Below are 52,072 nucleotides of genomic sequence, written 5' to 3' on the forward strand. Positions count from 1 at the left end.
TTAATAGTCTTTTCATATGTAATTCCTAATTATTTTCTTGGTGAAGTTAAACTGTATAATGGAAATAAATATTTTAATATATAAGCGTAAAAAATAAAATTTAAAATGCTGTTTGTCTTGATGGCATAATATGAGAAAAGTCTTAATCTAAAAGGTTTAGTTGTTTTTAATAAAAACACCCCTACTCTTGTTTTGATATTTTTTGAAATAATTAATATTTAAAAATAATTTTTATTGTGTTTTATGAGAAATCAATTGGAAGTAAAAATTTAAAAAGATAGATGCTATGTTTATTCTGTAAAATTGATAACTATGTCATTAAATTAATTGTTTTAGTCCCTAATAAAAATAATTTTCTAGAATTATAACTTCAAAATTTACACTCATTTATTTGTGATGGTTCATAAAAAAGCCAATTGATTTTTATCTATCAATTGGCTTGGTTTCTTTCGATAAGTTAAGGCTTTTCACCCTGATTTAGGCGGCGCTCAACATCATCCAAAACCGCTGGCAAATCAGCAATACTATCAATCACATAATGCGCACCTGATTGATTCATTTTTGCATAAGCTTTGTCTTTGAGTGGTTGTTGCTGTTCAGCAGATAGCGTCTGCCACTCTTCAAAACTCAGGCCGACTTCATTCCCGCTAATCGCAAGACCGACTGTCCAGCAGCCTGCATTTAAACCTTCTTCAATACCGACCACGGTATCGTCCACTTTAACCACAGTTTTAATATCTGAGACATCCAGCTCAATCAGGTTTTTCCAGAGCATTTCTGGATATGGGCGACCATGTTTGACATCACTTGCAGTGATAATACAGTCAGGTTGATAGCCCTGCTGTGCCGCATCTTGAACCAATTGTCCAATCATCATTGAGGCATAACCGGTATTACTGCCAATTTTTGCGCCACGTTGCTTGATATTGTCAAATACAGCCAATGCGCCTGGAATCAGTGCTGAACATTGCGGAATAGATTTCAATTGATATGGAATAAAGTCCTGATATAAACGGTCAATATCGGCAACCGCCACTTCACTGCCGTAAATTTCTTTCCAGAGTTGTGCCACACGAGGCATTTTCAATACAGCAGCAATATGATCACGTTTTTCTAAGCCCATGGGTGCACGAGCTTCTTCAATGGTGAGCTCGATTTTATTATCTTTAAATAGTGCCATAAAAGCCAAAATCGGAGCGCGTGAACCAAAATCAACCGTCGTGCCTGCCCAGTCAAAAACCACAGCTTGAAGTTGGATGTTTGTGTTTGTCATGAGATATTTCCCTAAAGTATTTATGTCGAATAAAGTTATGCAGTGACTGCGTTGAGATGGAGATGGTTCTGACAATAATCTGAAATTGCTGACAACAGACCTTCGATATCCTGTTGCTTAACTTCACCAATATTGCCGATACGGAAACAGTTCAGATCAGTCACTTTGCCGGGATAAATGACATAACCCGCCTGTTTTAAGCTTTCATAAAACTGCTGGAAGCTGAACTTTGGCGAAGCTGGATATAAGAAGGTGGTAATAATCGGAGATTGGGTACATGCATTGCCCAGTACCCGTTCAAATCCAAGTGCTGTCATACCTTTTGACAGGGTTTGCTGATTATTCAGATAACGTTGGTAGCGCGCTTCGATACCGCCTTCTTGTTCCAATTCGAGCAAGGCTTGATAAAATGCGCGAACCACATGAGTGGGTGAGGTAAATCTCCATTTCCCATTTTGTTGTTCCATGGTATGCCACTGGTCATAGAGATCCAGACTGACTGAACGTGCCAAGCCCTGACATTGTTCAAGACGCTCGCGTTTTGCCAGAATAAAACCAAAGCCTGGTACACCCTGAATGCATTTATTGGCACTGGAAATCAGAAAATCAATTTCAAGCTCAGCAATATCCATCGGTATGCCGCCGAATGAACTCATGGCATCCACAATCCAGACCTTGCCTGCGGCTTTGACTAAACGCCCGATGTCCTGAATTGGATTTAAAATACCTGTGGTGGTTTCACAATGAACGCAAGCCACATGGCTGATACTTTCATCCATTAATACTTGCTGGATTTCAGCCAAGTCAGGTGCACTCGTTTCAGGATAAACAAGTTCAACCACTTCGATATTTAAGCAGCGCACCATTTGCACCATGCGTGCCCCGTAAGCACCGTTATTGATGATCAGCACTTTTTCATGCTTGGCAATCACGGAACCTAAAACAGATTCAACCGCAAAGCTACCACTACCTTGCATCAGTACTGTGGTGTATTGATCTACTGCTGTGGTTGCCAGATTGACCAGTCTTTGGCGGATATCTTGTACCAGACCATTATATTCCTTGTCCCAAGTACACCAGTCCTTTTGCATGGCACGGCGTACCGTTGCAGAGGTCGATAATGGACCTGGTGTTAGCAGTAAATATTTATTGTCCAAAGCTAAATTTAAAGTGTCTTGTGTGTTCATGCTATTGCTCATCATTTCAAGATTTGATTTAAATATATATCAATCTGGTTTAAACCAGATGACAAGATTAAAAAATATGTTGTTCTAAAACATGTCGGATAAAACCTGCACCTGTGGTCATGCCTTTGCCTGCGATTGCACTAATCAGAAAGATGCCTGACTCAACTTCAGTCACACAGGCCAGTTCGGTTGGATGTTGAAGGTAATAGCCATTCCAGCGGGTTTGAATGGGTGGTAAACGCAGTCCAATTTTTTCCACACAGTACTGTTCAATAAACTGGTTGATTTCTTCACGCTGGTCGAACTGAGTCGGTTCATCAATATCTGCATATTCATGGCTATCGCCGAGAATGATCTGCCCAGCCTGATTCTGCTTAATGAGAATATGAATGCCAAAATCACGGACAAAGCCCTGTTGGGACGCTTGGTGGAGTTCTTTATAAGACGGACAGATTTCAAAAGCGGGATAACGGGAAATAGATAAACCTGAATAGAGGGAAACACCTAACTGTTGTGTTAAAGGCTGAGTTAATGCCATTTGCAAGGTACAACGTTTTAACTCTAGTTCCTGAAGTACTGTTGGATATAAGGTGTCGGTTTCGGCACCATGACAAATCAGGATGCGGCTTGCTTGTACGCTTTGACCTGAGGCAAGCACGGCAATAGTTGATGCCTGTTGAGAAATAGTTTTCACCACACAGGCATTACAATGGATTTCTACGCCTAAAGAGATTGCGTATTGCAAAAGGCGCTGTCCGATCAGGTGCGGTTCAACGGAATAATCTTCTGCAAATAGTAACCCTCCCAGCATAGGTGCTTGCGGTTGAAGAAATCCGTATTGTTGTGCCATTTCTGTTGCAGATAATAGCTGTATAGGAATATCAAATTGTGGTGCAAGCTGGGCAAACTCATTAACCACCTGCCATTCCAGAGCGGTATTTACCACATACAGACCATTGCGCTGTTGAAAGGAAATGTCGTACTGATGCTGGATACGTTGATAAAACTGCTTTGTATCTAGTGCATACTTGCGCCATTCACTTTCTGGATGGGTTAAGGTTGAGGTACCGACCATGCCAAAGTTACGGCGTGTCGCGCCGATGGGCTGGGCATCTTTTTCAAATACCTTTACGGTGAGGCCTTGTTCCGCAGCCTGAATAGCGGCAGATAGGCCTAAAATTCCTGCACCTACAATAATGAGATCGGTCATTGTGGTTGTCCTATTAAGTCTGTTCCAAGCAGTCATTGGGCTTGATTCGGGCTGAATTAACCCCTACCTCATACAATGAAGTATCAAAAATGAAGTGAAATTAATGGATTAGTGTGAAGCTTCGCGCCAAGCCTGTGTTTTCTTCAATATTCCTCGGGTCAGCAAACCATGGATAAGTTTGACGATGGCAGAAGTGAGCAAGATCAAGACGCTCATTGCTACTGCCGAAGCGGTATCACCGGCATCATCCATATTCAGAATAGAAACCGCAGCAAGGTTGGTATCTGGTGAATATAGGAAGATTGCAGCTGAGACGGTGGTCATCGCATTGACAAATAGATAGACCGAAATATCGCACAGTGCTGGTAAGCTGAGTGGCAAATACACTTTGTAGAAGGTTTTCCAGCGACTGCTTCCCAAACTTTGTGCGGCAGCTTCCAATTGCACAGGAATCTGTTTAATGGTGCTGCTCAGTGTCAGATGTGGCACGGTGTAATAGTGAATAATGGTTGAAATCACCAGTAAACTCATGGTGCCGTACAAGATATGTAAAGGATTCTGCATATCATTGAAAAACAGAATGTAGGCAATACCTAATACCAGACCAGGAATGGCAAGTGGCAACAAGGTCAGCATTTGCACCAGATTTTTTAATAATGGGTGAACTTTAAAACGCTCGGCACATAAGGCCACCATAAAGATCACCACACTTCCGACCAGCGTTGTAAAGCCAGCCAGTTTGAGTGAATTAAAATAGGCATCCCAACCACCGCCCTGAACATATTCAAAACGATAATGATCGAGAGTCAGGCTCAGGTCATACGGCCAGTAGCGGATAAAAGAAGCCACGATTGCAGTGATGATCAACAATAAGATGAACCCAGCAATCAGATAGCAAAACCCGCTGAACAGCCACTGACTTTGTATACTTGCTTTCATTACATACGGCTTGACCTGAAAATTCTGATAGCGTGCCTGACGTTTACTTTGATAACGGTCAAACACAAAGGCCAATAATGCTGGACAAAGCAACAGGATGGAGATGACTGCACCCATTTGCATATTTTGTTGACCAATAATCTGCTTGTACACGTCCAGCGCCATCATGTTGAATGAGCCGCCAATGACTTTAGGAATACCAAAATCAGTAAGTACATAGGTAAATGCCACCAATGCTGCACTGACCAGCCCATAACGGATAGCTGGCAAAGTGACAGCGCGATGTGTCGCCCACAGTCCTTTTCCTAAACTACGCGAAGCTTCTATCAACGACTGGTCAATATTTCTAAATGCAGACAGCATCAAGATACAAATAGCTGGAAATAACCAGAAACAATAGCTGATCAGGATGCCCAATGGCCCGTAAATTTCAGTGTCACCGAGCAAACTTTTCAATACACCTTGTTGACCAAACAGATAGACCAGCGCCAGAGACGGTAAAATGGACGGCGCCAGAATGGGCAAAAATGCAATCGCTTTTAAGATCCCTTTTCCCTTGATATCAACGACGGTTAAGGCATAGGCATAGATACTTGCCATCAAGACCGTGATTGCTGTAGCAACACTTGCAATCCAGATTGAATTAAAAATCGATGAGAATAAACTTGGATTGGAAAAATATTCAATAAAGTTTGCCAGACCGATGTATTGTCCATCACTATTTAAAAATGCCCCTTTAAAAAGAATTGCTAAAGGCAGAATGAGTAGACAAAACAGACCAAGTGCAGCAATAAATAAAAATGCTGATGAACGGAAAGAATAAAGCGAAGATTTAGCGGCCTGATTCTTTAAAATCGCAGCGGCAGTCGACTGATTTAACATAGTGTCCGCCCTTTCCCGTCAAAGACATGTAACTTTTTTATAGCTACCTTGATATACATGTTTGGATTGAGTACCGCGAGTGCATCATTGTCCAGATCAAGCTGAATCACATGGGCAGCATCATTTTGTTCAAGATTGACTTGGGTAAACAGCCGACGTTTTGCACCAAGAAATTCAGTTGAAATAATGGAAACAGGCAAATAGATAAATGCTGGATCATGATCAGCTTGTTCACACAAGGCGACCATTTCTGGGCGAAACGCCAGTTCAATCTGCTGTCCAGCTTGTAAAGATGAAGTTTTTAATTGTACTGACTGCCCAAATACCTGAATTGTGTTTGAGTCGCTCACCTGTGCAGGCAAGAAATTCATGGTGCCAATAAACTGGGCTACAAATTTGGTTTGAGGTTTATAGTAAATATTATGTGGTGTATCGACCTGCTCAATCACGCCGTGATTCATCACCACCACACGATCAGAAATACTCAGTGCTTCTTCCTGATCATGAGTCACCATCACGGTTGGTAAACCCAACTGCTGCTGAATGACACGGATTTTTTGCCTTAAATTGACACGGACGATGGCATCCAGTGCAGATAGTGGCTCATCCAAAAGCAGAATATCGGGTCGTGGTGCGATTGCACGGGCTAAGGCAACGCGCTGTTGCTGTCCACCAGACAATTGATTCGGATATTTTGTCGCAATGGTAGGTAACTCGATCAGTTGTAATAATTCTTCAGTGCGCTGTTGACGCTCAGCCTTATTCCATTGTTTTGCATGGAGTCCAAAGGTAATATTTTCAGCGACAGTGAGATTGGGAAACAGTGCGTAGTTTTGAAATACGATGCCACAACGGCGTTTTTCAACTTTCTGGTTGGAAATGTCCTGTTCCATTTTAAGAACTTTTCCGTAGTCCTGTACTTCTAATCCGGCAATAATTCTTAAAAGTGTGGTTTTACCACAGCCTGAAGGTCCTAACAGGCTAATGAACTCACCTTCATAGACTTCAAAATTGATATGATCCAGAACCTGATGTTTCTGAAAACTTTTCTGAACATCAATAACTTCTAGAACTTTCTTGCGTTTATCCGCATGGATAAAATTGCTCAGTCCAGAGACTAAACTGCTCGCAGACTGAGTCGAAAAGTTATTCGGTGAATACTGCTTCATCAACGTTCCTTATCCAGAACTTTAAGTGATTAAGCTGTATTTGAGCAGGTTATTATGACAGTTTAATTAAATCTGGTTTAAACCAGATTGGCTAGCTTTGCGCTTCAAAATGTAAATCCAGCACATCATGTAACCAGTATTCTTGGTCAATATCAGTCACTCTTCCATGTTGGTCGCGGTTACTTCGGCAAATATAAAGCCCTAAAGATCCAACATTTACATGTAAGGCTTTAGCTTGTTGCTCAGCCAAGGCTGTAGGAAACAAATTGATATTGGCACGGGTAATGACACATTGATATTCATCTGCCATGAGTTGGGTGACTGATTGATTGAGCGGATGTGCTAAAAAATCAGCAAATAAATCTGCACGGATACGTAAATGCTCAACCAACACAGGTCGTCCATTAATACTTCGACGACGCCAGATTGAATAAACCGAACTACCGATCGCAATATCTAAATGTTTGGCATCCCAAGGAGTTGCTTCCACCTGCTCTGCTGAAATCAGGTCTGTAGAAGGCACATAGCCTTGTTCGCTGACATATTGCATAAAGCTTTTTGTCGACTGCGGATGATAAATAATGCGGGGCGCCCGAACATACCAGCCACGACGATCCAAACGGTAAATTAAACCATCCATTTCCAAAGCCAGTAAGGCTTCACGCACGGCAACGCGAGTGGTTTGAAACTTTTCTAATAGTGTACGTTCAGATGGAAGTTTGACATTACTCAGTAAAATTCCAGACTCTATTTCATGCGCCAATGAATCACGAATAGGAATATATTTAGGAATACGTGCTGATGATTGATCGATCTGAACCATAATTTTGAACCCAACATTTTAATTTTACTATACATGCAAAAAATGAAAGATTATTGAAAACTAGCATTTCTTTTGCGGAGTTTAAGTTTTTTTGTCGAAAAAATAAAAGAAGAAAAATAATAAATCTGGTTTAAACCAGCTTAATGAAATTGTCATATTCACTTGCTTAAATGTCCATCAACTCAGCAATCGTTGCATCATTATTCAAGGACGCTCTCATGACACGTTTATATCGATCTCTTTCTCTTTTAACACCAGCATTGATGGGCGGTCTGCTGTCGGCTGCCCTTACCTCAGCTGGTGAAATTACCGTTTATACTGCATTAGAATCTGATCAGCTCGCTGCATATAGTGCAAAAATTCGTGAAGACTACCCTGATTTAAAAATTAAATGGGTACGTGATTCAACGGGTGTCATTACCGCACGTTTGCTTGCAGAACAAAAAAATCCAAAAGCGGATGTGGTGGCTGGTCTTGCAGTGACGAGCTTGATGTTGCTGGATCAGAGAAATATGTTGCATCCTTATGCACCTGTGGGCGTGGAAAAATTAAATAAACAATTCGTCAGCCCGAAAAAAGTACCGACCTGGACGGGTATGGATGCTTGGGAATCAGCGTTGTGCGTCAATAGTATCGAATTGAAAAAGCGTAAACTTCCAGTTCCTCAAACGTGGGCAGATCTAACTAAGCCCATCTATAAAGGCCTAATCGTGATGCCAAATCCTGCATCAAGTGGGACTGGATATTTAGATGTATCTGCATGGCTACAACTATTTGGACAGCAAAAAGCGTGGACATATATGGATGCGCTGCATAAAAATATTTCCCAATATACTCATTCAGGTTCTAAACCTTGTCAGATGGCTGCACAGGGTGAAGCTGTGATTGGTATTTCTTTTGGTTATCGTGCTGCTCAGTTGAAACAACGTGGCGCACCGTTAGAAATCGTGTTTCCTAAAGAAGGCTTAGGTTGGGAAATGGAAGCCTCTGCTATTGTTAAAGGAACAAAAAATCTGGCAGATGCACAAAAATTTATTAACTGGACCGTGAGTAAAAAAGCCAATGAAGCCTATGCCAAGAACTTTGCGGTGGTGGCTTATCCAAACGTGGCGAAACCAATGCCATTCCGACCAGCCCAGATTAACCAAATGATGATTAAGAACAATTTTGAGTGGGCTGCGAAAAACCGCGATGGTATTTTAAAAGAATGGACTAAACGCTACGACGGTAAAACCGAGAAAAAATAATCTTCAGCATTGCGATGAGGAGGATATTCTGTAGCTTGGTCTGCCTTCCTCCCCACCGCTATTTTTTATATTTGCTGCATCCTAAAACGTACTTTTTAGATGAAATATATGATTGATGTTAAGTTCAACGATCTGGCGGAGGGTTGAACTTAACATGGGCAGCTAAAAGCCGATTCTCTACGCTATTTTATGATCACGTTTCACTAAAATCTGATACGCAATAATTCCGCCGACCAAGCCCCAAAATGCTGAACCGATTCCCAATAAGGTAACGCCCGATGCGGTGAGAAGAAAACAGATAATCGCTGCATCACGACCTTGTTCTTCCGCCAATGCTTGATGCAGACTGTTCATTAAGGTGGTGATTAAGGCCAATCCAGCAAGAATATGGATCAATACGGTTGGTAAGCCATTAAACAATATGAAAATAGCACCACCAAAAATTCCTGCGATTAAATAAAAGATCCCTGCCCATGTAGATGCAATATAACGTTTTGCAGGGTTTGGATGAACATCAGGTGCCATACAAAGTGCTGCGGTAATGGCTGCAATACAGATACTAAAACCACCCCACGGCGCTAAAATAATTGCGGTTAAGGAAGTACATACCAGCAACATTGACGTTTTTGGTGCATAACCGCTGGCCTGTAAAATCGCAATACCCGGCGCATTTTGAGATGCGAGAGAGACAATAAAAAATGGAATCCCGACACCAATCAGCGTAGTCATGGTGAAATGCGGCTGGATAAAGGTTGGAAGTGTAAAGACGTTGCTGGTCTGTGTAAAATGTAAATCCCCACTGAGTCCTGCAACAACAATTCCTGTAATTAACGTTGCAATAATGGCATAAAGTGGAAACCAGCGGCGGGTCAAAATAAATGCCGCCAACATGGCAATACACAGGATAAAGTTGACCTGTAATGCTTCAAATGTACTTAAACCAAAGCGTAACAGAATGCCTGCCAGCATCGCAGAAGCGATGGAACGTGGAATGTAATTCATGAGTTTGGCAAAAATACCGGTCGCGCCACATAACAGCATTAGTCCCGAAGCAAAAATAAAGACACCCACTACTTCATTAATACTTACTCCAGTCAGGCTGGTTGCAAGCAAGGCAATTCCGGGTGTCGACCATGCGGTTAAAATCGGAGTACGGTAATATAGTGACAAGCCAATACTGGTGATTCCCATACCGATACCCAGCATCATCAACCAGCTTCCAGTTTGCGAAGCATCCAGCCCAGCCCTTTCCAGTGCCTGCAAAATAATGGCCAAAGAACTGGCATAGCCTACCAGTACTGCCACAAGTCCAGTCATGATCATGGCTGGTGAGGAAGACCTAAAAAATGCTAAGTTACGCATAGGAAGTACTTTACTGAAGATGACGGTAGAGTGACTAAAGTATCATCGTCTGTTATAACGGACAATCATTTTTAATCAAGAAGACTTCTATTTATGCAAGATATTCCACCCAATGTTGCCGAAGCTTTAAAAAAATTAAGAACCGAGCGAGGTTTGAGTCTTAGCCAGACTGCTGAATTAACTGGTGTGAGTAAAGCGATGCTTGGGCAGATTGAGTTGGGTAAGTCGAGTCCAACTGTTGCAACCCTCTGGAAAATCGCCACAGGATTCAATATTGCATTTTCGACTTTTCTTGAAGGTGGGCAAGCTCAAACTCAACCAGAGATTCATCATTTCAGTGATTTACCTGTTTTTGAACAGGATCATTCAGGCATGCGAGTGAGTCCTCTGATTCCTTTTGATGAAGAACTGCGAATGGATGTGTTGAAGATTGAATTGCTACCGGGTGCAAAAAGTGAATCTAGCCCGCATGAGGCAGGCGTGATTGAGCATATTATTGTGTTTGCTGGGGTATTGCAGTTACAGCTTGAGGGGATGAATCATACTGTTGCCGCAGGAGAATCCATCCGTTTTCATGCCGATATTCCGCATACCTATGCCAATACGGGTGAGCAGATTGTGATTATGCACAATGTCATTCACTATCCACGTCCTGCCTCTTAACCTCTTATCAGCAAAGGCATGCTTTTGTTTTATAGGATCTTGGTCAGATCAGACAGATGTTGAATGGTATAAGTAATATTCAGATTCTGCTTATTTTTTAGTTGTTTCGGGTTATACCAGCAGGTCGGGATTTCACAGGATGTTGCCCCCTTGATATCTGCCTCTAAGCTGTCCCCAATAAAAAGTATTTCTTCTTTGGCGATATTACTTCTAGCTAAGCAGGTCTGAAAAAAACGCTGGTCAGGTTTTTCATAACCCACATCATCAGAAACATATAAATCAGAGAAATGCGGTAATAAACCCGCCAAGTGTAAACGTGCTTTTTGTTGAAGCAGAATGCTATTGGAAGCGGCAAAGAGTTTATATTTTTGGCTCAAATACTGGATCGCTTCTGCTGCACCTTCTTCGAGCGTATGTTCTTTGGCTAGATTGCCCTGAAAGGTATCACGGAAATGATCGTGGTTAATTTCAACTTTTAGTGCAGTAAATAGTTCTTTAAAACGATTATTAATCACATCCTGTACGGTAATTTGACCTAACTTCTGTCTTTCCCATAAAAGATGGTTTATCTGTTTATAAGTGGAATAGGTCAGATCATCATGATGTAAATTGAATTCCCCAAATGATTTCACAAATGCCGAGCGATTCGCCACGCTAAAATTCAGCAAGGTATCATCAATATCAAAGAAAATCGCCTTATACATCCTACTCTTCCTATTTGTTCATCCTAAATCGCCGCTATTTTATTATACCGATAAGTCAAAAGCCAATGTGCATCATCTTGAATCTATATGGGCGCATTTGCAGACTGAAATAAAAAAGGAAACAGCGGGTGCTATTTCCTTTGTTTGAGGACGTCGAAAAATTAATTTTTTTCTAACCTTCCATGAATAAAAGCAAATCAGGTGGTGACGATCTTTAGATTATCTTTTTCTTCTGCGGAATGCGTCGGCTTACGAAGCAAGATCAGTGCTGAAATGGCAGCCAATAAAATCATTGGAATACTTGAAGCAATCACCACAATTTCACTTTGACCTGTTCCAAGTAAATACCCCGCAACTAATGGGCCGGAAAACGCACCTATCCTGCCAATTGCAACAGCAGCACCGACTCCCGTTCCTCGCATTTCCGTTGGATAATATTTGGCTGCTAAGGTATAGAGAATTGACTGACAACCAATCACAAACATACCGCATCCAGTTGCAAATAAGGTAAAGCTAAATGCGCTATTAGAATAAGCAAGGCCAATCAATGAGAGCAAAATACCACTATAAACACTTGCAACAATCACAAACTTATTCAAACGATCCAGCATAAAACCTAAAATGAGTACGCCGATTGAGCCACCCAGATTAAAGCCTATCTGGATATAACTTGCTTGCTCTTTATTCAGTCCTAATCCTGAAATGAGGGTCGGTAACCAGTTTTGGAATAGCGCCAATACCAAAAGCGTTCCAAAGAAACTTAACCATAGACTAGAAGTGATCAGCACACGAGGCTTTGCAAACAAAACTGTCATTAAGCTTTGATTTTTTGCTGGACTGGTCGCCGTTTTATTGAGATAAGCTTTTGATTCAGGTAAAAAGAAAATCAGAATAGGTACAAGCAATAAAGGTGCGATACCACCAAAATAAAAGATATGTCGCCACTCATGATCGGCAGTGAGAGATAATGCAACTACAGAAGTGAGTACACCGCCAATTGGCATACCGCAATACATCACACTTACCGCCGTGGCTTTGTATTTTTCACTCACAGCCTCGGAAACCATGGTAATCACAATGGGCAAGGCCCCGCCCATGCCTAATCCTGTCAGAAATCTTACCAACAGTAAGGTATTCAGTTGTTGGGCAAAAGGCGTTAATAAAGACATCAGGCCAAAAATAAGAATACAGCTAATAAATACTTTTTTACGTCCAATCGAATCAGCGATCCTTCCTGCAATCATGGCACCTGGTAAAGTCCCCAGAACTGCTGCACTAAATACCCAGCCCATTTCCGTACTGTTCAGTAGCATTTCCGCTTTCATTCTGGGAGCTGCAACGCCCATCGACTGCAAATCAAAGCCTTCAATAATGGCGAAAATAAAACATAAAACCAATGTAATGATCATGCCAATTTTTGATGACGGTGATGCGACTTCTGCATCCTTTAACATTTCTATCTTCCTTTTTGATTCTTCGAATTTATAATCTCTTGTATACAATCCTTTATGTTGGCATATTTTCAGAGAAAGCAAAAAAAGACTAGCAGAGCGAAAAAAGTTACGCAATACAAAATAAACTTATGCAATATGTAATCGTGGTTCATCGAGAGCATTTTTGAAACTCTGAATTTTTAACAATTATTAGTTAAATCTGACATCACCTTTCTTTAACTTTTTGTGTTAGAAATATAAACCAGTTCAGCGAATGGATATTTGTGAACTATATTTGTGTTTTAAAATGTTGATTATTTTTGTATAACCAACATTTTAAAATTGTATGAAAAGCTGAAAATCTCATTATTTATCTAAAATAGATATGAAATAGCTAAATTTAGTCCTTTCAATGTTGTTTTATCTTCAGTTTTATTCACCTCCTGTTTAAAAATACGGTAGGCTGACATCACACCAAGGTTTTTACTTAGCATACTTTTTACACCAAATCGATATTCCTCTGCATCGCTTTTATTTAAATCAAGATAGCCAACATCAATGAAACCAACGATTGGGGTTTTTCCTGCGATGAGACCTAATAAATATTCTCCATTAACATGAATACCAACACCAGAATCATTCCATTCAGGAATCATAGAAAAATCAAATTGCTCACGTTGACCAAAATATTCAACACTTGTCTGTACAGAACCTTTTGCTAACTTCTTTCGCCAGCCTATCCCAAGACGATATTCATCTACATCAATACCTGGTTCTGGTAATGCATCCATATCAATAGAAGCTCCTTCATAATGTATATATCCAAACCATTGATCTTTATTTAGTTCAGCAACAATACCGTATGCTCGAGCATCGCCTGTTATTTTTGCACTTCCAGTATTTTTAACTTCAACTGTTGCTTTTGGAACGATATAGGTTGCAATGAATCCACCTACACTCTGCTCTGCAAAAGCTTGACTATTTATCAGTACACCTAAACTCACTACCGTTATATATCTTATGATTTTCACTATCACATCCTTGTGTAATTGCTAAATTTTAGGCATAAAGAATTACTGAAATATTGTGAACAATAAATCTTGAAAAAAATTTAGGCCTTATATCTAGTACAATCGTTTTATTCTGAAATTAAAATAAATGATCAAATAAATTCTTAATCATCCCTGAAGCCTCATCGTGAGGAATGCTTCTTTCTTTTTAGAAATGTACCAAATCTGAAAATTAGGTCTATATAAAAAAAACAATATGTTGTATTGATAAAATCAATACAACATATTAAGAAGTGGCTAGCTGTCAGTTGAGGTTTAAACTTATTTTTAGAGTCAGCAGTATAGATATTGTTTTATGCTTTAACTCATATGTTTCGATCTAATCGGTCTTTATCTTTAATGCTTCAATCATTGCCAATGCAGTCACACGCGCTGAAAATGGATTCTGTCCCGTAATCAGGTTGCCATCTCGAACGACATTTGGCATAAAAGGAATCAATTTCTTTTCATAATCTGCACCTCGCTCTTTTGCCAGTTGTTCTGCGTTATAGGGCACTTTTTTTGCCACACCTGCTAGCACTTCTTCGCACCACGCAAAGCCAGTGAGTTTTTTACCTGCAATCAGGTATTGTCCATTTGAAAGCTGAACATTGAGCAATCCACAATAACCATGACAGACACTGGCAACGATGCCACCCTTTTCATAAATATTCTTGGTGATCTGTTGCAGCTCAGGATTATCTAAAAAGTCCCACATCACACCATGTCCACCCGTGTAATAAATCGCATCGTAATCTTGCCAATTAATATCGGCTGGTTTCTTGGTTGTTTCCAGTAATTGCATAAATGCAGGATCATTTTTGCGCTTTAAAACAGAAGCGTCAGCCACGAAACGCTCTAGTGATTTAGGCTCAATTGGAGAATGACCGCCTAAAGGGCTCACAATATCTTGAATATAATGATGCTTTTCAAACTCGTCATAGGCATGAGTCAACTCCCCTAGCCATAGACCCGTTGGACGATCAGCTTTTTCATATTGGGCAACATTGGTCACCACATGCAGGATACGTTTAGACATTTTTCACCTCAGCTTTTAACGTTATTTTTAGTCTTGCTTTTGTCTCACTATAAGTCTAAAGTTAGCTTTAATGTCAAGAGGAAATCGGTAAAATGAATATCAGTGAATTATCGAAACGTAGTGGTTTAACCACTCCAACGATTCGTTATTATGAGCAGATTAAACTGTTACCGAAAGCAAAGCGCAAATCGAATGGTTATCGTGAATATAGCGAAAATGACCTCAAACAATTATTCGTGATTCAGCAAGCACAACAAGTCGGTTTCTCTTTGACCGAGATCAAGGCTTTTCTCCCTTCAAATGTCAGCTCTTGGGATCATGATGTTCTGATTAATCTTCTGGAAAGTAAAATCAAGGATATTGAAGACTTAGAGCAGAAACTGGCCATGAGCAAACAGAATCTTCGAGTGATGATTACTGCAATTAATAACAAGCCAGATGAAATCACCTGTGCAGAAAATGCGCAGCGTTTGCTCAATCTTTACTATAGCAATGACAACGCTGAAAAATAATCGGCACCCTCTTTTATCGTTCTTTCCTCATCCGAAACTGATCAAAAGCTATTGACCTTAAACCTTACTTTAAGCATAGGATCTTTGACAGGTGATTAATGAGGAACCTGTCATGTTGCAACGTTGGAATCTTAAACAATGGTTGATCAGTATTTTTATGCTGGTCTTTTCGGTTAACTCGGTCTTAGCGGCCGAATCTGTACAAAATGTACAAACGAAATCCTTAGGAAAAATTCTGGTGGTGATGACCAACCACGCTGCTTATCCTTCTCGTTCAGATCATACGGGCTTATGGTTGACTGAACTGACCCATTTTTATGATATTGCACAAGCTGCTGGCTATGACATGGATTTCGTTAGTCCACAAGGTGGTGCTGTTCCTTTAGATGAACGCAGCCTAAAGCCCATTTATCTCGATAAATCAGCTAAAGCACACCTCGCTGACCCTAAATTTATGCAGCGTTTAAATAATACAGTTGCACCTGCTGCGATTGATCCATCCCGTTACAAAGCAATTTATTATACGGGCGGTCACGGCACCATGTGGGATTTCCCCAAAAATGAGGGCCTGAAAAAGATCAGTGAACAAATTTACCAGCAAGGTGGTGTGGTATCCGCAGTTTGTCACGGTGTGGGAGGTTTATTGTCGCTTCAGGACGATCAGGGAAAAGCATTGATTGCAGGCCGAACTGTAACAGGATTTGCCAATCTTGAGGAAACACTCTCAGGCATCAAATCGCAAGTCCCTTTTTCATTGCAAGATGGGCTGGTACAACGCGGCGCACATTATAAGCGTGCGTGGGTCCCATTTACGTCTTATGTGGTTGTGGATGACCGCATCATTACAGGACAAAATCCACAGTCGAGTAAAGAAATTGCGGAAGCTGTGGTCAAACGTCTCAGTACTTTAAAATAAAAAATGCCATTAAAGCCAGATCCTAACAATCTGGCTTTTTTATTAAACAAATAGATATTTCTCAATAAGATTTATATTTCCCTATTGATTCATTGTTCTCATGCATCGAATGAGTGAAAGCCTTCAAAAAATGCTTGACCTTAAAGTGAGCTTTAATCTTAGCATCTTAAAAGGTTAACAGGAGGAATCTCATGAACTTCAATCAACGTCATTTAAGTCGTTCAATCTCGGCAATAGCAGCAAGTGTATTGCTCAGCACTGCAACTTATGCAACTGAGCCCAATCAGCTCGCAAATCAAATCCATACCTCACAGAACACAGCGCAAACCACTGTTGTTGAATTTGGCCCTTATAAAGTCAATGTGCCTAAAGGTGGTTATTACGATCGTTTTCGTATGAATCCTGATTTAGATGAAGTGGCAAAAGACCCAGCCGCTGGAAATATTGATTATTTCCGTACTATTCCTAAAAAGCTGGTGGATACGCGCGTGGGTAAAGTCTGGTCACCAAATTTCTATTACCGTACCAGCAATGTACAATTGTTGATGCTCGCTCCCATCGAAAAATTAAAAACCAAGCTACCTGCACCGCTTGAGCCCTTACAGCCTTTCCCTGGTTATGGTTTAGTTTCTCTAACCTTCTTTTCCTATGCTGTTGGGGATGTCGATCCATATGATGAAGTTTCTGTTGCCATTGTGGTTCGTCGGCCTGATGCACATCATTTCAATAGCACTGAATTATTAAGCTCAATGCGCAAGCATAAATATTATGGTTATGTACTGGCTTTACCTGTCGATACGGAAATTGCCCGTGTCCGTGGTGTTTATGGCTACCAGTTACCCAAATGGCTCACACCGATTGATCTGAATATTGGCAGTCAAAAACTACAGGCTCAGATTTTTAATACAGATGGTCAACCAGATTTAAGTCTGACTGCGCCTTTGCCAAAAATTAAAACGGTGAAGCCACAATCAAGAATTGAAACCAAGACCATGTATCAACTGGTTGACGGTAAATGGCACAGCACTTCTGTAGAGTCAAATACATTGGCGTTTGGACAAAAGTTATTTCCAAAGGACGTGCAACTGGTGCGTAGTGGCGGGCCATTGACGAAACTTCTGAATGATTTAGGCACGGAGAAGATCTTGCGTCTCGATGTAGTCAAAGATGCTCAATTAGCCCTGAATATGCCTGTTCCTTATCCTGCGCTGGATCAGGTCAGCCAGCATAAAAAGTAAGTTTATGGCATCCAGTACCCGTTTTCAGATTGAAAGCGGGTATTTTTTATTTGCACTAAAATGTTTGTCGTTTTAAAAATAGAAAATTCTCATCTTTGGTCAATTATTTCTCTTTAGTTTTAAGTCGAAGTACCATTCTTATTTTCTTGTATAGGTTTTTAGAACATTCGGTTGATGTCTAATAGTCTGATCGTAGATTGCAAAAAAGCTCTCAATAAAAAAGCCAATGACAGATGTGCTGCCATTGGCTGTCGCTTCATAATTCAAACTATAAAAAGTTTAGAAGCTCTGCTGCTATTTAATATGCTTAGGCATAATGACGCATCTGGTTTTTATAAAGACGGGTACGGCGTGCCATCGCGGCTTGTTGCAGAATCAGTGCCCAAAGTGGAGAAACTTTTGGATTCGGGTGTTTTCCAAGGCTCAATTTACGCAACTGAAATTTCACTGTGGCCATATTCGCCAAAGAAGCCAGCGTTTTGTTTTTCCAGTGGATGGGCTGTAACTCAGGTGCCGTGTTCTGCCCTTGCTGCCATTGATAAGGTAAATTTGGTTCGATTGCCAACGCAGTCGCTATCCCGACCATATCGACACCGCTTTCAATCACTTGTTCCGCCACCTGTTTACGGCGAATTCCCCCCGTTACCATCACTGGCATCTTGGCTACTTTGCGGATCTCCTGAGCAAATTCCAGAAAATAAGCTTCACGTGCCAAGGTACGACCATCGCGTGACTGTCCTTGCATGGCAGGTGCTTCATAGCTACCACCAGACAGCTCGACCAGATCGACTGCTAATCCATTTAGCATCTGCACCACTTGCTGTGCATCTTCCGCACTAAAACCACCACGCTGGAAATCTGCTGAATTGAGTTTCACAGCCACAGTAAATGTCTCAGAAACCACAGCACGTACTGCTTTAACTATCTCAATCAGGATACGGGCCCGATTTTCCAGAGAACCACCCCACTGATCCTGACGTTTATTGCTGAGTGGTGAAAGGAACTGGCTGAGTAAATAACCATGCGCTGCGTGGATTTCAACACCTGTAAAGCCAGCTTTTTCACCTAGACGTGCAGTATTGGCAAAGCGGTCTATCACTTCCTGAATCATGTCCTGATTCATTTCAATTGGCGTATTAAAACGATCTGACATTTTGCCCAAATCTAGCGCAACGGCTGAAGGTGCCCAAGTATCCTGACCTAAATTGGATTGCATCTGACGCCCCGGATGATTGATCTGCAACCAGACTTGTGCGCCTTTAGAACGACCGATTTGTGCCCAACGCTTAAAGGTGTCCAGATGCTGTTCATCTTCGAGTACCACGCCGCCAGGCCCTGTCATTGCACGGCGATCGACCATTACATTACCGGTAATGATTAAACCGACACCACCATCCGCCCATGCCTGATATAAACGCATCAGTTCTTCCGACGGCGCATGATTGATATCTGCCATATTTTCTTCCATTGCTGCTTTTGCAATGCGGTTGGGAATATCAGAACCATTCGGGAAAACCAGTTTTTCAAATACTTTCATTTTTGTGACCTCATTGAGTATGGATTTACTTTAAGATTAAAGCCAACTTTAATGTCAATAGTTTTATCAAATGGAATAATATATTTTTTATAAATATTTTTAGATTCAGTCAATTAGGTAATAAAAAATAGAGGCACGCAGGCCTCTATTTTGATTGTGTTGAGTAAAATGGATTATTGGCGGATAAATGCCAGTAAATCTGGATTAATCACATCCGCGTTTACGGTGAGCATTCCATGTGAGAAACCTTTATACATTTTTAAAGTACCGTTTTGCACTAGCTGGGCTGACAATGCGCCCGAATTTTCATAAGGAACTACCTGATCATCATCGCCATGCATCACCAGCACAGGCACTGAAATCTTTTTCAAATCTTCTGTAAAATCGGTTTGGGAAAAAGCCACGATGCCATCATAATGTGCTTTGGCACCGCCCATCATGCCTTGTCGCCACCAGTTCCAGATCACAGGCTCAGATGGTTTTGCATCGGGACGATTAAAACCATAGAAAGGACCAGCAGGCAAATCGTAATAAAATTGCGATCTATTCTTGAATAACTGGTTTTGCAGGTCATCAAACACTTCTTTCGGTAAGCCGTCAGGATTATTCGGTGTTTTTACCATAATCGGTGGCACTGCACTAACCAGCACGGCTTTGGCAACATTTTCTTCGCCATGACGCGCGATGTAATGTGCTACTTCCCCACCTCCTGTTGAATGCCCAATATGAATGGCATTCTTAATCCCGAGATGTTGTACTACCGCAGCGACATCATCAGCATAATGATCCATATCATGTCCATCCCAAACCTGACTGGAACGACCATGCCCACGACGATCATGTGCGACGACACGGAAACCTTCGTTTAAGAAAAAGAGTAACTGGGCATCCCAATCATCTGAGCTCAGTGGCCAGCCATGATGGAAAAAGAGGACTTGTGCATCTCGTGGACCCCAGTCCTTATAAAAAATTTCTACACCATCTTTTGTCGTAACGTACGCCATCTTTGTTTCTCCTGTGTAAGATTTACACTGTCGAGTCATGATCTATGTTGTAATTCATGTCGGTAAAATCACATTATTTTTAAAACTATCTGTATGGATAGCCACTCTATACTAAGATTAAAGTTCACTTTAAGGTCAACAGGTTTAGTCCCATTCTGATAATAAAAATGTAATTTTATAATTTAGAAATAAAAGAAAAAATTGGATATTAGCTATTGAAATTTAATGTTTTATTAAAGATTTAAAAATATTTGATGGTCTATTCTGTTTACATACTTTCAACGAATACAGCGCCTGTTTTTCAAAACAGAAATTTTAGGGCTTGACTTTAAAGTTAGCTTTAATCTTATAGTGATCTCAGATGACAAATGCATAGATTCTTATACAGGCATTTTGAATAACTTGATCAATTAAAGGTTAACCAATATGAACAGCAATAAACAGTTTACTGAAGTTGAGTTTGGACAACAAAAGGTTAGCGTTCCTAAAGGTGGCTACTATGACCGTTTTAGAATGAACCCGAACCTTGATGAAGTTGCTCAGGATCCTGCTGCTGGAAATATCGATTTTTTCCGTAAGATTCCAAAGAAGCTGGTCGAATCGAGAGTTGGCCCTGTCTGGGCACCTAATTTTTATTATCGCAGCAGTAGTGTGCAAGTACTCATGTTGGCACCGCTCAAACAACTCAAGAAAAAGTTACCTGCGCCTTTGCAGCCTTTACGTGCATTGCCTGGTTATGGCTTGGTAGCATTAACCTTCTTCCGCTATTCTGTTTGCGATAACGATCCGTATAACGAAGTCTCGATTGCAATTGTTGTGCGTAAACCAGAGGCGCATGGCTCACATGTTTTAGAGCTGGCCAATTCGATTCGACAACGTCATATTTATGCCCATGTATTGGCATTGCCTGTCGATACTGAGATTGCACGCGTTCGTGGCGTATATGGCTATCAACTGCCTAAATGGCTCACCGAAATTAATGTCGAGATTCATTCCGATCAAATTCATGCAAATCTGACAGATACCACAGGCAAGATCGATTTAAGCCTGACCGCAGTGACACCTACTTTACAGCATGTGAAATCTGAATCTCGAATGACTGAAGCGACGATGCTCCATCAAGTTGATGGCAAATGGCATCAAACATTGGTGCAATCTAATCCCCTTTCATTGGCACAGCAATTATTACCGAAAAAGGTCAAGTTGCTTCGTCATGGTGGGCCTTTAAGCCAGTTACTGGATGAGCTGGGAGCATCCAGAATTCTTCGTCTGGATGTGGTAGAAGATGCTCAGGTCGTGCTCAATTTACCGAAACCACTTTAAATATTAAACCACTTAAAATGAAGGAAAATAAACAATGACACAAACCAATTATGATCTTGTTGTATTCGGTGCCACCAGTTTTGTTGGGCAAATTCTGACCCGATATCTGGCAGAATATTTTTCGACCCAACAGGAACAACTGCGCTGGGCAATTGCGGGCCGCTCTCAACAAAAACTACAAGACCTTAAAAGTAGTTTAGGTACTTTGGGAGAATCTTTGCCGATCCTGATCGCCGATGCCAGCAATCAAGCTGAGCTAAACGCATTGTGCGCACAGACGCGTGTGGTGGTTTCAACGGTTGGCCCTTACGCTTTATATGGTGAACCCTTGATTCAGGCCTGTGTAACCAATGGTACAGATTATTGTGATCTGACAGGTGAAACCCAATGGATCAAAAAAATGATCGAGAAATACGAATCTCAAGCCCAGCAATCAGGCGCACGCATTGTGCATTGTTGTGGTTTTGATTCAGTTCCATCGGATATGGGGGTTTATTACTTACAGCAACAGGCTCAAAAACAGTTCAATGCACCTGCAACGCAAGTCAGTATGCGGGTCAAAACCTTAAAAGGTGGTGCATCGGGTGGCACAGTTGCGAGTCTTATTAATGTAATTCAGGAAGCTGCTGCTGACCCTGCACTACGTAAAGACCTGGTCAATCCTTATGTGCTTTGCCCGCCTGATCATGGCAATAGCCAACGACAAATTTATATTAAAACCGCGAAATTCGATCCAGATTTTAATGCATGGATTGCGCCATTCGTGATGGCAGCAGTCAATGAACGTGTTGTGCATCGTTCTAACGCGTTGTCAGGCAACGCCTATGGCAGCAACTTTAGCTATAACGAAGCCATTTTAACTGGCGAAGGTTTAAAAGGTCGTTTCAAAGCCTTAGGCGTGGTTTCTGGCTTAGGTGTCTTCATGCTCGCCGCAGTGAGTAAACCTGTGAGCCAGCTGATGGAACGTTATATGTTGCCAAAACCAGGCGAAGGTCCTACCCCAGAACAGCAGCGTACAGGACGTTTTGATTTACGTTTTATCGGCAAAACTGAAGCAGGTCAAACCCTCAAAATCAAAGTCACAGGTGATCGTGATCCAGGCTATGGCTCTACTGGAAAAATGTTGGGACAAGCTGCCTTAAGTCTTGCAATTGATCATGTTAAAGAAGATAAAAAAACGGGTCGTGCTGGTGGTTTCTGGACACCTGCAACCATGTTTGATGATCGGTTTATTCAACGTTTGACCAAGCATGCAGGCCTAGCGTTTCAACAGCTCTAAGTGTAGCCAATATCCACATGTCGGCAGCCTGTCTGCCAAAATTCATGAGGTTGAAGATGAACACATTTAACGATATCAGTCATGTGAACAATGCATCTGAAATATTGAAACAGCAACGTCAGGCTTTTCTGGCCGCGGAGCCGCCAAGTCTGGCACAACGCAAAGCCAATCTGGCGAAGCTACGCGCTGCTGTACTTGCCTATCGTACTGAATTACAAACCGCAGTCAGTGAAGATTTTGGACATCGTTCAGCACACGAAACGGATGTTATGGAACTGGTTGGGATTGTACAGTCGATTGATTATCTCTCACGTCATTTACGCCGATTCATGAAGGCTGAACGCCGTCATGTCAGCCTGTTTTATCGAGCTGCAAAAGCCCATGTTGAATATCAGCCCAAAGGCATCATTGGTGTGATGTCACCTTGGAACTATCCTATTTCATTGACGCTTATCCCGCTCGCGACTGCATTGGCAGCGGGTAATCGGGCCATGCTTAAACCTTCCGAACTGACGCCACGTACCAGTGATGTGATGCACCGTTTGCTTACAGCAACTTTTCCTATTGAGGAGGTTGCCGTGATTTTAGGTGGGCCTGAAGTTGGAGCTGCTTTCAGTGCCTTGCCTTTCGATCATTTATTATTTACAGGCAGTACGCCTGTCGGTCGTAAAGTGATGAAGGCTGCCAGTGATCACCTTGTCCCGCTGACGCTTGAGCTCGGTGGTAAAAGTCCGGTGATTGTTGCCCGTGGACATGTAAATCGTCGAACCATGACCAGTATTGCCTATGGAAAACTATCCAATAGCGGACAGACATGTGTTGCGCCTGATTATGCATTGATCCATGAAGATGATCTAGAAGACTTTATCCAGCAGTTTAATGAGACGGTAACACGTTTTTATCCAGATGGGCCAGATTGTCAGGATTACAGTTCTATCGTGAGTGAACGTCACTATGCACGTTTGCAAGGCTTGCTGGATGAGGCTCGTAAGCGCGGTGCCCGTGTGCTTGAAATGGGAACAAAACCCGAATCAGCTTCGGAGCGTATTCGTACCCTAGCCCCTACTTTGGTGGTTGGTGCACGGGATGATGATGCCATTATGCAAGAAGAAATCTTTGGGCCAATACTACCCGTAAGAACCTATCGTCATATCGATGAAGTGATTGACTATATTAATCAGCGGGATCGCCCACTCGCCCTATATTATTTTGGTGAAAAAGATTCGGATTGTAAAAAATTGCTGAGACGAACCACATCTGGCAATGTCGGTATCAACAATACCATCATTCATGTTGCTCAAGATGACTTGCCATTTGGCGGTGTCGGACCAAGCGGTATGGGCGCTTATCATGGCATTGAAGGATTCCGCTCCATGAGTCATGCCAAAGGTGTTTTTGATCAAGGACGCTGGAATTTTCCAAGCCTGTTACATGCCCCGTTTGGCAAATTTATGGAACTGGCACTCGCCGTCACATTAGGCAAGAAAAAATCTGATGTTTAATTGAACTCCATGCAGTGGCAGTTTTCTATTCTCATTCTACCGCTGCGATTTTACGCAAATTTATAAAATATCGAATAAGGTACAGTCTCATGAAATGTATTACGTTTAACGGTGCGGGTGGCCCGGAAGTCATTACGGTCAGTGAAAGACCTATGCCGGAATTGAGTGATGAAGGAATATTAATCGAAGTGGTTGCCGCTGGTATCAATGGCCCAGATGTGATGCAACGTCAGGGCTTATATGCCCCTCCACCTGGTGTGACCGATATTCCAGGACTGGAGGTTTCAGGCATTGTGAAACAGGTGGGGAAATCTGTCAGCAAATTTAAAGCGGGTGACGAAGTGTGTGCTCTCGTCCCTGGCGGTGGCTATGCTGAATACGTTGTCGCTCATCAGGATAATGTTCTTTTTATTCCCGAAGGACTGACTTTGGTGGAAGGCGGTATTTTACTTGAAACCTTTATGACAGTTTGGTCGCATTTATTCCAGCATGCTAAATTCCGCCCGAATAGTTCGATTTTAATTCATGGCGGTACTTCTGGTATTGGCACGACAGCAACCATGTTGACCCGAGCATTTGGCGCCACACAAATTTTTACTACGGTCTCTAGTGAAGCCCATCAAAAAGCCAGTCTGGAACTTGGTGCGGATGTTGCCATTAATTATCACGAAAATGACTTTGTTGAAGAAGTCAAAAAACATACTGATGGTCAAGGTGTAGACTTCGTACTGGACATTATTGCGGGTGATTATATTCAGCGAAATTATGACGTTGCCGCGATGAATGGCACCATTTTACAAATTGGTGTATTAAAAGGTCTCGCGCAGAACCTTAATATTTTTCCGATGTTAGCAAAACGCCTCACGCATACAGGCGCGACTTTACGCTCACAATCATCCGAAGCCAAAGCGGAAGTCATGTCTGCCTTGCAGGAAAAAGTTTGGCCTTTAATTTCCAAAGGACAAATCAAGCCTTTGCTTTATCAATCTTTTGATTTGGAACAGGCTCGTCAGGCCCATGAACTCTTAAATCAGGGACAACATGTCGGCAAGCTGGCATTAATCGTGAAAAAATAATCTGGTTTTGAAAAGAGCTAAAAGTATTACTTTTAGCTCTTTCTTTAATTAAATATTATTCAGCATTAAACGTTGTTTAGCTGCACGATATTCTCTTTCAAGACGATCAACCAGCTCGGCAACAGATGTGGTTGCTTTCACCGCATTTAGACCTTGCCCACATCCCCATATATCTCGCCATGCTTTCACTTTATGCTGTGTGCCATCTTCACTAGAAGTACTAAAATCCATGTCCTTCAAATTACCTTCGGGCAAATTGGCTGGATCAAGCCCTGCTGCACGAATACTTGGTGCTAAATAGTTGCCATGTACGCCAGTAAATAAATTGGAATAGACAATTTCATCTGAATTATGATCAACGATGGCCTGCTTATAAGCATCTGTTGCATTGGCTTCATGAGTTGCGATAAATGCAGAGCCAATATAACCAAAATCAGCGCCCATCGCTTGCGCTGCCAAAATGGCATCCCCTGTAGAAATTGCCCCCGATAAGGCTAAAGGCCCATCAAACCATTCTCGGATTTCCTGAATTAATGGAAATGGGCTCTTTACGCCTGCATGTCCACCTGCACCTGCAGCTACTGCAATTAAGCCATCAGCACCTTTCTCTATGGCTTTTTGGGCAAAGCGATTATTAATCACATCATGCAAGACTACGCCACCATAACTATGCGTTGCATCATTAATTTCAGTTCGAGCGCCCAAAGAGGTAATTACAATCGGAACTTTATATTTAACAATCAGTTCCATGTCATGTTCGAGACGATTATTACTTTTATGCACAATCTGGTTAATTGCAAATGGCGCTGCGGGACGGTCTGGGTGTAAGGCATTATGTTCTCCAATTCCGTCTGTAATTTCTTTTAACCATTCCTCCAGCTTTTCTGCTGGACGTGCATTTAGCGCAGGCATTGAGCCAACGATTCCAGCTTTACATTGTGCAAGCACCAGTTGAGGTGTGCTAATGATAAATAATGGAGATCCAATAACAGGAAGTCTTAAGTGCTTGAGTACTTCTGGAATGTTTGACATGAAATATGCCCTTTTTAAGATAAATTTTTATTTCAATACGTTCATCAAGCCATTTAAATTATCAACGCCTGATTGTTGCTTCACCTGATCATATCGGGACAATTATTTTTATGCAACAAGTTGCATAACATCAATCCATGAAAGAATTTTATGAATCATATTTACATACTAGAAAATTACATAAGGTATTGAAATTGATTGTATAAAAATAAGGATATCAACCAGTCCGCTTAAAATTTATCACTTAGCTGAATAGAATTAATTGCTTAAATATACTTATCTTTCAAGTCTGTTACCCAGTCTCTCAAGGTGATGAGCGATAAAGATGATATGCTTCAGTCATTTTTATGGTTTTATTAATCTCCTGAGACGACGTTATGAGTGCTACCACCCAAAAATTGCAACGTTTACGTTTGGCTTCCATCCTTGAGGCTGTGACTTTATTACTTCTATTTGCCGTTGCGATTCCTGTTAAATACGCATTTGACCTGCCTGTTGCCACCAAAATTATGGGGCCAATCCATGGCGTAGCATTTCTTTTCTATTTGTGGAATTTGATCAGCACGGCTGCGGTATGGTCAAAAGCTGAATTGCTCCGATTATTTATTCTGGCGTTTATTCCTTTTGGTGGCTTCTTTAACGAGAAATATATCGCTCAGCGACAAGCCAAGCTTAAATAGAAATACAAAGATTTATATAAAAAAGGAAATCACGCGATTTCCTTTTTTATTGCGTACAACACGCTCAAATTTAATTTTTATCGAGTGATTTCAATAAATGAATGACGGCATCACCTGCCAGTTGCATTGACTTTGGATCAACCTGTTCAATGGTGTCACATGCTTTGTGATAGCACGGCGCGAACTCAAGCTCGTCCCCTTTCATTTGTTCATTAAACAAGATGACAGCAGTCACTGGAACTTTACCTAAAAACGGAGCCGTATCGCTTGCGGTTAAGGTGGAGACATCTTCTTTAATTTTTAGATTTTTAGTTTTAAAAAATTCTTTGAGCATATTCTCTAAGGCTAAGTCACCTTTATGGCTTGGAAGACTGCGTAAACCATCGAGTAAAGGCTTATAGTCCTGTTCCTGCATGCCGCGTTCTTTTAAGATTTTTTCCATCTCGTCTACAGATGATTTATCACCATCTGCAATCAAGATTTCAGGGTCTTTGGTGCCAACCATATCCAAGTTGATATAGGCTTTAATCGCTTTTAATTGCTCAGCAGTCAGTTTTTCCACATAAGCTTGAGAGCCTGCGATTCCCTCTTCTTCTGAATCCCAGAACGCCAGATAAACAGTATGTTTAGGCTTTATTTTTTGAGTCGACAATTGTGTCATCAACTCAAGTAATAAGGCGACACCAGAAGCATTGTCATTTATACCAGGTCCCATTTTGACCGAGTCATAATGCGCCCCCAGTAAAATAATATTTTGTTTTGAGTCACCTGGAATCTCCACAATAATATTCTGGCCTTTAGTCTTTTCACGATTTTCAAAAGTCTGAACCTCTGTACTAAAACCTGCTTTCTTGGCTTGATCTAAAATGTAATCTGCACTCGCTAAACCGCCTTGTGTGCCCACTGCACGATTGCCATCATGCTGTTTGGCAATTTGTTCAAAAGCATGTAGGTGCGTCATCATCTGTGCTGCATCCAGTTTTAAATCAGCTTGACTCACATCTTCAGTTTTTTCTTTGGAATGTTGCTCGTTTTTTTGACAGCCACTAATTGCAAATAGGCTACTTAAAATACATACACCTAAAATTTTCTTTAAAAACATAAAATAAACTTAAACCAATTTTTTTATAAAGTTAGTCTAATACTAGTTTTGCACCTGTAGATTTGCCATTTCAATTTGTATCCTTTTCACTTATCAATTGAGCCACAACGCTATCAGTGCTTATTTTCAGTAATACAAAACCCGTCTTCAATTAAACGGGCGAAGTACTAAAAATAAAGTTATGTTAGCGATCATTTAAGCTGCAAAAAATCTGTTCCAGCGCTTGTCCAATTGCCAGAATTTGCTGATCCGTATGAGGTAAGCCATCGATTTCAAGTGCCACAGGAAGTTGTGATTTTTTCCCTCGACCAATGGGTAAACTAAGCCCCGGCAAGCCAATATTACTGCCCGGATCGGTATTACGAATCAGTCTTTGGAAATGTTCAATAGAGCTAACCTGCTCATCCGCAAGCGGTGCCACAATCGGCGAGGTTGGAAAAATCAAAGCATCAAGTTGATGATTCTCAAAGGTAGTTTGATAGAGCGCTAGCAGTTGTGGCTGAGCTTCCTGAATCGCCTTTTGATACAAAGGTTGAACGGGTACAGATTGTCCCGTTTCGTTCATGATCATTTCAGGTAATATATTTTGTTGGAAAATATGTTTTACATCTGGACTGGAAATCTGCTCGACCAAAGCTTCCAGACTCAGTTCGATCTCATGATGTTTTAAATACGCAATCAGGTCATATTTACCTTCATAAATCACCAAAGGAAATGAAATACTGTGGTTGAGCTGAGCCAAATCTGGCATATCCACGGGAATAATTTCGATAGCTGCGGTTTTTAACAGTTGTAGCGCTGTATGTGCCTGTTCATGGACATCTTCATCCAGATTCTCCCAAAAATAGGCATTGATTCCGAGTCTGATTGGTCGTGTAGGCAATGCAATAGGCTGAGCTAATGGTGCAATTAACTGATCAATCAAAATAATATCAGCCATACAATGCGCCATAGGCCCTGCTGTATCACGTGTATGCGAAATCGGGGTGATATCTGCTTGAGCATAGCGTCCAACTGTTGGACGGAAGCCAACACAACCATTTAAGGCACTCGGTAATCGGACAGATGCGCCTGTATCGGTTCCGATGGCAATTGGCACCATTCCTGCGGCAACTGCAACGGCACTGCCAGAAGAAGAACCGCCTGCAATATGTAAAGCATTAACTGCATTCCGTGTGCCAATCACACCGTCGATATGCATTACGGTGTTATAACCTGTCACACCAAATGCCAATTCATGCATATGGGCTTTACCAACAATAATCGCCCCTTGATCAATCAGGGCCTGAATCACTGGTGCTGTGGTTTTGGGTCTGAAATCTGCTAAGGCTGGTGTTCCCGCTGTATTCGGAAAACCTGCGACATGAATATTATCCTTTACGGCAAGCAAGACCCCGATCAAGGCAGGACAAGCATGACCCTCACGGATTGATTGATCCCAAAATTGTGCTTGCTGAATAGCTGCTGCTTTATCCGTCTGAATAAAAGCATTTAAGGCTTGCTGCTTTTCAATGTTGTCAAAATAGTGGTGGACGAGTTGTTCGCAAGTGACTTTCCGCTCTTGTACCAGACGGGTAATTTCGCCAATGGTGGCTTTATTCAGGTGAATGATTTGATCCGAATTTACTTTTTCATTCATGTTTAGCATAGTGACTTAAAATCCATTTAAGTAATTGTTTTGCTAATTTAGTACAGTTGTAAATTCAGTGGATATCCTCAAAATTGAGGAGTGAATTAACAATAGATGAGTCGCGCCATTTCGGTACGATTATGGCAACCCATTTTTTGCATGGCGTTTTTAAGATGCGTCCTGACCGTGGTGAAGCCAATATCCAGTAAGTTGGCAACGTATTTATCGCTTAATCCTTTCGCCACTAACATTGCAACCTCCTGCTCGCGTGGAGTTAAAAAATATTGGATAGATAAATCCATTGCTAAGGCTTGGGTCAGATAAGGTTCCAGTAAATTGAGGATCCTTTTCTCCCGCTCATTGAACATGATTGAATCTTTGGCACGCCAGATACGTAGGTCTCCGATATCCATGCCATTTCGAACAAAATAAACATTTAGACCGTGATACAAACCATAAGGTTTTAAAAATTCATTGTAATAATCCGTTTTCTTGAGCGCGGAAAGAGAAATGATTTCATGAACAAAGGTTGGATGTTGTCGCTGTCGAAGTTGGGCTGTGATCGGATCATCATATTGCCAGATTTGGTCATATTCTGTGATGGCTTTGGGATCAATCTGCCACATGATGCCTTTTCTGGATAAATGATGTTTAGCATCCCATATATAAGATGCTGCAAAATCAGCACGTAACAAGGTTGCAATATCTGCAATGATCGTTTCGCGTAAGCTTTTCTGTCCTTTTTGCGCGCCTAATTTCCAAAGTATTTCGGAAAAAAGCGTAAACTCCGATGGACTTAAATCGTGTTCTAAGAGCATAGGCCGACCGTTTTATTAAAAATGACGCATAAAAATATTTTTGTTATCCAGATTTAAATCTAAACTGATTCCATTCAGCAGGCTGAAAAAACAACCAACTCCTTTTATAGATCAATCCCCTGTAAATTTCTATACTTTATTTTTTAGTCGGGTCGCATGCGGGGTTTTACCATACCAGCGTTTGTAGGCATGAATGAAACTGGCTGGCTCTGCATAGCCTAACCATTCAGAAATTTGCTCAATGGAGGTTTGGGTTAAAGACAAATAATAGTCTGCAAGAATTTTTCGAACCTCTTCCCTGATCTGGAGAAATGTCATCTGCTCTTGAGCCAAATAACGGCGCAAGGTACGTGAGTTTAAGTGCAATCGATCCGCAACTTCCTCCATAGACGGGATTTGCCCTTTACTATTCATCAATACTTGCTGAACCTGATGGGTATATTTCTTTTGTGATTGTCGTTTATCCAGCGTCTGTCGACATTGTTCTTCTGCAGCATGTAACACCAGTTCATTGGCCATACTCAGCTTCTGATCTATTTTTTCTGCGTTTAGGACAATAAGGTTTTTTGATCCGCCAAATTCAGGGGTAACACCAAATAGCGCGGTATAAGGCTGCATTTCTCCCCGAAGCGGAAAAGAAAATACTACTTTTTGACAGAGATGAGCCCGCATCAAATCGCGTTGCACGGTAATGAGTGCGGCCACATCTCGTTCAATAATAAATGGCCATAACGTTTTTGGAATCCCTTCATCCACCACAATTTCAATTTGAACACTCTGGGTCTCGGCTTGTTCCGATACAACAAACTGGCTAAAAGCAAAGGATAAGGGAAAGTAGGCCAATGCAAAGTTCAAAGCTTCACGAATATTGGCACTACTGATCAAAGCCAGTCCTAAAGAGCCAAAAGTCGTAAAGTGATAACGTGTTCCGATTTCCAGCCCTAGCAAAGGCCGTTGCTCGAATTTCTCTACCAGATTGCGGATCAGTTGTAATTCTTGCTGGCCTGTCACCAGCGTATTGGGATCAAGTAATTGCTGTTGTTCTAAGCCTGTTCCTTTCAGAATCTGCTGATGGCTGACCCCAAACTCTGCGGCAAAATCAGCCATCAGGCGAACACTATGAATACTTCGTTCGTAGGTCCATAAGTACTTCAAGCGTCTTCTCCATGTCCGCTAATCACAATATTTTGTCCTCATCCATCCTCTAAATCAATGTATGAAACGATTATTCTGCATGTAATACATGATAATTTTCACTTGAGTCAGTTATGTTTAAACAACAATTATCTTCAAATAAAAATATTCGTATCGCCATTATCGGCACAGGCTTTGGCGGATTGGGGCTGGCTATTCAGCTCAAACTTGCTGGATTTGAACAATTTACTTTGTTTGAAAAAGCCAATGATGTCGGTGGTGTCTGGCGTGACAATACCTATCCCGGTGCAACCTGTGACGTGCCTTCTCATCTATATTCCTTTTCTTTTGAGCAGGAACTGGGCTGGAAAAACCGTTATGGCTCATCACAAGAAATTCATCAATACTTAAAACATTGCACAGAAAAATATCAACTGTACCCGCATATCCAGTTTAATACTGAAATTGCCAGTGCTGATTTTGATGCGACTCAAGGTGTTTGGCAGATCCAGAGTTTAACGGGAGAAAAATTTGAGGCGGAATTTCTGATTGCTGCGGTGGGTCAGCTCAACCGCCCTGCGTATCCGAAAATTAAAGGTCTGGATACGTTCAAAGGCAAAGCTTTCCATTCGGCGCGCTGGGATCATAACGAGGAGCTGAATAATAAGCGTGTGGCAGTCATTGGCACGGGTGCCAGTGCGATCCAGTTTGTACCAGAGATCGTCAAGCAAGTGGCGCATTTAGATATTTATCAACGCTCTGCTCCTTATGTCATTCCAAAACCAGACCGTGTTTATTCAAAACTGGAACGAAAAGCATTTCAAAAACTTCCCATTTTGCAAAGCCTTGATCGCGTATTTCAATATAGCTATAACGAGATCCGCCTCAAAAGCTTCACTACAACCTTAAATGAGATTCCATTAGCCGAATATATTTTCCAGCGACATATCCGTGAAGAAATTAAAGATCCGCATTTTCGTCATCGTCTGATGCCTGATTATCCGATTGGCTGTAAACGAATTCTGATTTCAAACCATTGGTACCGTAGTCTGGTTTGTCCGAATGTCGAGGTCATCAATACCGCAATTCAGGAAGTCACTGAAAATGGTATTGTCGATAAAGATGGCAAATTACGCGAAGTAGATACTATTATTTATGGAACAGGATTTGCCGCAACCGAGTTTATGGCACCCATGCAAATCACAGGACTCAAAGGTAAAAAATTAAAAGACCAATGGGCCGATGGTGCTGAAGCTTATTTAGGCTTAACGGTGAATGGCTTCCCGAATTTCTTTATGTTGTATGGTCCAAACACCAATCTTGGTCATAACTCAATCGTCTATATGATTGAAAGTCAGGTGAACTATATTCTGGATGCAATTCAGGCACATATTCGCAATCAGCTTTGCTATACAGATATTAAGGCTGAAATCCAGACACAGTTTAATCAGGAAATTCAGGAACGGATGAAATCAACCATGTGGTCGCAAGGTTGTACCAGCTGGTATCAAACTGCGACAGGAAAAAATACCAATAACTGGCCGGGCTTCACATTGGAATATCGTCAGCGTACCCGTCGCTTTGATCTGGAAAATTATCATCAGGTCGCAAAGTCAGCTCATACTCATGTTCAGCCACAACTTTTAGAACAACAAATGGCGGTTTAAATGAAAACATTTCATAACAAGGTCGCAGCCATTACAGGCGCTGGTTCAGGGATTGGTCAAGCACTTGCAGTCGCGTTGGCAAAACAAGGCTGCCATCTGGCTTTATCTGATGTAAATGAACTAGGTCTAGCCAAGACACAGAATCTATTAAAAAAATATCCAGTCAAAGTCAGCACACAGGTGGTCGATGTCGCTAATCGACAAGAAATGGCAGATTGGGCTAAAACGATTGCTGAACAGTATCAGCAGGTCAACCTGATCTTTAATAATGCGGGTGTGGCTATGGGCAGTACCGCGGAAGGTGTTAGCTATGATGATCTTGAGTGGCTGATCGGGATTAATTTCTGGGGTGTCGTCTACGGCACCAAAGAGTTCCTGCCTTACCTGAAACAGAGTGGTGACGGTCATATCATCAATATTTCAAGCATGTTTGGCTTGACTGCGCAACCAACGCAAAGTGCTTATAATGCCAGTAAGTTCGCAGTTCGGGGCTTTACCGAGTCTTTGCGGCAAGAACTGGATATACAAGGTTCAGGTGTCAGTGCAACGTGTGTGCATCCCGGCGGGATTCGCACCAATATTGTTAAAGCTGCTCGTATTAATAATAGTGTCGAAATTTTAGGGCTAGACCCAGCAAACAGTCAGGCTGCTTTTGACAAAATATTGAGAACATCCGCCGATGAAGCCGCAAAACAGATCCTGACAGCCGTGCGCAAAAATAAACGACGTTTATTGATCGGTGCTGATGCAAAAGCAGTTGATATCTTGCAACGAATTTTGCCACAGGGATATCAAAAGATTTTTGCGACAGCCTCTACCCTACAAGCTCGATTCTTCTCATAAATAAAATATGTATGGTGATCGGCCATTCGCTGGGGGTATGAATGGTCGATCATTGAGATCAAAAACTGTATTTCAATCATTTTTCTTTAGATGCTTTAATTCATAGCCCAATATCGCACATCAATCATTCTAATTAAAAAACATATATTTCCATTCAAAGGCCATTCATTTTGCTTTTTTAAAATGCGATGAAAATAATAAATTTGACGAGCTAAACAGATATAGCTTAAAAATTGAAAATCCCCTCTTGACCTTCCCATAATGTTAAGGTCTATGCTTTAAGCAATCAGAATTAGCTCTATAGGTCTTACTTATGGAAACCCAAACAAATACAGAGACTAAAAATATAAAAGTTTCACTTCAAGTTGAAGGAATGACCTGCGCCAGTTGTGTCGGTCGTGTCGAAACTGCCTTAAAAAAAGTTGAAGGCGTACAATCCGCCTCCGTGAATTTAGCCACTGAACGTGCAGATATCACCTTGGCTAAACCGATAGATCGACAAGTACTGATTCAGGCAATTGAGCGAACGGGTTATGACGTCCCTGCCAATACAGTAGAGCTTTCTATTGAGGGGATGACCTGTGCTTCGTGTGTGAGTCGGGTTGAAAAAGCATTGAATTCTGTAGCAGGCGTAAAAACAGCCAATGTCAATCTCGCTACAGAACGTGCGACCGTAAATGGTACAGCCAGTATTGAAAGCCTCATCGCAGCGATTGATAAAGCGGGTTACGATGCCAAAGAAATTCAAGCGGCGGCTCCAGATCAAACAGAACAACTTGAGAAGAAAGATCAGGAAAGAGCTAAACTCAAACGAGACCTGATCCTTGCCACGATTCTGGCCTTACCTGTGTTTATTCTGGAAATGGGTTCTCACCTGATTCCGGGCGTTCATCATCTGATTGAACACAGCATTGGGATTCAAAACAGCTGGTACTTACAATTCGTTTTAACCACTTTAGTCCTGATTATTCCGGGTCGACGTTTTTATAGTAAAGGTATTCCTGCCTTATTCCGTTTAGCACCCGATATGAATTCTTTGGTGGCAGTCGGGACTTTAGCTGCTTATCTCTTCTCACTGGTCGCTACCTTTACACCGACGCTACTGCCAGCAGGAACTGTCAATGTTTACTATGAAGCAGCAGCCGTTATTGTGGCTTTAATCCTGTTAGGACGGTTTCTTGAAGCCAAAGCCAAAGGCCGAACTTCGGAAGCAATTCAACGTTTGGTTAGCTTACAGGCAAAAGTGGCCCATGTTTCACGCGATGGTCAAATCATAGACATTCCAATCGATCAAGTGGTTGCGGGTGACGTAGTGATGGTGAAACCTGGTGAACGAATCCCTGTCGATGGTGAGGTGGTTGAAGGTCAAAGCTTCGTTGATGAATCCATGATTACAGGCGAGCCTATTCCTGTTGAGAAGAATATTGGCCGTCAGGTGGTGGGTGGAACCATTAACCAAAATGGCAACTTGAGTTTTAAAGCGCTGGCTGTGGGTGGCGACACTATGCTTGCGCAAATTATCCGTCTGGTTGAGCAAGCGCAAGGCTCTAAAATGCCGATTCAGGCGGTGGTGGATAAAGTGACGTTATGGTTTGTGCCTGCCGTCATGTTGGCTGCCCTACTGACTTTCCTCGTCTGGCTGATTTTTGGGCCATCACCTGCTTTAACTTTCGCCTTGGTCAATGCTGTTGCGGTACTGATTATCGCATGTCCATGTGCAATGGGATTGGCAACACCTACTTCGATTATGGTCGGTACAGGCCGTGGCGCAGAGTTAGGTGTATTGTTCCGTAAAGGCGAAGCTTTACAACTGCTAAAAGATGCTCAAGTGGTTGCGGTGGATAAAACGGGAACATTAACCGAAGGTCATCCTGTACTGACAGATTTTGAAGTGACTCACTCTTTTCAACGTGATGAGGTGTTGAGTCTGGTTGCGGCTGTTGAAGCGCGCTCAGAGCATCCGATTGCTAAAGCCATTGTCGATGCAGCGAAATTGCAACAACTCGGACTTCCGCAAGTTGAGCGGTTTGAGTCAGTGACAGGTATGGGTGTTGACGCCAGCGTAAATGGTCAGGCCATTCAGATTGGTGCAGATCGCTATATGACTCAAATGGGTATTGATGTTGCACCTTTTGCGGCTACAGCACAACGTTTAGGTGATGAAGGCAAATCGCCACTCTATGTTGCCATTGATGGCGCACTTGCTGGAATTATCGCTGTCGCAGATCCGATTAAAGAGTCAACACCAGCAGCCATTCAGGCATTACATCAGCTCGGTTTAAAAGTGGCCATGATTACGGGTGACAATGCGCGTACGGCCCATGCGATTGCCAAACAACTGGGCATCGACGAAGTGATTGCAGAAGTTCTACCTGAAGGCAAAGTCAAAGCAATACAACAGTTAAAAGCAAAATATGGCAATATTGCCTTTGTCGGTGATGGTATTAATGATGCCCCTGCGCTAGCAGAAGCGGATGTAGGTCTTGCCATTGGTACGGGCACAGATGTTGCGATTGAGTCTGCGGATGTGGTGTTGATGTCAGGCAATCTGCAAGGTGTAGCCAATGCCATTGCTTTATCAAAAGCGACGATTGGCAATATTCACCAGAACCTGTTTTGGGCCTTTGCTTACAATACCCTGTTGATTCCTGTGGCTGCAGGGCTACTCTATCCAGCCTATGGTATCCTGATGTCACCTATCTTTGCAGCGGGTGCGATGGCACTATCTAGTGTCTTTGTGCTGGGTAATGCATTGCGCTTACGTCGTTTCCAGCCACCATCTACACGCAGTAGCTAATGGAGGATGTTATGAATATTGGTAAAGTATCTCAGGCTTCTGGTGTGACTGCCAAAATGATCCGTTATTACGAGCAGATAGGTTTGATTCCAGCGGCTGGACGTAGCAATGCAGGTTATCGCTCTTATTCAGATAATGATGTTGAGCGTTTGAAATTTATTAAACGTAGTCGTGAATTGGGCTTCTCTGTAGCAGAAATTACCGATCTGCTGGATTTATGGAACAATCGCAATAGGCATAGCGCGGATGTAAAACATCTGGCTCAGTCGCATATCCATAAGTTAGAAGAACGCATTCAGGATTTACAGCAAATGGCGCAAACCTTGCAAACTTTGGTGGATTGCTGCGCTGGTGACAATCGCCCAGATTGTCCAATTCTTGAGGGCTTGAGAGAACCGAGTCATGAAATGAAGGATATCCACCATCATAATGATCTGCTCTCGCTCTCACCCTTGACTGGGCGCAAATAAGATTTATTACAAGGCTATAGAAATATGGCCTTTTAATTTTTTAGCATTTTCTTGAAACTAAAAAAGCGGCTATATCAGCCGCTTTTTGATTAGATACAGATTAACGTGGTGGAAAACCTGCTTCTGCTAATGCATCAACCACTTGCTGTTGTGATGCTGTGGTTTCTACTTTTACACTACGGTTAGGTGGATCAGTGATTACTTTTGCATTGGCATCCACTTCCTGAATCGCGCGTGTTACGCCACGTGCACAGCCACCACAGGTCATATTTTCTACATGAAATTCCATACGAATGCTCCACTTGGTTATTCAATAAAATAAGTTCAATATAAACGTTCCAATAATTGGAAGGTCAAGTCTTTTGGTCGCTAAATTAGAAAATTAGCTGTCAGCCTTTCTTTTCGGACACATAATTCACAGTATATTTCGGGACTTCTATTTCTAAAGCATCTTTCTGTATATCCACCTGACAGGATAGACGTGAATAAGGGGTCAATCCCCAGGCTCGATCGAGTAAGTCAGCTTCGATATCTCCCATTTCCTGTAAACTATCAAATCCTTTTTTTACGATCACGTGACAGGTTGTGCATGCTCCTGAAAGATCACAAGCATGTTCGATTTCAATACCATGATCAAGCAAACCTCTACAGAGATTTGCCCCGCTTTCTATTTCAATTTCACGACCTTCAGGACAGATTTTTTCATGTGGGAGAATCTTTATTTTTGGCATAATTACTACCCTTTTCACCTTTTAAAAAGTCAAAGATCAAACAATAAAAGGCTTGATATCCAAGCCTTTTATTATCAAATCAGTTCACCCAAGTCTTATAGCTGATGACGTTTGAGCCAAGCATTCATCACTTTTATTTCCAGCTCCTGAGCCATGATGATATCTGTTGCCAATCTATACACTTCAGGGTCACAACCATATTTCAAAGCAATTCTAGCCATATTTACTGCACCTTGATGATGTGGAATCATTCCCAACATGAAATCAATGTCTGCATTACCTGTATAATTAATTCTCATATCGATATGCATACGATTACTCGCTTCCATATAAGCACGTGTTGAAAGACTATAAGTATCACTTGAGTCATTTGAATTGGGCATTGTTGCAGAGTGTTGTTCACGCATTCTTTTTTCCCTTTTGCTTAGTCGCATTACCCTTATTTAAGAGGAAATGGATGTACTATGTTAATGAAAATAAAGGGAGTAATGCAGTTAATAGATGAGATCTACTAAATCTCCCCTTATTAACAACACGGTAGTCCTTCCAATAATTGCAAGGTCAAGGGATCTATTTATTAAAATTTTGAATGCTTAAGTTTTATGTTCTTTTTATAAAAAAGTGCATGATCAACATGCACTTTTTAAAGAGGGATTTAGCGTGTTTTAGACATTTAAGCCAACTGCTTTAGCACGCGCTTTGTGCAATTTTTTATAGCTGTCGATTAAACGTAAATGACGATCAAGTCCTTCCAGTTGCATATTGGTTGGTGTTAAACCATAGAAGCGAACACTACCTTCAACCGAACCAACCACTGCATCCATACGTTCATTGCCAAACATACGACGGAAATTGACCTCGTAATCTTCCAGTTCCATTTCATCATCAAGCAAGACTTCAAGCACGACATTCATGCACTGATAGAATAAACCGCGTTCTACCGTGTTGGTGTTGTACTGCAAGAAGGTCTCAACCAGCTCTTTGGCTTCTTCAAACTGTTGCAATGCAACATAGATCAATAACTTCAATTCAAGCAGCGTTAACTGGCCCCAAACGGTATTGTCATCAAATTCAATACCAATCAATGTCGTGATTTCAGTGTAATCATCCAGTTCGCATTCTTCTAAACGCTCGACCAATGCTTCCAGCTGTGCTTCATCTAAACGATGTAGATTGAGAATATCTTCACGGAATAATAAGGCTTTATTGGTATTATCCCAAATCAGGTCTTCAACCAGATAAATTTCAGAATAATCAGGTACCAGAATACGACATGCTGTTGCACCTAAGTGCTCATACACCGCCATGTAGACTTCTTTGCCCATTTCCTCAAGGATGCCAAATAACTCAGCTGCTTCTTCAGCATTTGAGTTTTCACCTTCATTGGTGAAGTCCCATTCTACAAAGTCATAATCAGATTTGGCACTAAAGAAACGCCAAGAGACTAAACCACTTGAATCAATGAAGTGCTCGACAAAGTTGTTTGGTTCGGTCACCGCATTGCTTTGGAAAGTCGGTTGCGGTAAGTCATTTAAACCCTCGAAACTACGGCCTTGCAATAATTCAGTCAAACTACGTTCTAAAGCCACTTCAAAGCTTGGATGCGCGCCAAATGAGGCAAAGACACCGCCTGTACGTGGGTTCATTAGCGTCACACACATTACAGGGAATTGACCACCCAATGAAGCATCTTTTACAAGCACTGGAAAGCCTTGTTCCTCTAAACCTTGGATCCCTGCCACGATACTTGGGTATTTTGCCAACACCTCTTGAGGTACGTCTGGCAAGGCAATTTCACCTTCCAAGATTTCACGTTTCACCGCGCGTTCAAAAATTTCAGATAAGCATTGAACCTGAGCTTCAACCAAGGTATTCCCTGCGCTCATGCCATTACTGAGATATAAATTCTCAATCAAATTCGATGGGAAATAGACAGTTTCATTATCAGATTGACGTACAAATGGTAATGAACAGATACCACGTTCAGTATTGCCTGAGTTGGTGTCGTACAGATGTGTGCCCAGTAACTCATCATCAGGGTTATAAATTTCTAAACAATATTCATCCAGAATTTCTTGTGGTAACTCGCCATTTGGACCCGGCTTAAACCATTTTTCATCTGGATAATGCACAAATTCTGCATTGGCAATTTCCTCACCCCAAAACTGGTCGTTATAGAAGAAATTACAATTTAAACGCTCAATGAACTCACCTAAAGCCGATGCCAAAGCACTTTCTTTCGTTGAGCCTTTACCATTGGTAAAACACATTGGAGACTGTGCATCGCGGATGTGTAATGACCATACATTTGGCACAATATTACGCCATGATGCAATTTCAATCTTCATGCCTAAACCAGCCAAAATCTCAGACATATTGGCAATGGTTTGTTCTAACGGCAGGTCTTTGCCCAAAATATAAGTATTGTTTTCTGAAGTCAGGCTTGGCATCAGCAACGCTTGCGCATCTGCATCAATACTTTCCACTTCTTCAATCACAAATTCAGGGCCAGTCTGAATCACCTTCTTTACCGTACAGCGATCAATCGAACGCAAGATCCCTTGACGGTCTTTTTCAGAAATATCCGCTGGAAGTTCAACCTGAATTTTAAAAATCTGTTTATAGCGGTTTTCAGGATCGACAATATTGTTTTGTGATAAACGGATATTGTCGGTTGGAATGTCACGTGCAGCACAATACACTTTGACAAAGTAAGCCGCACATAACGCAGATGAAGCAAGGAAATAGTCGAATGGACCGGGCGCAGAGCCATCGCCCTTATAGCGAATAGGCTGATCGGCGATTACCGTAAAATCATCAAACTTCGCCTCTTGTCGAAGATTGTCGAGATAATTAACCTTAATTTCCATGCGAACACCTAAATATTCTTATGCGTTGCAAGCACACAAGAGTGAAAATATTGATTGATAAGCCGAATCGTAGATATGAAATAGACTTAAAAAAGAAAACTGTGGCTAAGGTCATTTAAGTACGATCGAACACTGACCTTAGTGATAATGGCCGCTATTATAGAAGTATTTTGTGTAATTGATAACTTTTGTCTGTTTTTCTAGCCTTTTTATGAACAGTCAGCTGAATTGTTGATGATTTAACCGGATATTTACAGTTGTGTTGCAATCTCAATAAATGCTTTTGCAATCGGCGTCATTTGCTGCTTGTTCTTCACAGCCAAGCCAATTGAGCGTTTAATATTTGGTGATAATGGTCGTTTTACGATATTGGTATACTGTTGCAGAATGTTTTGATCAAGGGATAAATCAGCCACAATAGATACCGCTGCATTGCTATTTACCATATTTAAAATCGACAGGATTTGAGAGAGATGATACTTGACTTGAGGTGTCAGTTGAGCCGCTCTAAATAATTCCAGCACATGATTCTGACTGCCTGCATTGGTCAAAATAAAAGGATAATCCATCAATTCTTCTAGTTTGACTGCACTTTGTTGTGCAATCGGTAAATGCTTTGGTATCAAAGCTACAAAGATATCTTCCAATACAGCAAAAGTATCAAAGCGAGACTCAGGTAAAACCACAAAACCAAGATCAACTTTGCGCTCATCTATCCATTGCAACACCTCTTTATCTGTTCCTTCAAAAATCAACACGTCGATTTCAGGATATTCCCGACTAAAATTTTCTAAAATCAATGGAAGCAATACATTGGAAGAAGATGCGCCAAAGGAGCCGATACGCAACTCCCCTGTTTTAAAGCCTTTGAGGTCCATGACCTGTTGATGAATGATGGTTGAGACATTCAGCATTTCATTCACATAAGGTAGCAAACCTTGCCCTGCTACGGTGAGTTCAACTTCATTGTTATTGCGATAAAATAGTTGAGTTTCCCATTTCTTTTCCAAGGATTTCAGTGCATGTGAAATCGCAGACTGTGAAATATTCAGTTGCTGTGCGGTCAGGGTAAAGTTTTTTAATTCTGCCAGTTTTGAAAAGATTTCGAGTTGAGTTAGTGTCATGATGGATTATTCATGAGTAAAAGCTCATTTTACTATAAAGATAAATTAGTTTTACGATTTGCTTTAATTCTGTATTGATTAAAAACCTCATGCGCCATTTCGCAATTTTGCTGCCACGTTGTACTGTTTATTTTAAATTGATCTGTGTGGCTTTGATGTGGGGTGGCACCTTTATCGCTGGACGTATTCTTGCCGCAGAAGTTTCTCCAGCTTTGTCTGCACTGTTACGATTCACAATTTCTGCCATCTTACTGCTTATTTTACTGATCAAAACAACAGGCGGCTTTCCCCGTCTTTCCACTCAACAGCATATTTATGCAATTCTGATGGGCTTAACTGGAATATGCGCTTATAACCTGTTTTTCTTTGCTGCGCTTTCCCGAATTGAGGCAGGTCGAACAGCTTTATTTGTTAGTTTGTCACCTATTCTGACCGTCTTGATCATGCGTATTTTCTTTAACGAAAAGTTAAGCAGAATCAACTATCTTGGTGTCTGTATTGCCCTAGTTGGAACACTGCTGGTGGTGACTCGCGGTGAAGTATTTAATGCCTTACAACAGTCTTTTGGGCTTGGTGAAATGATGATGTGTGGTGCGGTATTCAGTTGGGTGATTTATACCTTGTGCTTGAAGCACACAAATACATCGGCATTGACCATGACCACATACGCCGTCCTTTGGGGGACAGCATTTCTTTTCATCAGTTCAATGCCTGAGTTAAGTTATAAAACGTTTATCAATATCTCACTGAACAGTTGGCTAGCTGTTCTTTATTTAGGTGCTTTGGGTACCGTATTGGCCTTCATTTGGTATGCGCAAGCCATTCATACTATTGGAGCATCCAAAACCATTATTTTTACCAATCTTGTTCCGATCTTTGCTGTATTACTGGCCTTTTTTATACTGAAAGAACCGATTACTGGATCAATGGCTGTGGGTGCAGTCCTTAGTTTCGTCGGTATCTTATTGGTGAATAAATATTAAAAACAAAGTGATAGCGATCATCTTTAAAAACTTAGCTTTTTAGCTAAATTTTTGTTGACATCAGATCAATAAATGCACAATACTTAGCTCTATGGCTAAGTATGATTCTAAACTCGATTTGTTGTTCAGTGCGCTTAGTGATCCAACGCGTAGAGATATCTTAACGCGGCTGTCTTTTGGATCAGCCTCAATCACTGAACTGGCTGAACAACATGATATGGCCCTGCCTTCTTTTCTAAAGCATTTGAACAAATTAGAGCAGGCTGGACTCATTCATTCTGAAAAAAATGGACGAATCAGAACTTGTGCTTTGGCCCCTGATGCATTTACGCCTATGCAAAACTGGTTAAGTGAACAACGAGCCATCTGGGAACAAAGACTCAATCAATTTGATCGTTACGCACTCGAATTAAAAAGGAAAAGAGAAAATGAAACTGGATCCCAAAACTGATTTAAAACTAGAAAGAGTGATTGATGTGCCCCGTGAACTGGTCTGGGAATGCTGGACCACACCAGAGCATATCAAACACTTCTTTATTCCTCGACCTCACTCGATCAAGGCCTGTGAAATTGATTTAAAAGTCGGTGGAAAATTCAATACGGTCTTTGATGTCGATGGCAATGAAATCAATAATCAAGGCGTTTTCTTAGAAGTGATTGACGGCGAAAAACTGGTTTTTACTGATACCTATACTGAAGACTGGAAACCTGCTGAAAATCCATTTATGACTGCGATTCTATTACTTGAAGATGTGGGTAATGGCGCAACTAAATATACAGCGATTGCGCGACATCGAACTCAGGAAACCCGCCAACAGCATGAGGATATGGGCTTCTTTGAAGGTTGGGGAACCGTGGTTGATCAACTGGTCGAATATGCAAACAGCTTAAAAGCTCAATAATTTTCCCCCTTCTACTCAAAATGCCTCAAAGTTTACTTTCCAATACTTTGAGGCATTTTTATAGATCAAATCAAATCCGCCCAACTTCCAGATATGGAATTAAATTCTTATCAAAGTTCGGACGTGGATCACCTGCAAAACTAATAAAGCCATGCATTCCTGTTAATCGTTCACCTTTATAAAACTGATTAAGCTGAAAACGTGGATCTTGATGTGACAAGGTAAAACTCACCACCCCAACACCTTTCTGCTTAGACAATTGATAGGCATCTTCAAGCATTAAATGGTGCAGCGCCAAATGTTGTGGATGAGACAATAAGCTGTGTAACACATGATATTTGAGCGAATCACCCAGTTTCGGCAATGGCATTGCTTTGGTGATTTTGGTCAATAAATTATAAACAGGACGAAATACACTAATTAAGGGGCTGTAATGCAGGATTTTGGTTTGTTTCAGGCTATGCTGATCCCACAATCCAAACATGCCGACTAATTTCTCATTCTGGAAATACAATTGAAAGTCTGACAATTGTAGACCCGTAAAATAGTGATGCCCTGCTTGCAGTTCTTCAAAATTATAAGCAGGAATAAAATTATAGTGCTGTGCCATTGCTGCAATAAACGTATTCATTGCAGGGATATCTTCTGGTTGCGCGGCACGAGCATGCATGTTGCCTATTTCTGTTTGCTTGGTCTTTTCTAAGAATGCATCGATATCACGTTTTTTCCCTAGATGGGTCAAAGTCAAAGTTTCAATCAAGCCTTCATCATAGTAATCTGGAATTCCTGTTTTACCAGTTTGTATAGCAGCTCTTGCGGCATAGTTATCATTGAAAATAATCATTTGGCTAAAATCAGGTTCATGGAGCGTCTGTTTGACATGCGCACCAAGAATCTTGACCAATGATTTGCCACGATAATTGGGATCAACCCGCAAATCGCTGGCATATCGTACATTCTGTACTGCTTTATCGACATAACACGGACGATGACCGTTGCTGTAACAGGCGACATTCTTCTGATTCTCAGTATCTTCAATCACCACATGCAGTTTGTGTCGATACAAAATATCTGACGCCTTAAAATAACTCGGTTCGCGCTGAAAGCTGATTTGCACGCCTTTGGTGGTCATTGGCACGGCAATCAGTTCACGTAAAGCCTGATCATCTGCCAATGTGGCTTCACGTGTAATCAAGCTGTTTTCAGTTGATGTCGGTGGATTTGTTTTCATTCATTATTCACCTGTGTTGTGGTCTGGTTTGGAACCAGCTGATTTAATTGTCCCATTTGATCAAGAAGTTGATAGACAAAAACAACTTCATCCTGTTCATTAACAGTTTTTTGGGTTTGTACATCCAATAATTTTTGTTCGGTATTGAGCAAATCAAAGGTTGTTTTGGTACCTAACTCAAACTCTTTTCGGGTATAAACAAAGGCAATCGACGCCGCATCTATAGCATTTTGAAGTGCCTCTTTATTTTGTCGAATGGTTTGCAATTGTGCGTATGTCGTCCGTGCGCGCTGATTCAGATCAAGCTCAAGCGTTCGGATTTTCTGGTTGGCTAAGTCGACATCTGCCTGTGCTTTTCGCGTATTGGCCCGATTCAAACCATCATCAAACAAAGGCACATTCAGTTGTACACCCACCATGTAATTGTTACTTTCAGAACCGATATAACTGGCTTCATGCTGCTTGCCCGCACGGCTGGTCAACATGACTGTAGGCCAGAGTTCCCGTTTGGTTAAAGCATATTGTTTCTCGGCAGCTTGCTTCTCGTATTTCGCGCGCATCAAAGCAGGATGATGATTAGTTTTTGCCAAGATTTCATCCAGTTGATTAGAAATGACGGGAAGATGTTTAATTGCCATAAGATTTTCAGGCGTGACACCCGTGATTTGATAAAACTGTGCTTCACTCACGGTGAGATTGGATTGCGCCTGTGTAATATCGGCTTGTCCTTGAGCCACTTGAGCCAAAACCTGTGCCAGATCTGCGCGGGTAATCATGCCCACATCAAAACGTCGTTGTGATTCATAAAGCGAGCGTTGCAGATTAGACATAGTCTTTTTCCGCAACTCTAAAATCGCTTTCTTTTTTAATACATCGGTATAGACCATGACCGTATTCAGAATGGTTTCCGATCTTTGGTCCGATAAACCCTGCGCTTGTGCAGATAATTGGTTTTTCGCCACATCAACCCCTAAACGGTGTCGACCAGAGGTGTAAACGGGATAATCCAGTTGTAATTGCAGACTTCGGCCCTTACGGTTGCCTTCAGTTGGAAACATGACCTGAGCAGGTGTTTCAACCCGCTCATAATCCAATTGCCCGACCAGATTGACTTTTAAACCGTCTCGCTGTTTGGCCTGCTCAAGCATTGCTGTAGATTGATTCACACTTAAGCGACTTACTTCGAGTTGACTTTCATGTCGTAAGCTTGCTGACAATGCCTCATCTAAAGTCATCGCAGTCACGTTATTTGAAACGAAGAATATCCCCACGCATAGTGCAATATGCGTGGACTTAAAAAGCTGATTATTAAATTGCATCATCCCTTTCTTCATAGTTGTTCCAAACTATTCAGGGTAATTTTCTTTAATGGTTCAGGCTTGATATTGCCTTCAATAATGCCGTCAAACATGACCAGTTTCTTATAAGCATTCCAACCATTATGGGCTTGACGAATCTGCGGCTGATCTAACTGACCGAGATTACGTGCAAGTTCATAATGGAAGTTCTGACGCAAGATACGATCGATATATTCATCGTTAATACTGTGATGAATTTCTCCTTCAAACAGGACACAATAAAAAGGTTTAACCTGCTGTTCTGTATCTATGGCAAGTAAAGAGATTGCTTTAGATTCGGTTTCATTGAGCTGTGAAAGCAGTTGTCGCGCCGTTTCAGGTGCAAGTTTCTCTCCCACCAGATCAACGCCAAAACGACGTCCCTGAAACTCGAAACAAGGGATTTGTTGCAGAAAACCTGTGACACGCAAACAATCATCGAGACAATAACGGAGTAGACCATTGCCCGAAGTGATAATCGGGCTCACCACATCACCAGCTTTGAGTTCCCATGACGGGATAATCTGGCCCTGCTTCTCACCTTCAAGATACTCAAACTCATAAAAATGACTCTGATAAGCAAGCGGATATTGATCGTTATATGGAATGGTCACCACACCTTCAGTCGCCCACAGACCTTTGCCTTCAAATTGCACTGATGGAAGGCGCTGTTGCAATTTCTCGGCCCAAGCTTTGGAACCAGCGGTATCCCAACTGGACACCAGACTTAATTTTGGCCAGAGTTTTTTGAAATTAATCTGCTCACCATTAGAACTGCTAATTAAAGCCTGAGCACTTTCGGGACTATACGGCGCTGTGACTTCTTTCAGTGAAATTTGGCGATTTCCCCATAAACCACTTTCAAGTACCTCAATGACTTCTTGTTGCATTGCCTCTAAACGATCTAAGAGCTGCAATGCAAAAGTTGGACTCCAGACAGAGATCATCGCCAGATTTCGGTTTGCAACCAGATAACAGATCGTCGCAAATAATGCATCATCGGCATTCGCGGCAAAAGCCACATTACTTGGAACGGCTTGGGTAAACTTCGATAAGATCCGTTTGCCCATTCCCAATAATGCACTGTCGTCATTTAAGTTTTTATCTTTTAAAACCTCTCGCTGACTTTCAGGCAACCATGACACTGACCAGTAATGTGTGCCCGAGTTGAGTTGAGGACACTTGCGATACATACTGGCTAACCACGGCGCAATCGCATGATCAAGTTCATCTAAAAACAATTTGGTATAAGGAATAAATTTGATCTGTTCGCTTGAACCACTGGTCGGTTGAAAACGCACCAGCTTGCTGCTGGAAAGCGTCAACTTTTGCTCACGATAGCGTTGAATTTCTTCTCGCCAAGCGCTGTAACGCGTGGCCGAAAATGATTTTATAAACTGCTCATAGTTTTGAACTTTTTTATCTTTTGCAAAGCTTGAGGTCTGTAAAATCGAATGCAAAATTTGACGTTGTGTTGCTTCTAATGCATTAAACTGTTTTTTAAAATTACGATCAGATGCATTGCACCATCGTTTTAGAATAAGATGCGAGCCTGTTGTCAGCCATTCATTCGGTTTCATTGGATGGCCTCTCTACGGTTGGTTTTAGTCGTTAAAATCGCCTCACATTTGCCTTTGCTGACTGGCTTTCTCATGAGCTTCACTGGAAAACGGGCAATATCTTTCCAGCCCATACGTCCAATACATGGGAGTTCAGTGCCAATGCTCCAGGTTGGATTTTTCTGCTCGAAGAAATGAATATTAGGATTCTTTTCTCTCATTTCAGCTGTAATCGGTGCAATTTCACCTTTTAATGGTTGATAATCCTCACCAAAATTTAGTAATCCCGCTTCTTTATCATAATATTCGCCAAAGAAGTTTTCACAGTAGTGCTCAATGACTGAGGAGAGATGCTGATTTTCATCTTTGATATTTGGGTAGTACACATAATAATTATTGGCAAGTAATAAATAGGTTTTATAACCCTTAGAAATCAGCAACCAGTACAGCTCATTAAATGGATATCTGATTCTTAACTTGATCATCAGTTTGAGCATGGTACTTTGCAGCGAACGCGTCCCCCAAAACTCTCTTAAAATCACAGTATCACCGCTAAATAAAACGGTATAGTCTTTGCCATTTAAATAGAAATGTTGCACAACGACTGTAGAGAAACCCACGATTTCATCGGTTTGTGAATTAAAAACCAGAATAACACCACTTTTCTTTTTAAAATCCTCTGCAAATATAGAAAATCTGGTGTTTTCATAATATTGTTCATAAATAGAGTACATCACTTTTAATCGATCAATATCGATTTGCTCTTTTTCAAAATACTGACCATAGGTACGTTCTTTCTGGTTAAATTTTGAAATTAGTTTATATGTTGTATTAATCATAATACTTTAACCTTCTAAATCTAGATACACGAGTACCCCTACCTCACATAGAGGTATTAAAAATACTTATATAAATATTCTTTTCTTATAACGGGATATGTTTTATATAAGCCCTATTGTTTTTTCATTTTTGAAATTACCCTCTATTTAAAATATCTACATATCCATCTTTTTCCCCCGATCCATAAATATGGTTAAAAAAGCCGTCACAAACATAATGATTGCGAGCATACGTAATAAATCATTGAAACTTGATGTAAGCGCCTGATAATGAATGTCACGGTAAATCACGCTCAGCGCAATTTGCTGTGCATTTGAACCAACCTCCTGATATTGCGCTGTCAACTGATCCAGTCTTTCGACAAAGATCCAGTTCTGTGGTGTCATATATTGATTAATTTGAGTCACATGTAGCGCTGTCAGCCAGTCCAGTGAGGAATTGATCAATGCCAAGCCAACTGCTCCACCAATATTGCGCATCAGGTTATAAATACCGCTGGCATCAGCCACTTTACTAAGCGGTAATGTGCTCATGGCTAAATGTGAAACCACAATCAGACAAATCATCAGGCCGATACCACGATAAATTTGTGGCCAGAACATAAAGTCATAATCACTGTGGATACTGAGATGTGAATTTAGCCATACCCCGAACCCCGCCAGAATCATGCCAACGAATACGGTTTTACGAGTGTCAAAATTAGGAATCAGCCAAGCAAGGAACGGCGCAAAAAAGAACATCACCACGCCAGTCACCATCATAATGTGACCAATCTGGCTACTGTTCATCTCCCGAACCTGTCCAAGAAAAACAGGAATCATATAGCCCAAGCCATACAGCGCCATGCCGATGACAAAGGTCGTAATTGCACTCAGGGTGAAGTTCTTGTTTTTGAATACGCTCAGATCAAGTAAAGGCTTAGGCTGAGTAAAGCTTCGAGTGAAGAAAATCATGCCACCGATCAGACAGATCATAAAGGCAATACGAACACCCGAATCTGCAAGCCAGTCATGCCGTGCGCCTTCATCAAGGAAATATTCCAGCCCACCCAAGAACATCGCCATACCAATCAGGCTCAGCCAGTCCATAGTTTTAATCAGTGAATAATTAGCACGGTCAATATTTGGCCCTGAGTAAATCACAGTGGCAATAATAATTCCCGGAATGATATTGATCAGGAACATCCAGTGCCATGAGAAATTATTGGTTAACCAGCCACCAATAGTTGGGCCAATCGCTGGGCCTAATGTGCTAACCATCCCGAAGGTCACTAACGGTAATGAACGTTTTGCTTCAGGGAAAAGTAGATAGAGTGCTGTCATTGAGGTCGGAATCATGCCTCCGCCCATAAAGCCCTGAATGCCACGGAAAACCAGTAAACTTTCCAGATTCCATGCCAACGCGCAAAGCAAGGAACTGATGGTAAATCCAACCGCACAAATGGTGTAATAGACACGTGTAGAAAGCACACGCGATACAATGCTAGACATTGGAATCGCGATAATTTCTGCAATCAAATAAACCGTTTGTACCCAAGTCACTTCATAACGGCTTGCACTCATACCTGCTTGAACTTCATTTAAAGAACTCGCTACGATCTGAATATCAAGGATCGCCATAAAGTTGCCAAAAATCATGGCAGCGAAAATTGCCCATGCGGTTTTTCGGGGGAATTTCCATTCACTTTCGACAGACTGATTCATCACTTACACCTAAGACTTTATGATTAAGTTCTGAGATCAACGGTCGCGCTGACCGACATTCCCGGTTTAATGAGATCAATATGCGGGCTTGAATCTATGGTGATGCGAACAGGAATACGTTGTACAACTTTGTTAAAATTCCCCGTCGCATTGTCAGGTGGCATGAGTGAAAAAGTCGCCCCGGATGCTGGAGAAAAGCTTTCGATTTTCCCAGTATAGGTCAGGCTTGGATATGCATCTATTTTTAATTTAACTTGCTGGCCAATATGCATTTTTTCAATTTGAGTTTCTTTGAAATTGGCCTGCACATATAAGCTTTTTTCAGGAATGATTGCCATTAAGCGCGTTTGTGGCGAGACCCGTGATCCCTTCTGGATTGCAAGACTGCCAACTTTGCCCGACACGGGACTAATCACTTTTGATGAAGCAAGATCAATCTGATAAAGATCCAGACTCGCATTGGCATTTTGAATATCTGCCAAAATTTGCGCTCTACTTGCCTGTAAGCTACCAAGTTGCGCTTCGGCTGCATTGACAGCGGCTTGGGCCTTGCTCAGTTGTGCCTGTGCGGTTAAATACTGGGACTGGACACCTTCAAAATTTTGGCGGGTAATCACTCCATCTTTTAACAAATCTTGGTAACGTTCAAAATCTTTTTTCAAGCGGGATAAGTCAGCTTGCGCTGCAACAACACCACTATTTGCTTCACTAATAGATGACTTTGCTGATTTTTCATTTTGCTGCTGCACCCCAAGCGCTGCCTGTTTTAAGGTTACGACTGAACGGGCTTGATCATAACGAGCTTGATAATCACGATGATCCAGTATCGCCAAGGTCTCGCCTTTTTTAACCACCTGATTATCCTTAATGATCAATTCAATCACTTCACCAGATATTTTTGGCATTACCCAAGTGACATCAGCTTGAACATAGGCATTATCGGTAGACTGATAATATCGATATACAAAAAAATAATATATAATGCCGATAATGAGTAATAACAGAAGCGCACTAAAAACAGCCCATGTTATTTTTTTTCGACTTTGGAAATTAGTGTCAGTTTCTAGCTGAGCGACGTTATCCATATTCATTCCGCTTATTTGTAATATTCAATTTTTTATTTACACCAATAAAATATTGGCGTCTTTTTTACGTAACTTTTCACTTGGTTTTATTCAATAAATCGTCACAGTGTAAAAATTGCTGCAAATTATCATTCTTAAGTCATATAAATATCATTGACCGTTTTGAC

General features: G+C 41.4%; 46 protein-coding genes. 17 read left to right on the top strand and 29 right to left on the bottom strand.

Annotated elements, in window-relative coordinates:
• Positions 1 to 457 precede the first annotated feature (457 nt).
• The 6 genes from phnX to A9Z07_RS06325 all read right to left on the bottom strand — a co-directional run bounded on the left by phnX (position 458) and on the right by A9Z07_RS06325 (position 7,474).
• Positions 458 to 1,273 (bottom strand): phosphonoacetaldehyde hydrolase, encoded by an 816-nt coding sequence (gene phnX, locus A9Z07_RS06300; protein WP_069577665.1) that lies wholly within the window; start codon positions 1,271 to 1,273, stop codon positions 458 to 460.
• Between the two features lie 35 nt (positions 1,274 to 1,308).
• Positions 1,309 to 2,460 carry a 2-aminoethylphosphonate--pyruvate transaminase gene (gene phnW, locus A9Z07_RS06305; protein WP_069577666.1) on the bottom strand — a complete coding sequence of 384 codons (1,152 nt, stop codon included), beginning with the start codon at positions 2,458 to 2,460 and terminating at the stop codon, positions 1,309 to 1,311.
• 67 nt (positions 2,461 to 2,527) lie between these two features.
• The gene (locus A9Z07_RS06310) at positions 2,528 to 3,670 is read right to left on the bottom strand and encodes a TIGR03364 family FAD-dependent oxidoreductase (RefSeq protein ID WP_069577667.1); all 1,143 of its coding nucleotides are present in this window, start codon (positions 3,668 to 3,670) and stop codon (positions 2,528 to 2,530) included.
• Between the two features lie 108 nt (positions 3,671 to 3,778).
• Positions 3,779 to 5,491, bottom strand: coding sequence for a putative 2-aminoethylphosphonate ABC transporter permease subunit (locus A9Z07_RS06315; RefSeq protein WP_069577668.1), 1,713 nt, complete (start codon positions 5,489 to 5,491; stop codon positions 3,779 to 3,781).
• Positions 5,485 to 6,660, bottom strand: a complete 1,176-nt coding sequence (locus A9Z07_RS06320) for an ABC transporter ATP-binding protein (protein WP_069577669.1) — start codon at positions 6,658 to 6,660, stop codon at positions 5,485 to 5,487. Before A9Z07_RS06320 ends, A9Z07_RS06315 begins: the two co-directional genes overlap by 7 nt.
• A 91-nt stretch (positions 6,661 to 6,751) precedes the next feature.
• Positions 6,752 to 7,474, bottom strand: coding sequence for a UTRA domain-containing protein (locus A9Z07_RS06325; protein WP_227516933.1), 723 nt, complete (start codon positions 7,472 to 7,474; stop codon positions 6,752 to 6,754).
• Between the two features lie 227 nt (positions 7,475 to 7,701).
• Here A9Z07_RS06325 and A9Z07_RS06330 point away from each other — a divergent pair, with 227 nt between their 5' ends.
• Positions 7,702 to 8,730 carry a putative 2-aminoethylphosphonate ABC transporter substrate-binding protein gene (locus A9Z07_RS06330; RefSeq protein WP_069577671.1) on the top strand — a complete coding sequence of 343 codons (1,029 nt, stop codon included), beginning with the start codon at positions 7,702 to 7,704 and terminating at the stop codon, positions 8,728 to 8,730.
• Between the two features lie 177 nt (positions 8,731 to 8,907).
• On the opposite strand, the gene A9Z07_RS06335 is transcribed toward A9Z07_RS06330, so the two are convergent.
• Positions 8,908 to 10,092, bottom strand: a complete 1,185-nt coding sequence (locus tag A9Z07_RS06335; protein ID WP_069577672.1) for a benzoate/H(+) symporter BenE family transporter — start codon at positions 10,090 to 10,092, stop codon at positions 8,908 to 8,910.
• Positions 10,093 to 10,185: 93 nt separating this feature from the next.
• Here A9Z07_RS06335 and A9Z07_RS06340 point away from each other — a divergent pair, with 93 nt between their 5' ends.
• Complete coding sequence (locus A9Z07_RS06340) at positions 10,186 to 10,755, top strand: helix-turn-helix domain-containing protein (protein ID WP_069577673.1); 570 nt, start codon at positions 10,186 to 10,188, stop codon at positions 10,753 to 10,755.
• Between the two features lie 29 nt (positions 10,756 to 10,784).
• On the opposite strand, the gene A9Z07_RS06345 is transcribed toward A9Z07_RS06340, so the two are convergent.
• From A9Z07_RS06345 to A9Z07_RS06360, 4 genes are all read right to left on the bottom strand, one after another.
• On the bottom strand, positions 10,785 to 11,459 hold the full coding sequence (locus A9Z07_RS06345; RefSeq protein ID WP_069577674.1) for a YjjG family noncanonical pyrimidine nucleotidase: 675 nt from the start codon (positions 11,457 to 11,459) through the stop codon (positions 10,785 to 10,787).
• Positions 11,460 to 11,656: 197 nt separating this feature from the next.
• The gene (mhpT, locus tag A9Z07_RS06350; protein WP_004772240.1) at positions 11,657 to 12,913 is read right to left on the bottom strand and encodes a 3-(3-hydroxy-phenyl)propionate transporter MhpT; all 1,257 of its coding nucleotides are present in this window, start codon (positions 12,911 to 12,913) and stop codon (positions 11,657 to 11,659) included.
• Between the two features lie 353 nt (positions 12,914 to 13,266).
• Positions 13,267 to 13,923, bottom strand: a complete 657-nt coding sequence (locus A9Z07_RS06355; protein ID WP_062847553.1) for a hypothetical protein — start codon at positions 13,921 to 13,923, stop codon at positions 13,267 to 13,269.
• 358 nt (positions 13,924 to 14,281) lie between these two features.
• Complete coding sequence (locus A9Z07_RS06360) at positions 14,282 to 14,980, bottom strand: type 1 glutamine amidotransferase domain-containing protein (protein WP_069577675.1); 699 nt, start codon at positions 14,978 to 14,980, stop codon at positions 14,282 to 14,284.
• A 92-nt stretch (positions 14,981 to 15,072) separates the two neighbouring features.
• On the opposite strand from A9Z07_RS06360, the gene A9Z07_RS06365 reads away from it, so the two are divergent.
• From A9Z07_RS06365 to A9Z07_RS06375, 3 genes are all read left to right on the top strand, one after another.
• Positions 15,073 to 15,492: a MerR family transcriptional regulator gene (locus tag A9Z07_RS06365; protein ID WP_047427589.1), complete on the top strand. Its 420-nt coding sequence runs from the start codon at positions 15,073 to 15,075 to the stop codon at positions 15,490 to 15,492.
• 112 nt (positions 15,493 to 15,604) lie between these two features.
• Positions 15,605 to 16,408 (top strand): type 1 glutamine amidotransferase domain-containing protein, encoded by an 804-nt coding sequence (locus tag A9Z07_RS06370; protein ID WP_069577676.1) that lies wholly within the window; start codon positions 15,605 to 15,607, stop codon positions 16,406 to 16,408.
• Positions 16,409 to 16,599: 191 nt separating this feature from the next.
• A complete protein-coding gene (locus A9Z07_RS06375; protein WP_069577677.1) occupies positions 16,600 to 17,646 on the top strand; it encodes an acetoacetate decarboxylase in 1,047 nt (348 codons plus the stop codon).
• Positions 17,647 to 17,953: 307 nt separating this feature from the next.
• On the opposite strand, the gene A9Z07_RS06380 is transcribed toward A9Z07_RS06375, so the two are convergent.
• Entirely contained in the window at positions 17,954 to 19,183 is a 1,230-nt protein-coding gene (locus A9Z07_RS06380; protein ID WP_069577678.1) for an NADH:flavin oxidoreductase/NADH oxidase family protein, read from the bottom strand.
• Positions 19,184 to 19,356: 173 nt separating this feature from the next.
• On the bottom strand, positions 19,357 to 20,187 hold the full coding sequence (locus A9Z07_RS06385; RefSeq protein ID WP_069577679.1) for an alpha/beta fold hydrolase: 831 nt from the start codon (positions 20,185 to 20,187) through the stop codon (positions 19,357 to 19,359).
• 426 nt (positions 20,188 to 20,613) lie between these two features.
• Between A9Z07_RS06385 and A9Z07_RS06390 the strand changes: the two genes are divergently transcribed.
• The 4 genes from A9Z07_RS06390 to A9Z07_RS06405 all read left to right on the top strand — a co-directional run bounded on the left by A9Z07_RS06390 (position 20,614) and on the right by A9Z07_RS06405 (position 25,367).
• Positions 20,614 to 21,510: an acetoacetate decarboxylase family protein gene (locus A9Z07_RS06390; RefSeq protein WP_069577680.1), complete on the top strand. Its 897-nt coding sequence runs from the start codon at positions 20,614 to 20,616 to the stop codon at positions 21,508 to 21,510.
• A gap of 34 nt (positions 21,511 to 21,544) precedes the next feature.
• Positions 21,545 to 22,789 (top strand): saccharopine dehydrogenase family protein, encoded by a 1,245-nt coding sequence (locus tag A9Z07_RS06395; protein ID WP_069577681.1) that lies wholly within the window; start codon positions 21,545 to 21,547, stop codon positions 22,787 to 22,789.
• A gap of 56 nt (positions 22,790 to 22,845) precedes the next feature.
• Entirely contained in the window at positions 22,846 to 24,291 is a 1,446-nt protein-coding gene (locus tag A9Z07_RS06400) for a coniferyl aldehyde dehydrogenase (RefSeq protein ID WP_069577682.1), read from the top strand.
• An 89-nt stretch (positions 24,292 to 24,380) separates the two neighbouring features.
• Positions 24,381 to 25,367, top strand: a complete 987-nt coding sequence (locus A9Z07_RS06405; RefSeq protein ID WP_069577683.1) for an NAD(P)H-quinone oxidoreductase — start codon at positions 24,381 to 24,383, stop codon at positions 25,365 to 25,367.
• A gap of 48 nt (positions 25,368 to 25,415) precedes the next feature.
• Here A9Z07_RS06405 and A9Z07_RS06410 read toward each other — a convergent pair whose 3' ends face one another.
• Positions 25,416 to 26,399 carry an NAD(P)H-dependent flavin oxidoreductase gene (locus tag A9Z07_RS06410; RefSeq protein WP_069577684.1) on the bottom strand — a complete coding sequence of 328 codons (984 nt, stop codon included), beginning with the start codon at positions 26,397 to 26,399 and terminating at the stop codon, positions 25,416 to 25,418.
• A 377-nt stretch (positions 26,400 to 26,776) separates the two neighbouring features.
• On the opposite strand from A9Z07_RS06410, the gene A9Z07_RS06415 reads away from it, so the two are divergent.
• Positions 26,777 to 27,079, top strand: a complete 303-nt coding sequence (locus A9Z07_RS06415) for a DUF3817 domain-containing protein (protein ID WP_004772263.1) — start codon at positions 26,777 to 26,779, stop codon at positions 27,077 to 27,079.
• Between the two features lie 70 nt (positions 27,080 to 27,149).
• Here the strand turns inward: A9Z07_RS06415 and A9Z07_RS06420 are convergent, their stop codons facing one another.
• From A9Z07_RS06420 to A9Z07_RS06435, 4 genes are all read right to left on the bottom strand, one after another.
• A complete protein-coding gene (locus tag A9Z07_RS06420) occupies positions 27,150 to 28,181 on the bottom strand; it encodes a M20/M25/M40 family metallo-hydrolase (RefSeq protein WP_069577685.1) in 1,032 nt (343 codons plus the stop codon).
• Positions 28,182 to 28,365: 184 nt separating this feature from the next.
• A complete protein-coding gene (gene iaaH, locus A9Z07_RS06425; protein WP_069577686.1) occupies positions 28,366 to 29,829 on the bottom strand; it encodes an indoleacetamide hydrolase in 1,464 nt (487 codons plus the stop codon).
• Positions 29,830 to 29,915: 86 nt separating this feature from the next.
• Positions 29,916 to 30,629, bottom strand: a complete 714-nt coding sequence (locus tag A9Z07_RS06430) for a response regulator transcription factor (protein WP_069577687.1) — start codon at positions 30,627 to 30,629, stop codon at positions 29,916 to 29,918.
• A gap of 129 nt (positions 30,630 to 30,758) precedes the next feature.
• A complete protein-coding gene (locus A9Z07_RS06435) occupies positions 30,759 to 31,784 on the bottom strand; it encodes an AraC family transcriptional regulator (protein ID WP_069577688.1) in 1,026 nt (341 codons plus the stop codon).
• A gap of 113 nt (positions 31,785 to 31,897) precedes the next feature.
• Here A9Z07_RS06435 and A9Z07_RS06440 point away from each other — a divergent pair, with 113 nt between their 5' ends.
• From A9Z07_RS06440 to cueR, 4 genes are all read left to right on the top strand, one after another.
• Positions 31,898 to 33,430: a flavin-containing monooxygenase gene (locus tag A9Z07_RS06440; RefSeq protein ID WP_069577689.1), complete on the top strand. Its 1,533-nt coding sequence runs from the start codon at positions 31,898 to 31,900 to the stop codon at positions 33,428 to 33,430.
• Positions 33,431 to 34,273, top strand: a complete 843-nt coding sequence (locus A9Z07_RS06445; RefSeq protein WP_069577690.1) for an SDR family NAD(P)-dependent oxidoreductase — start codon at positions 33,431 to 33,433, stop codon at positions 34,271 to 34,273.
• 313 nt (positions 34,274 to 34,586) lie between these two features.
• Positions 34,587 to 37,070: a heavy metal translocating P-type ATPase gene (locus tag A9Z07_RS06450; RefSeq protein WP_069577691.1), complete on the top strand. Its 2,484-nt coding sequence runs from the start codon at positions 34,587 to 34,589 to the stop codon at positions 37,068 to 37,070.
• A gap of 11 nt (positions 37,071 to 37,081) precedes the next feature.
• Complete coding sequence (gene cueR, locus A9Z07_RS06455; RefSeq protein WP_004772277.1) at positions 37,082 to 37,540, top strand: Cu(I)-responsive transcriptional regulator; 459 nt, start codon at positions 37,082 to 37,084, stop codon at positions 37,538 to 37,540.
• Positions 37,541 to 37,640: 100 nt separating this feature from the next.
• On the opposite strand, the gene A9Z07_RS06460 is transcribed toward cueR, so the two are convergent.
• The 5 genes from A9Z07_RS06460 to A9Z07_RS06480 all read right to left on the bottom strand — a co-directional run bounded on the left by A9Z07_RS06460 (position 37,641) and on the right by A9Z07_RS06480 (position 42,265).
• A complete protein-coding gene (locus A9Z07_RS06460) occupies positions 37,641 to 37,829 on the bottom strand; it encodes a heavy-metal-associated domain-containing protein (RefSeq protein ID WP_069577692.1) in 189 nt (62 codons plus the stop codon).
• A gap of 100 nt (positions 37,830 to 37,929) precedes the next feature.
• Positions 37,930 to 38,271 carry an ISC system 2Fe-2S type ferredoxin gene (fdx, locus tag A9Z07_RS06465; RefSeq protein WP_069577693.1) on the bottom strand — a complete coding sequence of 114 codons (342 nt, stop codon included), beginning with the start codon at positions 38,269 to 38,271 and terminating at the stop codon, positions 37,930 to 37,932.
• Positions 38,272 to 38,366: 95 nt separating this feature from the next.
• Entirely contained in the window at positions 38,367 to 38,678 is a 312-nt protein-coding gene (locus A9Z07_RS06470) for a DUF305 domain-containing protein (RefSeq protein WP_069577694.1), read from the bottom strand.
• Between the two features lie 258 nt (positions 38,679 to 38,936).
• Complete coding sequence (locus A9Z07_RS06475; protein WP_069577695.1) at positions 38,937 to 41,141, bottom strand: OsmC domain/YcaO domain-containing protein; 2,205 nt, start codon at positions 41,139 to 41,141, stop codon at positions 38,937 to 38,939.
• A gap of 251 nt (positions 41,142 to 41,392) precedes the next feature.
• A complete protein-coding gene (locus tag A9Z07_RS06480; RefSeq protein ID WP_069577696.1) occupies positions 41,393 to 42,265 on the bottom strand; it encodes a LysR family transcriptional regulator in 873 nt (290 codons plus the stop codon).
• Positions 42,266 to 42,354: 89 nt separating this feature from the next.
• On the opposite strand from A9Z07_RS06480, the gene A9Z07_RS06485 reads away from it, so the two are divergent.
• From A9Z07_RS06485 to A9Z07_RS06495, 3 genes are all read left to right on the top strand, one after another.
• On the top strand, positions 42,355 to 43,248 hold the full coding sequence (locus tag A9Z07_RS06485) for a DMT family transporter (RefSeq protein ID WP_069577697.1): 894 nt from the start codon (positions 42,355 to 42,357) through the stop codon (positions 43,246 to 43,248).
• Positions 43,249 to 43,339: 91 nt separating this feature from the next.
• On the top strand, positions 43,340 to 43,699 hold the full coding sequence (locus tag A9Z07_RS06490; protein ID WP_047427652.1) for an ArsR/SmtB family transcription factor: 360 nt from the start codon (positions 43,340 to 43,342) through the stop codon (positions 43,697 to 43,699).
• Positions 43,677 to 44,150 (top strand): SRPBCC family protein, encoded by a 474-nt coding sequence (locus A9Z07_RS06495; RefSeq protein WP_069577698.1) that lies wholly within the window; start codon positions 43,677 to 43,679, stop codon positions 44,148 to 44,150. The genes A9Z07_RS06490 and A9Z07_RS06495 overlap by 23 nt, the downstream gene beginning before the upstream one ends.
• A gap of 70 nt (positions 44,151 to 44,220) precedes the next feature.
• Here the strand turns inward: A9Z07_RS06495 and A9Z07_RS06500 are convergent, their stop codons facing one another.
• From A9Z07_RS06500 to A9Z07_RS06525, 6 genes are all read right to left on the bottom strand, one after another.
• Positions 44,221 to 45,381 carry a hypothetical protein gene (locus A9Z07_RS06500; protein WP_069577699.1) on the bottom strand — a complete coding sequence of 387 codons (1,161 nt, stop codon included), beginning with the start codon at positions 45,379 to 45,381 and terminating at the stop codon, positions 44,221 to 44,223.
• Positions 45,378 to 46,715, bottom strand: coding sequence for a TolC family protein (locus tag A9Z07_RS06505; protein ID WP_069577700.1), 1,338 nt, complete (start codon positions 46,713 to 46,715; stop codon positions 45,378 to 45,380). The genes A9Z07_RS06500 and A9Z07_RS06505 overlap by 4 nt, the downstream gene beginning before the upstream one ends.
• Positions 46,712 to 48,298: a GH3 auxin-responsive promoter family protein gene (locus A9Z07_RS06510; RefSeq protein WP_069577701.1), complete on the bottom strand. Its 1,587-nt coding sequence runs from the start codon at positions 48,296 to 48,298 to the stop codon at positions 46,712 to 46,714. The genes A9Z07_RS06505 and A9Z07_RS06510 overlap by 4 nt, the downstream gene beginning before the upstream one ends.
• Positions 48,295 to 49,116 (bottom strand): hypothetical protein, encoded by an 822-nt coding sequence (locus A9Z07_RS06515; protein ID WP_047427667.1) that lies wholly within the window; start codon positions 49,114 to 49,116, stop codon positions 48,295 to 48,297. Before A9Z07_RS06515 ends, A9Z07_RS06510 begins: the two co-directional genes overlap by 4 nt.
• Positions 49,117 to 49,272: 156 nt before the next feature.
• On the bottom strand, positions 49,273 to 50,820 hold the full coding sequence (locus A9Z07_RS06520; RefSeq protein ID WP_004772292.1) for a DHA2 family efflux MFS transporter permease subunit: 1,548 nt from the start codon (positions 50,818 to 50,820) through the stop codon (positions 49,273 to 49,275).
• Positions 50,821 to 50,843: 23 nt separating this feature from the next.
• Positions 50,844 to 51,905, bottom strand: a complete 1,062-nt coding sequence (locus A9Z07_RS06525; RefSeq protein ID WP_062847534.1) for an HlyD family secretion protein — start codon at positions 51,903 to 51,905, stop codon at positions 50,844 to 50,846.
• Positions 51,906 to 52,072 lie beyond the last annotated feature (167 nt).

The organism is Acinetobacter sp. YK3 (assembly GCF_001729365.1).
Taxonomy (GTDB): Bacteria; Pseudomonadota; Gammaproteobacteria; order Pseudomonadales; family Moraxellaceae; genus Acinetobacter; species Acinetobacter vivianii.

What these genes read in the sequence shown, in the direction of transcription:
- cueR (WP_004772277.1), top strand. Translation starts at nt 37,082, where the DNA reads ATGAATATTGGTAAAGTATCTCAGGCTTCTGGTGTGACTGCCAAAATG.
- A9Z07_RS06510 (WP_069577701.1), bottom strand. Translation starts at nt 48,298, where the DNA reads ATGAAACCGAATGAATGGCTGACAACAGGCTCGCATCTTATTCTAAAA.
- A9Z07_RS06490 (WP_047427652.1), top strand. Translation starts at nt 43,340, where the DNA reads ATGGCTAAGTATGATTCTAAACTCGATTTGTTGTTCAGTGCGCTTAGT.
- A9Z07_RS06380 (WP_069577678.1), bottom strand. Translation starts at nt 19,183, where the DNA reads ATGAAAGTATTTGAAAAACTGGTTTTCCCGAATGGTTCTGATATTCCC.
- A9Z07_RS06310 (WP_069577667.1), bottom strand. Translation starts at nt 3,670, where the DNA reads ATGACCGATCTCATTATTGTAGGTGCAGGAATTTTAGGCCTATCTGCC.
- iaaH (WP_069577686.1), bottom strand. Translation starts at nt 29,829, where the DNA reads ATGCTAAACATGAATGAAAAAGTAAATTCGGATCAAATCATTCACCTG.
- A9Z07_RS06400 (WP_069577682.1), top strand. Translation starts at nt 22,846, where the DNA reads ATGAACACATTTAACGATATCAGTCATGTGAACAATGCATCTGAAATA.
- phnW (WP_069577666.1), bottom strand. Translation starts at nt 2,460, where the DNA reads ATGAACACACAAGACACTTTAAATTTAGCTTTGGACAATAAATATTTA.
- fdx (WP_069577693.1), bottom strand. Translation starts at nt 38,271, where the DNA reads ATGCCAAAAATAAAGATTCTCCCACATGAAAAAATCTGTCCTGAAGGT.
- A9Z07_RS06410 (WP_069577684.1), bottom strand. Translation starts at nt 26,399, where the DNA reads ATGTCAAACATTCCAGAAGTACTCAAGCACTTAAGACTTCCTGTTATT.
- mhpT (WP_004772240.1), bottom strand. Translation starts at nt 12,913, where the DNA reads ATGTTAAAGGATGCAGAAGTCGCATCACCGTCATCAAAAATTGGCATG.
- A9Z07_RS06395 (WP_069577681.1), top strand. Translation starts at nt 21,545, where the DNA reads ATGACACAAACCAATTATGATCTTGTTGTATTCGGTGCCACCAGTTTT.
- A9Z07_RS06460 (WP_069577692.1), bottom strand. Translation starts at nt 37,829, where the DNA reads ATGGAATTTCATGTAGAAAATATGACCTGTGGTGGCTGTGCACGTGGC.
- A9Z07_RS06415 (WP_004772263.1), top strand. Translation starts at nt 26,777, where the DNA reads ATGAGTGCTACCACCCAAAAATTGCAACGTTTACGTTTGGCTTCCATC.
- A9Z07_RS06315 (WP_069577668.1), bottom strand. Translation starts at nt 5,491, where the DNA reads ATGTTAAATCAGTCGACTGCCGCTGCGATTTTAAAGAATCAGGCCGCT.
- A9Z07_RS06525 (WP_062847534.1), bottom strand. Translation starts at nt 51,905, where the DNA reads ATGGATAACGTCGCTCAGCTAGAAACTGACACTAATTTCCAAAGTCGA.
- A9Z07_RS06485 (WP_069577697.1), top strand. Translation starts at nt 42,355, where the DNA reads ATGCGCCATTTCGCAATTTTGCTGCCACGTTGTACTGTTTATTTTAAA.
- A9Z07_RS06475 (WP_069577695.1), bottom strand. Translation starts at nt 41,141, where the DNA reads ATGGAAATTAAGGTTAATTATCTCGACAATCTTCGACAAGAGGCGAAG.
- A9Z07_RS06365 (WP_047427589.1), top strand. Translation starts at nt 15,073, where the DNA reads ATGAATATCAGTGAATTATCGAAACGTAGTGGTTTAACCACTCCAACG.
- A9Z07_RS06320 (WP_069577669.1), bottom strand. Translation starts at nt 6,660, where the DNA reads ATGAAGCAGTATTCACCGAATAACTTTTCGACTCAGTCTGCGAGCAGT.
- A9Z07_RS06515 (WP_047427667.1), bottom strand. Translation starts at nt 49,116, where the DNA reads ATGATTAATACAACATATAAACTAATTTCAAAATTTAACCAGAAAGAA.
- A9Z07_RS06430 (WP_069577687.1), bottom strand. Translation starts at nt 30,629, where the DNA reads ATGCTCTTAGAACACGATTTAAGTCCATCGGAGTTTACGCTTTTTTCC.
- A9Z07_RS06505 (WP_069577700.1), bottom strand. Translation starts at nt 46,715, where the DNA reads ATGAAGAAAGGGATGATGCAATTTAATAATCAGCTTTTTAAGTCCACG.
- A9Z07_RS06470 (WP_069577694.1), bottom strand. Translation starts at nt 38,678, where the DNA reads ATGCGTGAACAACACTCTGCAACAATGCCCAATTCAAATGACTCAAGT.
- A9Z07_RS06440 (WP_069577689.1), top strand. Translation starts at nt 31,898, where the DNA reads ATGTTTAAACAACAATTATCTTCAAATAAAAATATTCGTATCGCCATT.
- A9Z07_RS06385 (WP_069577679.1), bottom strand. Translation starts at nt 20,187, where the DNA reads ATGGCGTACGTTACGACAAAAGATGGTGTAGAAATTTTTTATAAGGAC.
- A9Z07_RS06450 (WP_069577691.1), top strand. Translation starts at nt 34,587, where the DNA reads ATGGAAACCCAAACAAATACAGAGACTAAAAATATAAAAGTTTCACTT.
- A9Z07_RS06500 (WP_069577699.1), bottom strand. Translation starts at nt 45,381, where the DNA reads ATGAAAACAAATCCACCGACATCAACTGAAAACAGCTTGATTACACGT.
- A9Z07_RS06330 (WP_069577671.1), top strand. Translation starts at nt 7,702, where the DNA reads ATGACACGTTTATATCGATCTCTTTCTCTTTTAACACCAGCATTGATG.
- A9Z07_RS06405 (WP_069577683.1), top strand. Translation starts at nt 24,381, where the DNA reads ATGAAATGTATTACGTTTAACGGTGCGGGTGGCCCGGAAGTCATTACG.
- A9Z07_RS06445 (WP_069577690.1), top strand. Translation starts at nt 33,431, where the DNA reads ATGAAAACATTTCATAACAAGGTCGCAGCCATTACAGGCGCTGGTTCA.
- A9Z07_RS06520 (WP_004772292.1), bottom strand. Translation starts at nt 50,820, where the DNA reads ATGAATCAGTCTGTCGAAAGTGAATGGAAATTCCCCCGAAAAACCGCA.
- A9Z07_RS06480 (WP_069577696.1), bottom strand. Translation starts at nt 42,265, where the DNA reads ATGACACTAACTCAACTCGAAATCTTTTCAAAACTGGCAGAATTAAAA.
- A9Z07_RS06390 (WP_069577680.1), top strand. Translation starts at nt 20,614, where the DNA reads ATGAACAGCAATAAACAGTTTACTGAAGTTGAGTTTGGACAACAAAAG.
- A9Z07_RS06360 (WP_069577675.1), bottom strand. Translation starts at nt 14,980, where the DNA reads ATGTCTAAACGTATCCTGCATGTGGTGACCAATGTTGCCCAATATGAA.
- A9Z07_RS06420 (WP_069577685.1), bottom strand. Translation starts at nt 28,181, where the DNA reads ATGTTTTTAAAGAAAATTTTAGGTGTATGTATTTTAAGTAGCCTATTT.
- A9Z07_RS06345 (WP_069577674.1), bottom strand. Translation starts at nt 11,459, where the DNA reads ATGTATAAGGCGATTTTCTTTGATATTGATGATACCTTGCTGAATTTT.
- phnX (WP_069577665.1), bottom strand. Translation starts at nt 1,273, where the DNA reads ATGACAAACACAAACATCCAACTTCAAGCTGTGGTTTTTGACTGGGCA.
- A9Z07_RS06340 (WP_069577673.1), top strand. Translation starts at nt 10,186, where the DNA reads ATGCAAGATATTCCACCCAATGTTGCCGAAGCTTTAAAAAAATTAAGA.
- A9Z07_RS06335 (WP_069577672.1), bottom strand. Translation starts at nt 10,092, where the DNA reads ATGCGTAACTTAGCATTTTTTAGGTCTTCCTCACCAGCCATGATCATG.
- A9Z07_RS06375 (WP_069577677.1), top strand. Translation starts at nt 16,600, where the DNA reads ATGAACTTCAATCAACGTCATTTAAGTCGTTCAATCTCGGCAATAGCA.
- A9Z07_RS06370 (WP_069577676.1), top strand. Translation starts at nt 15,605, where the DNA reads ATGTTGCAACGTTGGAATCTTAAACAATGGTTGATCAGTATTTTTATG.
- A9Z07_RS06495 (WP_069577698.1), top strand. Translation starts at nt 43,677, where the DNA reads ATGAAACTGGATCCCAAAACTGATTTAAAACTAGAAAGAGTGATTGAT.